Origin of the sequence: Streptomyces sp. H51 (genome assembly GCF_035656535.1) — a bacterium.
GTDB lineage: Bacteria > Actinomycetota > Actinomycetes > Streptomycetales > Streptomycetaceae > Streptomyces.
On record NZ_JAYMHD010000080.1, the window covers coordinates 1 to 55,935 of the forward strand.

Annotated in this window: 55 protein-coding genes, 1 tRNA gene and 3 pseudogenes (1 of these 59 only partly in view); 31 read left to right on the forward strand and 28 right to left on the reverse strand. The window is 70.1% G+C overall.

Features of this window, described 5'->3' with window-relative positions; genetic code table 11:
- Positions 1-175: 175 nt before the first annotated feature.
- From VKA29_RS31290 to fasR, 5 genes are all read right to left on the reverse strand, one after another.
- Positions 176-1,447, reverse strand: coding sequence for a beta-ketoacyl-[acyl-carrier-protein] synthase family protein (locus tag VKA29_RS31290; protein ID WP_324789383.1), 1,272 nt, complete (start codon positions 1,445-1,447; stop codon positions 176-178).
- Positions 1,448-1,532: 85 nt separating this feature from the next.
- The gene (locus VKA29_RS31295; RefSeq protein ID WP_030040115.1) at positions 1,533-1,781 is read right to left on the reverse strand and encodes an acyl carrier protein; all 249 of its coding nucleotides are present in this window, start codon (positions 1,779-1,781) and stop codon (positions 1,533-1,535) included.
- Between the two features lie 104 nt (positions 1,782-1,885).
- On the reverse strand, positions 1,886-2,917 hold the full coding sequence (locus VKA29_RS31300; protein ID WP_324789384.1) for a ketoacyl-ACP synthase III: 1,032 nt from the start codon (positions 2,915-2,917) through the stop codon (positions 1,886-1,888).
- 15 nt (positions 2,918-2,932) lie between these two features.
- Positions 2,933-3,853, reverse strand: a complete 921-nt coding sequence (locus tag VKA29_RS31305; protein ID WP_324789385.1) for an ACP S-malonyltransferase — start codon at positions 3,851-3,853, stop codon at positions 2,933-2,935.
- Between the two features lie 89 nt (positions 3,854-3,942).
- Positions 3,943-5,148: a fatty acid biosynthesis transcriptional regulator FasR gene (gene fasR, locus VKA29_RS31310; protein WP_420718607.1), complete on the reverse strand. Its 1,206-nt coding sequence runs from the start codon at positions 5,146-5,148 to the stop codon at positions 3,943-3,945.
- 89 nt (positions 5,149-5,237) lie between these two features.
- Between fasR and VKA29_RS31315 the strand changes: the two genes are divergently transcribed.
- Both VKA29_RS31315 and VKA29_RS31320 read left to right on the forward strand, forming a co-directional pair.
- The gene (locus VKA29_RS31315; protein WP_324789491.1) at positions 5,238-5,894 is read left to right on the forward strand and encodes a pirin family protein; all 657 of its coding nucleotides are present in this window, start codon (positions 5,238-5,240) and stop codon (positions 5,892-5,894) included.
- A gap of 90 nt (positions 5,895-5,984) precedes the next feature.
- Positions 5,985-6,230: pseudogene (locus tag VKA29_RS31320) on the forward strand (tyrosine-type recombinase/integrase); the annotation flags it as partial.
- A gap of 19 nt (positions 6,231-6,249) precedes the next feature.
- Here the strand turns inward: VKA29_RS31320 and VKA29_RS31325 are convergent.
- From VKA29_RS31325 to VKA29_RS31340, 4 genes and pseudogenes are all read right to left on the reverse strand, one after another.
- Positions 6,250-6,519: pseudogene (locus VKA29_RS31325) on the reverse strand (transposase); the annotation flags it as partial.
- A 64-nt stretch (positions 6,520-6,583) separates the two neighbouring features.
- Complete coding sequence (locus VKA29_RS31330) at positions 6,584-8,368, reverse strand: sigma-54-dependent Fis family transcriptional regulator (protein ID WP_324789387.1); 1,785 nt, start codon at positions 8,366-8,368, stop codon at positions 6,584-6,586.
- A gap of 62 nt (positions 8,369-8,430) precedes the next feature.
- Positions 8,431-8,689, reverse strand: a pseudogene (locus VKA29_RS31335) (integrase core domain-containing protein); the annotation flags it as partial.
- Positions 8,690-8,726: 37 nt separating this feature from the next.
- On the reverse strand, positions 8,727-9,071 hold the full coding sequence (locus VKA29_RS31340) for a hypothetical protein (RefSeq protein ID WP_324789496.1): 345 nt from the start codon (positions 9,069-9,071) through the stop codon (positions 8,727-8,729).
- A 375-nt stretch (positions 9,072-9,446) separates the two neighbouring features.
- On the opposite strand from VKA29_RS31340, the gene VKA29_RS31345 reads away from it, so the two are divergent.
- The 9 genes from VKA29_RS31345 to VKA29_RS31385 all read left to right on the forward strand — a co-directional run bounded on the left by VKA29_RS31345 (position 9,447) and on the right by VKA29_RS31385 (position 19,113).
- Positions 9,447-10,472: an NAD(P)-dependent alcohol dehydrogenase gene (locus VKA29_RS31345; RefSeq protein WP_324789388.1), complete on the forward strand. Its 1,026-nt coding sequence runs from the start codon at positions 9,447-9,449 to the stop codon at positions 10,470-10,472.
- An 18-nt stretch (positions 10,473-10,490) separates the two neighbouring features.
- The gene (locus VKA29_RS31350) at positions 10,491-12,092 is read left to right on the forward strand and encodes an ABC transporter substrate-binding protein (RefSeq protein ID WP_324789389.1); all 1,602 of its coding nucleotides are present in this window, start codon (positions 10,491-10,493) and stop codon (positions 12,090-12,092) included.
- Between the two features lie 78 nt (positions 12,093-12,170).
- Entirely contained in the window at positions 12,171-13,049 is an 879-nt protein-coding gene (locus tag VKA29_RS31355; RefSeq protein ID WP_324789390.1) for a sugar ABC transporter permease, read from the forward strand.
- Entirely contained in the window at positions 13,046-13,891 is an 846-nt protein-coding gene (locus VKA29_RS31360; protein ID WP_324789391.1) for a carbohydrate ABC transporter permease, read from the forward strand. The genes VKA29_RS31355 and VKA29_RS31360 overlap by 4 nt, the downstream gene beginning before the upstream one ends.
- Complete coding sequence (locus VKA29_RS31365) at positions 13,888-14,976, forward strand: ABC transporter ATP-binding protein (RefSeq protein ID WP_324789392.1); 1,089 nt, start codon at positions 13,888-13,890, stop codon at positions 14,974-14,976. Before VKA29_RS31360 ends, VKA29_RS31365 begins: the two co-directional genes overlap by 4 nt.
- 1 nt (position 14,977) lies before the next feature.
- Entirely contained in the window at positions 14,978-16,057 is a 1,080-nt protein-coding gene (locus tag VKA29_RS31370; RefSeq protein WP_324789393.1) for an ABC transporter ATP-binding protein, read from the forward strand.
- Positions 16,058-16,882: 825 nt separating this feature from the next.
- Positions 16,883-17,911: a polymorphic toxin-type HINT domain-containing protein gene (locus VKA29_RS31375; RefSeq protein WP_324789394.1), complete on the forward strand. Its 1,029-nt coding sequence runs from the start codon at positions 16,883-16,885 to the stop codon at positions 17,909-17,911.
- Between the two features lie 12 nt (positions 17,912-17,923).
- Complete coding sequence (locus VKA29_RS31380; RefSeq protein WP_324789395.1) at positions 17,924-18,430, forward strand: hypothetical protein; 507 nt, start codon at positions 17,924-17,926, stop codon at positions 18,428-18,430.
- Between the two features lie 170 nt (positions 18,431-18,600).
- Entirely contained in the window at positions 18,601-19,113 is a 513-nt protein-coding gene (locus tag VKA29_RS31385; RefSeq protein WP_324789492.1) for a polymorphic toxin-type HINT domain-containing protein, read from the forward strand.
- Positions 19,114-19,660: 547 nt separating this feature from the next.
- On the opposite strand, the gene VKA29_RS31390 is transcribed toward VKA29_RS31385, so the two are convergent.
- The 3 genes from VKA29_RS31390 to VKA29_RS31400 form a co-directional block, all read right to left on the reverse strand.
- A complete protein-coding gene (locus tag VKA29_RS31390; RefSeq protein WP_420718608.1) occupies positions 19,661-19,987 on the reverse strand; it encodes a tyrosine-type recombinase/integrase in 327 nt (108 codons plus the stop codon).
- A 99-nt stretch (positions 19,988-20,086) separates the two neighbouring features.
- Entirely contained in the window at positions 20,087-20,356 is a 270-nt protein-coding gene (locus VKA29_RS31395) for a DUF397 domain-containing protein (RefSeq protein WP_324789396.1), read from the reverse strand.
- Positions 20,316-21,164: a helix-turn-helix transcriptional regulator gene (locus VKA29_RS31400; protein ID WP_324789397.1), complete on the reverse strand. Its 849-nt coding sequence runs from the start codon at positions 21,162-21,164 to the stop codon at positions 20,316-20,318. The genes VKA29_RS31395 and VKA29_RS31400 overlap by 41 nt, the downstream gene beginning before the upstream one ends.
- Positions 21,165-21,248: 84 nt before the next feature.
- Between VKA29_RS31400 and VKA29_RS31405 the strand changes: the two genes are divergently transcribed.
- The 3 genes from VKA29_RS31405 (at position 21,249) to VKA29_RS31415 (ending at position 22,470) form a co-directional block, all read left to right on the forward strand.
- The gene (locus VKA29_RS31405; protein ID WP_324789398.1) at positions 21,249-21,680 is read left to right on the forward strand and encodes an ATP-binding protein; all 432 of its coding nucleotides are present in this window, start codon (positions 21,249-21,251) and stop codon (positions 21,678-21,680) included.
- Positions 21,681-21,802: 122 nt separating this feature from the next.
- Entirely contained in the window at positions 21,803-22,150 is a 348-nt protein-coding gene (locus VKA29_RS31410; protein ID WP_420718609.1) for a DUF6247 family protein, read from the forward strand.
- Positions 22,151-22,161: 11 nt separating this feature from the next.
- Positions 22,162-22,470, forward strand: coding sequence for a hypothetical protein (locus tag VKA29_RS31415; protein WP_324789400.1), 309 nt, complete (start codon positions 22,162-22,164; stop codon positions 22,468-22,470).
- 29 nt (positions 22,471-22,499) lie between these two features.
- Here VKA29_RS31415 and VKA29_RS31420 read toward each other — a convergent pair whose 3' ends face one another.
- Entirely contained in the window at positions 22,500-23,324 is an 825-nt protein-coding gene (locus VKA29_RS31420; protein WP_324789401.1) for a serine hydrolase domain-containing protein, read from the reverse strand.
- Positions 23,325-23,342: 18 nt separating this feature from the next.
- Positions 23,343-23,813, reverse strand: a complete 471-nt coding sequence (locus VKA29_RS31425) for a GNAT family N-acetyltransferase (protein WP_324789402.1) — start codon at positions 23,811-23,813, stop codon at positions 23,343-23,345.
- 96 nt (positions 23,814-23,909) lie between these two features.
- Here VKA29_RS31425 and VKA29_RS31430 point away from each other — a divergent pair, with 96 nt between their 5' ends.
- Together VKA29_RS31430 and VKA29_RS31435 are read left to right on the forward strand one after the other, a co-directional pair.
- A complete protein-coding gene (locus VKA29_RS31430; protein ID WP_324789403.1) occupies positions 23,910-24,371 on the forward strand; it encodes a MerR family transcriptional regulator in 462 nt (153 codons plus the stop codon).
- A complete protein-coding gene (locus VKA29_RS31435) occupies positions 24,371-25,387 on the forward strand; it encodes an aldo/keto reductase (protein ID WP_324789404.1) in 1,017 nt (338 codons plus the stop codon). Before VKA29_RS31430 ends, VKA29_RS31435 begins: the two co-directional genes overlap by 1 nt.
- 15 nt (positions 25,388-25,402) lie before the next feature.
- Here VKA29_RS31435 and VKA29_RS31440 read toward each other — a convergent pair whose 3' ends face one another.
- The 3 genes from VKA29_RS31440 to VKA29_RS31450 all read right to left on the reverse strand — a co-directional run bounded on the left by VKA29_RS31440 (position 25,403) and on the right by VKA29_RS31450 (position 28,272).
- A complete protein-coding gene (locus tag VKA29_RS31440; protein WP_324789493.1) occupies positions 25,403-26,275 on the reverse strand; it encodes a DUF4429 domain-containing protein in 873 nt (290 codons plus the stop codon).
- A 57-nt stretch (positions 26,276-26,332) separates the two neighbouring features.
- The gene (locus VKA29_RS31445) at positions 26,333-27,550 is read right to left on the reverse strand and encodes an alpha/beta hydrolase (RefSeq protein WP_324789405.1); all 1,218 of its coding nucleotides are present in this window, start codon (positions 27,548-27,550) and stop codon (positions 26,333-26,335) included.
- Positions 27,551-27,615: 65 nt separating this feature from the next.
- Positions 27,616-28,272, reverse strand: coding sequence for a TetR family transcriptional regulator (locus tag VKA29_RS31450; RefSeq protein ID WP_324789406.1), 657 nt, complete (start codon positions 28,270-28,272; stop codon positions 27,616-27,618).
- A 66-nt stretch (positions 28,273-28,338) separates the two neighbouring features.
- On the opposite strand from VKA29_RS31450, the gene VKA29_RS31455 reads away from it, so the two are divergent.
- Positions 28,339-29,958, forward strand: coding sequence for an MFS transporter (locus tag VKA29_RS31455; protein WP_324789407.1), 1,620 nt, complete (start codon positions 28,339-28,341; stop codon positions 29,956-29,958).
- A gap of 222 nt (positions 29,959-30,180) precedes the next feature.
- On the forward strand, positions 30,181-30,489 hold the full coding sequence (locus VKA29_RS31460) for a small hydrophobic protein (protein WP_324789408.1): 309 nt from the start codon (positions 30,181-30,183) through the stop codon (positions 30,487-30,489).
- Between the two features lie 982 nt (positions 30,490-31,471).
- Here VKA29_RS31460 and VKA29_RS31465 read toward each other — a convergent pair.
- Together VKA29_RS31465 and aceE are read right to left on the reverse strand one after the other, a co-directional pair.
- Complete coding sequence (locus VKA29_RS31465) at positions 31,472-32,209, reverse strand: potassium channel family protein (protein WP_324789409.1); 738 nt, start codon at positions 32,207-32,209, stop codon at positions 31,472-31,474.
- Positions 32,210-32,299: 90 nt separating this feature from the next.
- Complete coding sequence (gene aceE, locus VKA29_RS31470; RefSeq protein ID WP_324789410.1) at positions 32,300-35,047, reverse strand: pyruvate dehydrogenase (acetyl-transferring), homodimeric type; 2,748 nt, start codon at positions 35,045-35,047, stop codon at positions 32,300-32,302.
- 354 nt (positions 35,048-35,401) lie between these two features.
- Between aceE and VKA29_RS31475 the strand changes: the two genes are divergently transcribed.
- From VKA29_RS31475 to VKA29_RS31500, 6 genes are all read left to right on the forward strand, one after another.
- A complete protein-coding gene (locus VKA29_RS31475; protein WP_324789411.1) occupies positions 35,402-35,839 on the forward strand; it encodes a DUF3052 domain-containing protein in 438 nt (145 codons plus the stop codon).
- Between the two features lie 108 nt (positions 35,840-35,947).
- Complete coding sequence (locus VKA29_RS31480) at positions 35,948-36,406, forward strand: peroxiredoxin (protein WP_324789412.1); 459 nt, start codon at positions 35,948-35,950, stop codon at positions 36,404-36,406.
- A 115-nt stretch (positions 36,407-36,521) separates the two neighbouring features.
- Positions 36,522-37,097, forward strand: coding sequence for a TerD family protein (locus tag VKA29_RS31485; protein ID WP_324789413.1), 576 nt, complete (start codon positions 36,522-36,524; stop codon positions 37,095-37,097).
- Between the two features lie 196 nt (positions 37,098-37,293).
- Positions 37,294-37,869 (forward strand): TerD family protein, encoded by a 576-nt coding sequence (locus VKA29_RS31490; RefSeq protein WP_324789414.1) that lies wholly within the window; start codon positions 37,294-37,296, stop codon positions 37,867-37,869.
- A 78-nt stretch (positions 37,870-37,947) separates the two neighbouring features.
- Complete coding sequence (locus tag VKA29_RS31495) at positions 37,948-39,093, forward strand: DUF475 domain-containing protein (RefSeq protein ID WP_324789415.1); 1,146 nt, start codon at positions 37,948-37,950, stop codon at positions 39,091-39,093.
- An 85-nt stretch (positions 39,094-39,178) separates the two neighbouring features.
- Positions 39,179-39,910, forward strand: coding sequence for a Tellurium resistance (locus VKA29_RS31500; RefSeq protein ID WP_324789416.1), 732 nt, complete (start codon positions 39,179-39,181; stop codon positions 39,908-39,910).
- A 77-nt stretch (positions 39,911-39,987) separates the two neighbouring features.
- On the opposite strand, the gene VKA29_RS31505 is transcribed toward VKA29_RS31500, so the two are convergent.
- Entirely contained in the window at positions 39,988-40,806 is an 819-nt protein-coding gene (locus VKA29_RS31505) for a TerD family protein (protein ID WP_324789417.1), read from the reverse strand.
- Between the two features lie 183 nt (positions 40,807-40,989).
- Between VKA29_RS31505 and VKA29_RS31510 the strand changes: the two genes are divergently transcribed.
- The 3 genes from VKA29_RS31510 to VKA29_RS31520 are packed head-to-tail and all read left to right on the forward strand — an operon-like array spanning position 40,990 to position 45,632.
- Positions 40,990-42,156, forward strand: a complete 1,167-nt coding sequence (locus VKA29_RS31510) for an HpcH/HpaI aldolase/citrate lyase family protein (protein ID WP_324789418.1) — start codon at positions 40,990-40,992, stop codon at positions 42,154-42,156.
- A 24-nt stretch (positions 42,157-42,180) separates the two neighbouring features.
- A complete protein-coding gene (locus VKA29_RS31515) occupies positions 42,181-44,820 on the forward strand; it encodes a phosphoribosyltransferase (RefSeq protein WP_324789419.1) in 2,640 nt (879 codons plus the stop codon).
- Positions 44,820-45,632 (forward strand): HAD family hydrolase, encoded by an 813-nt coding sequence (locus tag VKA29_RS31520; protein ID WP_324789420.1) that lies wholly within the window; start codon positions 44,820-44,822, stop codon positions 45,630-45,632. Before VKA29_RS31515 ends, VKA29_RS31520 begins: the two co-directional genes overlap by 1 nt.
- A gap of 607 nt (positions 45,633-46,239) precedes the next feature.
- Here the strand turns inward: VKA29_RS31520 and VKA29_RS31525 are convergent.
- Both VKA29_RS31525 and VKA29_RS31530 read right to left on the reverse strand, forming a co-directional pair.
- Positions 46,240-46,461 carry an FmdB family zinc ribbon protein gene (locus VKA29_RS31525; RefSeq protein ID WP_324789421.1) on the reverse strand — a complete coding sequence of 74 codons (222 nt, stop codon included), beginning with the start codon at positions 46,459-46,461 and terminating at the stop codon, positions 46,240-46,242.
- Between the two features lie 40 nt (positions 46,462-46,501).
- Positions 46,502-47,878 (reverse strand): hypothetical protein, encoded by a 1,377-nt coding sequence (locus VKA29_RS31530; protein WP_324789422.1) that lies wholly within the window; start codon positions 47,876-47,878, stop codon positions 46,502-46,504.
- Between the two features lie 152 nt (positions 47,879-48,030).
- Between VKA29_RS31530 and VKA29_RS31535 the strand changes: the two genes are divergently transcribed.
- Positions 48,031-48,102 (forward strand) — tRNA-Val (locus tag VKA29_RS31535).
- A 56-nt stretch (positions 48,103-48,158) separates the two neighbouring features.
- Here the strand turns inward: VKA29_RS31535 and VKA29_RS31540 are convergent.
- On the reverse strand, positions 48,159-48,506 hold the full coding sequence (locus VKA29_RS31540; RefSeq protein ID WP_324789423.1) for a hypothetical protein: 348 nt from the start codon (positions 48,504-48,506) through the stop codon (positions 48,159-48,161).
- A 155-nt stretch (positions 48,507-48,661) separates the two neighbouring features.
- Between VKA29_RS31540 and VKA29_RS31545 the strand changes: the two genes are divergently transcribed.
- Positions 48,662-49,186 (forward strand): GNAT family N-acetyltransferase, encoded by a 525-nt coding sequence (locus VKA29_RS31545; protein ID WP_324789424.1) that lies wholly within the window; start codon positions 48,662-48,664, stop codon positions 49,184-49,186.
- A gap of 3 nt (positions 49,187-49,189) precedes the next feature.
- On the opposite strand, the gene VKA29_RS31550 is transcribed toward VKA29_RS31545, so the two are convergent.
- Entirely contained in the window at positions 49,190-50,092 is a 903-nt protein-coding gene (locus VKA29_RS31550; protein WP_324789425.1) for a 2-dehydropantoate 2-reductase, read from the reverse strand.
- A gap of 95 nt (positions 50,093-50,187) precedes the next feature.
- Here VKA29_RS31550 and VKA29_RS31555 point away from each other — a divergent pair, with 95 nt between their 5' ends.
- The gene (locus VKA29_RS31555; RefSeq protein ID WP_324789426.1) at positions 50,188-50,412 is read left to right on the forward strand and encodes a DUF2277 domain-containing protein; all 225 of its coding nucleotides are present in this window, start codon (positions 50,188-50,190) and stop codon (positions 50,410-50,412) included.
- A 10-nt stretch (positions 50,413-50,422) separates the two neighbouring features.
- Here VKA29_RS31555 and VKA29_RS31560 read toward each other — a convergent pair whose 3' ends face one another.
- The 3 genes from VKA29_RS31560 to VKA29_RS31570 form a co-directional block, all read right to left on the reverse strand.
- On the reverse strand, positions 50,423-51,034 hold the full coding sequence (locus VKA29_RS31560; RefSeq protein ID WP_324789427.1) for a DedA family protein: 612 nt from the start codon (positions 51,032-51,034) through the stop codon (positions 50,423-50,425).
- Positions 51,035-51,298: 264 nt separating this feature from the next.
- Positions 51,299-52,948: an alkaline phosphatase D family protein gene (locus tag VKA29_RS31565; protein WP_324789428.1), complete on the reverse strand. Its 1,650-nt coding sequence runs from the start codon at positions 52,946-52,948 to the stop codon at positions 51,299-51,301.
- A 174-nt stretch (positions 52,949-53,122) separates the two neighbouring features.
- Complete coding sequence (locus VKA29_RS31570; RefSeq protein WP_324789429.1) at positions 53,123-53,767, reverse strand: HNH endonuclease family protein; 645 nt, start codon at positions 53,765-53,767, stop codon at positions 53,123-53,125.
- A gap of 444 nt (positions 53,768-54,211) precedes the next feature.
- Between VKA29_RS31570 and VKA29_RS31575 the strand changes: the two genes are divergently transcribed.
- Positions 54,212-54,877 (forward strand): HAD family hydrolase, encoded by a 666-nt coding sequence (locus tag VKA29_RS31575; RefSeq protein ID WP_324789430.1) that lies wholly within the window; start codon positions 54,212-54,214, stop codon positions 54,875-54,877.
- Positions 54,878-55,221: 344 nt separating this feature from the next.
- On the opposite strand, the gene VKA29_RS31580 is transcribed toward VKA29_RS31575, so the two are convergent.
- Positions 55,222-55,935: the 3' portion of a peptidoglycan-binding domain-containing protein gene (locus VKA29_RS31580; protein ID WP_324789431.1), read on the reverse strand. The gene runs 147 nt beyond the window's last position; only the last 714 of its 861 coding nucleotides appear in the window; its start codon lies off the right edge, out of view; its stop codon occupies positions 55,222-55,224.

Sequence of the window (55,935 nt, forward strand, 5' to 3'; positions counted from 1 at the left end):
CTCGGCGCCGTCGCCGCCGAACTCAACAGCCGCCCACGCAAAACGCTCGGCTGGGAAACCCCAGCCGAGCGTCTGTCCAAACTGCTCGCGGCTTGATCAACTCACCGCGTGTTGCGACGACCCCTTTAATTCGCCGACCGGTGCGGGCCCTTCGCGTGCGATCGGGAGGCGTCCGTCAGACCGAACGGAACGCCAGCACCACGTTGTGCCCGCCGAAGCCGAACGAGTCGTTCAGCGCGGCGATGCGGCCCTCGACGGGCAGCTTGCGGGCCTCGCCGCGGACGATGTCGGCGTTGGCCTCCGCCTCCGGGTCGAGGTTGTCGACGTTGATGGTGGGCGGGGCCACCCGGTGGTACAGGGCGAGGATCGTCGCCACCGACTCCACACCGCCCGCGCCACCGAGCAGGTGACCGGTCATCGACTTCGTGGCGGAGACCGCCATGTGGTCCGCGTCGTCGCCGAACACCTTCCGCAGCGCCTTCAGCTCGGCGATGTCACCGGCCGGCGTCGACGTGGCGTGCGCGTTGACGTGCACGATCTCGGCCGGGACCAGGTCGGTGCCGTCCAGCAGGTTCTGCAGGGCGTGCGAGATGCCGCGCCCCTCGGGCTCCGGCTGCACGATGTCGTGGCCGTCGGCGGAGATGCCCTGGCCGACCGCCTCGGCGTACACGCGGGCGCCACGCCTGGCGGCGTGCTCCGCGGACTCCAGGACGATCACGCCGGCGCCCTCGCCGAGCACGAAGCCGTCACGGGCGACGTCGTAGGGACGCGAGGCGCCCTGCGGGTCGTCGTTGTTCTTGGACATCGCCATCATGTTGCCGAACGCGGCGATCGGCAGCGGGTGGATCGCCGCCTCCGTGCCGCCCGCGACGACGACGTCGGCGCGGCCCGTACGGATCATCTCGATGGCGTAGCCGATGGCCTCCGCGCCCGACGCGCAGGCGGACACCGGCGTGTGCACGCCCGCACGGGCGCCCACGGCCAGGCCCACGTTCGCCGAGGGGCCGTTCGGCATCAGCATGGGGACGGTGTGCGGGGAGACGCGGCGGACGCCCTTCTCCTTCAGCACGTCGTACTGGTCGAGCAGAGTCGTCACGCCGCCGATGCCGGAGGCGATGACGGCGCCGAGCCGGTCCGGGTCGACGTTCGGGTCCTCACCGGCCTTGCCCTCGAAGCCGGCGTCGGCCCACGCCTCCTTGGCGGCGATCAGCGCGAACTGCGCCGAGCGGTCCAGGCGGCGGGCCTGCGGCCGGGGGATGACCTCGGTGGGTTCCACGGCGACCGGCGCCGCGATGCGGACCGCCTGCTCGGCGGCCCATTCCTGCTCCAGGGGCTTGACGCCGGAACGACCGGCGACCAGACCCTCCCAGGTCGAGGCTGCGTCGCCACCCAGCGGTGTGGTTGCGCCGATACCGGTGACGACCACGGTGCGATTGGTCGGGCTCACGGGAATTCTTTCTCCAACGGATACGAGGATTCGTACGGCGCCACCGCCGGGTGGCGGGGCAGGCAACCGGGGTCTAGCGGATCGCTCAGCCCTGGTGCTTGAGGATGTATTCGGTCGCGTCGCCGACCGTCTTGAGGTTCTTCACGTCCTCGTCGGGGATCTTGACGTCGAAGCGCTCCTCGGCGGCGACGACGACCTCGACCATGGACAGCGAGTCGACGTCCAGGTCGTCGGTGAAGGACTTGTCCAGCTGGACGTCCTCGACCGGGATGCCGGCGATCTCGTTAACGATGTCGGCGAGACCGGCGACGATCTCTTCCTGAGTGGCGGCCATGTCAGGCGCTCCTTCGTAGTGATTCAGAGGGTTGGGCGTCCGCCGCGTCAGCGGCAGGTGTTGCTGGTCCCGTGCCGGATCGGAGGTGATCCGGCACGGAGTGCCTAGGGGAGGGTAACGACAGTCGCGGCGTACACGAGACCCGCCCCGAAGCCGATGACGAGCGCGGTGTCGCCGCTCTTCGCCTCACCGGTCGCCAGAAGCCGCTCCATCGCGAGCGGAATCGAGGCGGCCGAGGTGTTGCCGGTGGTGCGCACGTCACGGGCGACCGTGACGTGCGCCGGCAGTTTCAGCGTCTTCACCATCGAGTCGATGATCCGCTCGTTGGCCTGGTGGGGAATGAAGACGTCCAGGTCGTCCGCGGTGATCCCGGCCGCTTCCAGCGCCTGCTGGGCGACCTTCGCCATCTCGAACACGGCCCAGCGGAACACCGCCTGGCCCTCCTGCGTGATCGCAGGGAACTTGACGTTGCCCTCGCCGTCGAGGGGCAGCTGGGACACGTCGCCCACCCGGAAACGGTCCCAGGACACGGTCTGCTTGATCGTGTCGGCCTTGTCGCCCTCGGAACCCCACACCGTCGGACCGATGTGCGGTTCCCCGGAGGGGCCCACGACGACCGCGCCCGCGCCGTCACCGAACAGGAAGGCCGTCGCACGGTCCTCCAGGTCGGTCAGGTCGGACAGCCGCTCCACGCCGATGACCAGCACGTACTCCGCCGAGCCCTCGACGATCATGCCCTTGGCGAGGGTGAGGCCGTAGCCGAAGCCCGCGCAGCCGGCCGAGATGTCGAAGGCGGCGGCCCTGTCCGTGCCGAGCCTGTCGGCGATCTCGGTGGCGATGGCCGGGGTCTGGTGGAAGTGCGAGACCGTGGACACGACGACCGCGCCGATCTGCTCGGCGGCGATCCCGGCGTCGGCGATCGCCTTGCCGGCCGCCTCCACGGACATCGCGGAGACGGTCTCCTCGTCGTTCGCCCAGTGCCGGGTCTCGATGCCGGAGCGCGAGCGGATCCACTCGTCGGACGAGTCGATCTTCTCCAGGATGACCTCGTTCGGCACCACCCGGACCGGGCGGTAGCCGCCCACCCCGAGAATGCGCGCGTACGGGGCGCCCTTGCTCGGCTTGATCTTCGACATGCTCCGGGCTCCTTGTCAGGCGTGCTCTGCGATGAGCTCGCGAGCAGCGTCGAGGTCGTCGGGGGTCTTCAGCGCCAGCGTCTTCACGCCCGGCAGGGCGCGCTTGGCGAGCCCGGTGAGCGTGCCGCCGGGGCACACCTCCAGCAGCGCGGTGACGCCGAGTTCCTTGAACGTCTCCATGCACAGGTCCCAGCGCACCGGGTTGGCGACCTGGCCGACCAGCCGCTCCAGCACCTCCGAGCCGGACGTGACGGTCCGCCCGTCCCGGTTGGAGACGTAGACGACCTTCGGGTCCGCGGGCGAGAGTTCCTTGGCGGCCTCGGCCAGGCTGTCGACCGCGGGCGCCATGTGGTGCGTGTGGAAGGCGCCGGCGACCTTCAGCGCGACGATCTTGCGGACGCCCTCGGGCTTGTCCTCGTTCAGCGCGGCGAGCTGCTCCAGCGTGCCCGCGGCGACGATCTGGCCGGCCCCGTTGACGTTCGCCGGGGTCAGGCCCAGCTTCTCCAGGTGCGCGACCGAGACCTCCGGGTCGCCGCCGAGCAGCGCGGACATCCCGGTCGCGGTGACGGCGGCGGCCTCGGCCATCGCCAGACCGCGCCGGCGCACCAGCGTCAGCGCGGCGGTGTCGTCGAGGACGCCCGCGAAGGCGGCGGCGGTGATCTCACCGACGCTGTGGCCCGCGACCGCGCCCGGCGCGACATCGGAGATGTCACCCAGTGCCGCGGCGGACAGGATTCCGGCGGCGACCAGCAGCGGCTGGGCCACGGCCGTGTCGCGGATCGCGTCCGCGTCGGCCTGGGTGCCGTAGTGGGCGAGGTCCAGCCCGATGGCGTCCGACCAGGCGGCGACACGGTCGGCGGCACCGGGCAGTTCGAGCCAAGGAGTCAGGAAGCCGGGCGTCTGGGCGCCCTGGCCGGGAGCGACGAGTACGAGCACTCTCACACTCTCTCTTGTGGACGGCCACGACCGCCCGTGGGGACAAGGACGAAGAACAGCAAGGGGATTTGTGGGCCCCTGACAAAATCCTAGGAGGGGAGATCTCCATCGGCCAGACGCCCCAGGATCAGGGCGATGCGCAGTGTGAACGCCGAGCGTACGTCAGAAGGCGACCAACCGGTGACATCAGTCACACGTCGGAGCCGGTAGCGCACGGTGTTGGGGTGAACGAACAGCATCCGCGCGGCGCCCTCCAGACTGCTCGCCTGTTCCAGATACACGGAGAGCGTCTCCAGGAGCGCCGAACCGGCCTCCTCCAGCGGTCTGTAGATCTCCTCCACCAACTGCTCCCGCGCACTCGGATCACCGGCGATCGCGCGCTCCGGGAGGAGATCGTCCGCCAGTACCGGGCGCGGCGCGTCCTGCCAGGCGGAACACGCCTTGAGCCCCGCCGCCGCGGCCTGCGCGGACCGGGTCGCGGCCAGCAGGTCCGGCACCACCGGACCGGCCACCACCGGCCCGGCCGCATACGGCCCGATCAGCGACTTCGCGACGGCGAGCGGATTGTCGCTGCCGCCCGCGATGACGACCAGCCGGTCGCCCAGCACCCCCGTCAGCACCTGGAGCTTGGCGTGCCGGGCGGCCCGCCGGATGGCCTCCACCGTCAGCTCGGAGTCCCCGTCGGGGGCGGTGCCCAGCACCACGCACACGTGCTCGGGCGAGTTCCAGCCGAGCGCGGCGGCCCTGCTCACGGCCCCCTCGTCGGCCTCCCCGCTCAGCACGGCGTTGACCACCAGCGACTCCAGCCGCGCGTCCCAGGCACCGCGTGCCTCGGCGGCCTGGGCGTACACCTGGGCGGTCGCGAAGGCGATCTCCCGCGCGTACACCAGCAGCGCCTCGCGCAGCACGCTCTCGTCCCCGGGCGCGGCCACCTCGTCGATGGCGCTCTCCATGACCTCGATGGTGGTGCGCACCATCTCCACGGTCTGCCGCAGCGTGATGGCCCGGGTCAGCTCGCGCGGCGCGGTCCCGAACACGTCGGTGGAGATCGCCTGGGGGGCGTCGGGGCGCCGGAACCACTCGGTGAACGCCGCGATGCCCGCCTGGGCCACCAGCCCGATCCAGGAACGGTTCTCCGGGGGCATCGCCCGGTACCACGGCAGCGTCTCGTCCATCCGCGCGATCGCCTGCGCGGCGAGACTCCCGGAGGACTTCTCCAGCCTCTTCAGGGTCGCGGAGTGCGGGTGGACGGCGGGCACCATGGCTTCGTTCCTACCGGTTACGGGTTCGGGCACGGGGACAAGACTGCCTTATCGGGACGGGCGCATGTACTGGCGGGGTGCGGGTCGGTCCGCCGGGCGGGCGGGGCTACCGTGGGGGCGTGATTCACGTACGGCGCGCTGCGGAGCGCTACCCAGGGGGCGACCCGGCGGCCGGCATCGAGTCGCGGCACGCCTTCTCCTTCGGCCCGCACTACGACCCCGACAACCTGCGCTTCGGCGCGCTGATCGCCTGCAACGAGGAACGGCTCGCCCCCGGCGCCGGGTTCGACGAGCACCCGCACAGCCACACCGAGATCGTGACGTGGGTCGTCGAGGGCGAACTGACGCACCGTGACTCCACGGGCCGGGAGACCGTGGTCCGCCCCGGCGACGTCCAGCATCTGAGCGCGGCCGCCGGCGTCCGCCACGTCGAACGCAACGACGGCCCTGTACCGCTTACCTTCGTACAGATGTGGCTGACCCCCCGGGACCCGGCCGGCGACCCCTCGTACGACATCGTCCGCGGCATCGCCGACTCCACCCCCTACGCCGTCCCGGAGGCGGCCGCCATGCTGCACGTACGCCGCCTGGCACCGGGCGAGCGCACGGCCCTCCCGGACGGCGCGTACCTCTACGTACACGTGGTGCGCGGCGAGATCCGCCTCGCCGACGAGGCCCTGACCCCGGGCGACGCGGCCCGCGTCACGGACGCCGAGGACCTCGAAGCGGTCGGGGTGACGTCGGCCGAGGTGCTCGTGTGGGAGATGGCGGGGAGCTGACCGGGCGGGGTGGTGCGGCGACATGGCCGCCCACACTGATCCCGTCGCGCCCGCTCGGCGAGGCGGGTGGGCCCTCGCGACCGGCGGCCACCGTGCAACCTCACCCGCACCTTCACCACACTCCTGCGCAAGGCCGGCCTCCGCCGCATCCGCTTCCACGACCTCCGCCACTCGACCGCCGCCCTCCTCCTGGAACAGGGCGTCGAACCCGTCGTCATCAAAGAACTCCTCGGCCACGCCCACATCGGCGTCACCGCCGTCGTCTACGCCCACGTCCGACTCCGCATCCAGCAGGACGCCATCGACGTTCTCGGCCGCGCCTTCGACCACCCTGACGCGCGCACGGCAACGGGGGCGACCAGTCCAGGTCTCCGCGCGAGCCGAGTTCGTCGAGGACGAGGCGGTGGAGCGTCGCCCCGAACCGAGCGGCGGTCCATTCGGGGAAGCGGCGGTGCGCGGTCGGCCCCGAAGGGCCGAAGACCGGCGGCGGCTGCCGCCAGGTGCAGCCGGTCGTGGCCATGAAGATGATCGCCGCGCGGACCTCTCGGTCCCCGTACCGGCGCCGGCCTCCGCCCTGCGGCCGGGTCGGAGCAGGTGGTACCACCCGCTGGAACAGTTCCCACAGCCAGTTCCCACAGCTCGTCGCCTTGGTAGCCGCGCGTCGGCGCTCGGCGACCACGGCGGCGGGGTCAGGTCAGGCTCGACGGGACGATCCCGTACCGGCGCATCTTTCGGTACATCGTGGCACGGGAGATTCCCAGGTCCTGCGCGGTGCGCTGGACGTTGGAGTTGCGGACCATCAAGCCACGCAGAATCGCGTCGCGTTCCAGCGCCTCGATAGTGGTCAGGACCTTGCGCGAGAACACCCGGCATTCCGGTGGCAAGTCCTCGACCTGGATCGATTGACCGAAAGGCTGTCGCGCCAGGCTGCGGATCACCGACTCGAGCTGGCGAACGTTCTCCGGCCAGGGGCATCGTTGAAGCAGGGTCAGCGCATCCGCAGAGAGTGTGCTCTCGCCACTTGGCCGGTACTTGCGCAGGAACGAACGTGCCAGGTGCTCGATGTCGCCATGGCGATGACGCAGGGGTGGCACCACCACCGCGGCTCGGCAGAGCTGGTCCAACTGGTCGTAGGCGCCAACCATCGAAGGCTGACTGGTGATCACCAATTGTCCTGTCGATTTGCCGTCCAAGTGCGTCAGAAGGCTCCTGAGCTGCTGGCGCAACTGGTCGCCCAACAAGTGGACATCACGCAAGACAAGGACGACGTACGGCACGGCCAACAGCTCCCTGATGTCGTGCAGCCAGCGCTCGGTGACGGCAGGCGCATCCGATACTGGCGCTTCCGCCATTTCCAGGCGGCGTCCGGCGCTGTGGGACCGGTGCAGGGCTTCCACGAGAGTCCTCTTGCCAACGCCGGCTTCCCCGATCAGATGAAGGGGCGTCCCTGTCAGGAATGCCGCTTCGCTTTCGGCGACGGCGCGCAGCCACTGCGGAGACGAACCCACCAGTCCCAGAACCGGTCCGGCGGGCGAGGCCGAATCCGCGCGGTCGAGTTGGGAGCGCCCGATCAGGCGGACTCTGAGGATGGCTCCACCGTCACCTTCCTCGCACCGACATCGGCTGACCCTGAGTTCGGCGACCCGTCCGGAGGGCAGGGCGATACTGCGTGTTCCTTCCAACTGACGGTCGTCGGCGATCTCACGGGCATGGTCGAGGAGCGCATGGTGATCCGGACCGGTCACTGCTGTCCTGAGCTGCTCGTTCATCATGACGAGATCGCGGTTGAGGGCCAGCACGAGGCCTGGTCGTACCGAGGAGCAAGCCTCAATGTATTCCTGGAAAAGGGCCCGCTCCCGCCGCGAGCTGATCGCCGCTATCTCGCCCTCTATCTGGGCCGCAACCGAACAGGCGAAGGCCAGCAGCATGTCGTCGGAGCTTTGACGGAGGGTAGTGAGGTTGAAGGCTCCCAGCAACGTGCGCCGTGTGGGATGCAGGATGGGGACAGCCGCGCAATGGAATTCCCTCAGATCCTCGACGTAGTGCTGCTTTCCAGCGATCGTGACCGGGCGGCCGCTGGCCAGTGCGGTCCCAATGCCGTTGGTGCCCACGTAGCGCTCGGAGAACACATGCCCAGGGGCCAGACAGACGCGGTTGAGTTGCGTGGTCAGGCCCTCGTGGGAAACCTTCCGGGAAAGCACCACTCCGTCTCTGTCCGTGATCATCGTGGATACCGGTTCATCGGCAAGCTGTCTGTGCAACTTGTCCAGGAGTGGCAGCGCCGCTCTTGCCAGGAGGCTGTCCAGATTTGCGTTCTCCAGGTAGGGAGCGTCAAGGCTGCCCGACTTCACTTCGTATTCCATCGAGCGTTGCCAGGAGGCGACCACGAGCGGTTGGGCGATCGGTTCCTTGGTGACTTCCAGGTACAGCTCTTTGGCCAATTTCAAGGAGCTTGCGGGCTGGTATCGGGCCATTGACACTCCCGTATGGTGCGCGTCACACATGGGACTGCTGCATGATCGGGTGACAGCGGGGTTCATGCAGCCAGAGCTGCGGGTGGGGTCATGATGGTCTCGTACTCGACGGTGGTCAATCGGCCCAGGCATCGTTGCCGTCGGCGCGGTGGTAGGTCCGCTCGATCCAGGTGACGATCGCGATCCGCAACTCCTCGCGGGTGGCCCAGACTCGGCGGTCGAGGACGTTCTTCCGCAGCAGTGCGAAGAAGCTCTCCATCGCGGCGTTGTCGTCGGCGGCCCGACCCGGCCCATCGAGCCGACCAGGCCGTGCCGGGTGAGGACGGCGGCGACCTTGCGGGACCGGAATCGGACGGACTCAGCTGATCGTCGCAACACCTTGATCGGGAGGTGGAGCGGTGGGCTCCGTGGAGCGGCACGAGCAGGTTCGTGCGTATCGGGGGTTGATGCCGTCGCCGGGCAGGCCGTCGGCGGCCTGGCGTGAGGACAGGGTCAGGTTCTGGTCGGCCATCGGCTGACCGGCGACGCGCGCTCCGCAGAGAAGGAAGCGGTGCCCGAACTCGGGATCGTCGCGGTGCGCGTCGAACAGGGCGTCGGCCCGGTGGGCCCCGGCCAGTTCGGCGTCGCTGACCGGCCCGGCCGGCCACCGGTGGTAGGGCCGACGGGCCGGCCCGAGCACCCGGCACGCCACCGGCACCGCCACCGCCGCTTCGACAGCGTGATCGGGTGGACGCCGAAGTCGGCGGCGATCTGTTCCAGCGTGACGCCGGGCTCGCGGTTGCGCGCGACCCGCACGACGTCCTCGCGGAACCCTTGGGATACGGCTTGGGATACGGCTCGGGCACTGTGACGTCCTTCCAGGCCGCATCTCACCGCATCTCAGCAGGTCAGGTCAGGTGTCACCCACTCTGCAGCAGTCCCCGTTCCCTCGGTATCGACTGGAGCAGGCCGGCGGCTTCGAGCGCACGGTCTGTATCACATTGAGACATCCACGGACGGCTTTTGAGACATCGGTCTGTGGGCGGTGGCCTGTGTAATCGGCGCACCAACCACCCCGCCGACTCGCAGGGAGCCGCCCATGAAAGCCGTGCAGGTCATCGAATACGACGAGCCGCCTGTGCTTGTGGATGTGCCGGACCCGCAGATCACCGGTCCGCTCGATGTGATCGTGAGGATTGGGGGGGCCGGAGTCTGCCGGACCGATCTGCACATCCTCGAAGGACAGTGGAAGGCCAAGAGCGGCGTCGCCCTGCCGTACACGATCGGTCATGAGAACGCCGGCTGGGTCGCAGAGGTCGGGCAGGCTGTCACCCATGTCAAGGTCGGTGACCCGGTCATTCTGCACCCGCTGGTGACCTGTGGTCTGTGCCGTCCCTGCCGGGCCGGCGACGACGTGCACTGCATGAATTCGGCCTTTCCCGGCATCGACACCGACGGGGGCTACGCCGAGTACCTGAAGACCACCGCCCGCTCGGTCGTACGCCTCTCCCCCTCCCTCGAGCCGGCCTCGGTCGCGGCCCTTGCCGACGCCGGGCTCACGGCGTACCACGCTGTCGCCAAGGCGGTCCGAATGCTGCGCCCCGGCGACAGGGCTGTGGTCATCGGCGCCGGAGGACTGGGACACATCGGTATCCAGGTGCTTCGAGCTCTTTCACCGGTCGAAATGATCGTCATTGACCGCAGTCTTGAGTCCCTGGCGCTGGCCAAGGAACTCGGTGCCGACCACACGCTCGTAGCGGACGGCAGCGAAGCGGACCGCGTACGGGACCTCACCGCGGGACACGGCGCGGAAGCAGTCCTGGACTTCGTCGGTGAGGGCGGCGCAGTGGAGACAGGTATTGCTTGCCTGCGCCGCAACGGCAATTACTACGTCATCGGCTACGGCGGCCACCTCCATGTTCCGACGATCGATGTCATCTCGACGGAGATCAACTTCATCGGCAACCTCGTGGGGTCCTACAACGACCTCTCCGAACTGATGGTCCTGGCGGAACGCGGCAAGGTCACCCTTCACACCCAGCGGTATCCCCTCGCCTCCTTCCAGCAGGCCCTCGACGAGTTGGACGCCGGCGCCGTGCGCGGTCGAGCGATCTTGATTCCCTGACACGCCAGGAGCAACCCGATGCACAAGAGACCGTTCACCGGCATCGTCGCCGTCGTGGCCGTCGCGGCCCTGACCGCAACCGCATGCACCGCCCAGAACCAGACACAGGCCAAGCCCAAGGAGAAGGCCGCGCTCTTCCGGGCCGGCTCCGAGATCAGCTACAAGAAGTACGGCAAGGACTACCCGGCGACGAAGGTCAAGGACGTTCCCGGTCCCTGTAGCTACCAGTCGACCAGCCGCAAGGACTACTCCGGACAGACACTGAAGATCATCAGCCACGCCGTTCCGGTCATCGGCGAGCCCACCCAGCTGCACGCCAAGCAGTTCGAGGAGATCACCGGCGGAAAGGTGGAAGTGGTCAACGTCCCCTTCGGTGAACTGCACCAGAAGATCCTCACGCCCCTGCAGGCGAACCAGCCGGCGTACGACGTCATGTTCTATCCATCCCTGTGGATCGGCGACATGGCCCCGTACCTGGCACCGGTACCAAATAAGTACTTGAACTCGCCCGGCATGAAGGACGTCACCAAGGCCTACATGGACGTGGCGACCTGGAACGGGAAAGTCATGCAGTACCCGGTGGACGGGGACCGGCATTACCTCAAGGTCCGCACCGATGTGCTCAAGAACCCCCGGTGGCAGGCGCAGTACAAGAGGGCCGGGGGCAAGGACCTGCACATCCCCAAGACGTGGGCCGAGTACCAGCAGACAGCCCGGTTCTTCAGCGGCAAGGACTTCGACGGCGACGGCAAGCGCAACTACGGCAGTGCCGAGGTGACCAAGCGCGACGACCTGACGTTCTCCGCGTTCATCAGCCGGGCAGCACCGTATGTGAAGAACCCCGATGTCAAGGGCGGAGTCTTCTTCGACGTCCAGAGCATGAAGCCACTGATCAATACGCCGGGCTTCGTCCGCGCCTTGGACGACATGGTGAAAGCGAAGTCGACCTGGCCGCCCGGCGGCGCCAACTTCGGTCTGGGAGACGAAATCTTCTCCTTCGGAGGCGGGCAGACGCTGATGTCCTACTCCTGGGACGACTCCTTCATCCAGGCACAGCAGCCGGAAAGCAGGATCCGCAACAAGATCCAGGCGGCTCCGCTGCCGGGTTCCACAGAGGTCTACAACCGCACCACGAAATCCTGGGACAAGAAGGCCAACCAGGCGCCCTACTTCACCTGGGGATGGACCTCAGCAGTGGCCAAGGCCTCGCGTCATCAGCAGATGGCCTTCGACTACCTGTGCTTTTTCAGCAACGAGGCCAACACCGCCCTCGACCTGACCATCGGCCGATTCGGCGTCAACCCCTACCGCAGCGCCCACATGAACCCGGCTTTCTGGGAGAAGCAGGGCTGGGACAAGGACGTCGCAGAATCCTACGTGCGCACGCTTTCCGGCATGGAAAAGAGCCGCAACCGCGTCTTCGACCTGCGCGTTCCTGGTGTCAACCAGTACATGTCCGCGCTGGCCAACGGGGTGGCCGCGGCTCTGGCGGGACAGAGTTCCCCTCAGCAAGCGCTGGACGACGTAGCCCGCGAATGGTCCAAGGTCACCGACCAGATCGGTAAGGCCAAGGTCCAGAGCGCCTACCGCGCCGTGGTCGCGCTCGAGGACAACTCCTGATACGACCGCCGGATGTCTTGGTGGCCGACCGGACCGGCCGGCCACCAAGGGCGCCGACCCCCAGCTGCTTGGAGAACCATGGACGGCCTTCGTCGGCACAAGAGCATGTTCCTGTTGCCGGGACTGCTCACTCTCTTTCTGATCATCATTTTCCCGCTTCTGTTCACCATCCGCGTCAGCTTCTCGGGCTGGAACGTCAGCAACCCTCGGATGGACTTCGTCGGAGGCGCCAACTACACCGCGGTGCTGCACGACAGCCGTTTTTGGGCCTCCATCACCCGACTGATCCTGCTGGCGGGTGGCACTGTCCTGATCCAGTACGTCATCGGGTTCGGTATGGCTCTGCTGGTCTGGCGCAACGTACGAGGCCGCAGATTGTGGCGGGTGCTGTTCCTCGTCCCCATGATGACCACGCCCGTGGTGATGGCCGCCATCTGGCAGACGATCTTCCATGAGTCGCTGGGGCCGGTGAACGATCTGCTGCAGATGCTGGGCCTGAGAGGTGTCCCCTGGCTCACCGAATCCGGCCCGGCGCTGGTCGCGCTGATGACCGTGGAAGTCTGGCAGTGGACTCCCTTCATGTTTCTGCTGCTGCTGGCAGGCCTGCTGAGCTTGCCGAAGGAGCCGTTCATGGCCGCCGCGATCGACGGCGCCGGCGCCTGGCGCACTTTCTGGAAGGTGACCTTCCCGCTGATGGCACCGGTTTCGGTCGCGGCAGTCATCATCCGCCTGATCGAAGCATCCAAGCTCTCCGACAGCGTCTACGTCCTGACGTCCGGCGGGCCGGGATCCTCCACGGAGACGCCGGGCTACTACCTCTACATCCAGGGGCTCCGTGATCAGCAGACCGGATACAGCGGAGCGATGTCCCTGACCTACCTCGTCCTGATGATCGTCACGCTCACGGTCGTCGCTGCCCTGCTCACCAGGGCGTTCAAGCTGAAGGGGGACTCATGAGGTCGCGCCTTTATCTCGTTTTCAAGTACATGGTGATCGCGCTATGGGCCTGCTTCGTCGCGGGACCGTTCTTCTGGGCGATGACTACCAGCTTCAAAAACGCCAACGCGGTCCAGGGAGGTCCCACTTACCTCCCCTGGGTGCAGTACGAACCCACTCTCGTCGGCTGGCGCAACATCTTCGGCGGAGCCGGCGGCGTCGATCTGACCGATCCCTTCATCAACAGTGCCCTCGTCACCATCGCAGCATCGGCCATCAGTCTGGCGCTGGGGTCCCTTGCCGCCTACGCACTGTCCCGGTACCGGTTCAAGCTGGGCTTCATCAAGAACAGCGACATCGTCTTCTTCTTCGTATCGCAAAGGATCATGCCGCCCGTCGTCCTCGTCATCCCCTTCTTCTACCTCCTGCAATGGGGCGACCTCCTGGACAGCATCATGGGCTTGGTGATCGTGACCGTCGCACTGCTGCTGCCCATCGCGGTCTGGGTGATGGTGGACTTCTTCAACGGCATCCCCCGGGAGATCGACGAGATGGCGATGCTGGACGGCTGCCCCCCGTTCCAGACCTTCGTGCGGGCGATCCTGCCGAACTCCCTGCCCGGGTTGACTGTGGCGGCGATGTTCTGCGCCGTGTTCGGCTGGAACGACTTCTTCTTCGCCTTTCGGCTGACCTTTACCGAGGTACAGACCCTGCCCCAGGCGGTGGTCGCTCTCAACTCCTCCATCCCACCGTGGTGGACGCTGTCCGCTGCCGCGCTCTTCGGCGTGGCACCGCTGATCCTGCTCGCCCTCTGGGTGGAGCGCCTACTGTCCAAGGGGAACCTGTCGGGAGCGGTCCGATGAACCTCATCGCCACTGATCTGTGCCTCACCGTCGACGGTGTCGACCATCTCAAGAACGTGACCGCCAACTTTCAGCCGGGACGTCTCCACACCGTCATCGGCCGGACGATGGCCGGCAAGACGACGCTGCTACGTGCCCTGGCCGGTCTGCAGAAGGTGGACTCCGGCTCGCTGACTCGGGCGGGAGCCGACTTCCTCGATACGCCGGTGTGGCGGCGTGACACTGCCATGGTCTACCAGCAGTTCATCAACTATCCGCATCTCGACGTATTCGACAACGTGGCTTTTCCGCTCAAGCGGGCTGGACTGTCGCGGGACGAGATCCAGCGGAGGGTTCGCGAAAGCCTGGCCAGCGTGGGACTCGCCGACTTCGCGAAGCGCAAGCCCTCCCAGCTCTCCGGCGGCCAGCAGCAACGGGTTGCCATGGCTCGCGCCATGGCCCGAGGTGCCGGCATCCTCCTGCTCGACGAGCCGCTGGCGAATCTGGACTACAAGCTGCGCGAACAGCTACGCGACGAGTTCAAGGCCCTCTTCTCGGATCAGGGCGACACGATCGTCGTCTACACGACCACCGAACCCACCGAGGCAATGATGCTCGGGGACGTGCTCCTCGTCATGCATGAGGGGCGGATCCTCCAGGTCGGTACCCCTCAGGAGGTCTTCGAACGCCCGGCGACCACCACGGTGGCATCGATCATCAACGACCCGCCCATGAACGTTTTCGCCGGCCGGATCGAGAACGGCCAGGTGACGGTAGCCGGCTTCCAGGCCACGCACGTCTCCGCGCACCTGGCCGACCTGCCCGACAGCGCCTACCAGTTCGGACTGCGTGCCACCGATGTGAGCCTGGCTTCCGACGGTGTCGAGGGAACGGTCACCTTCGTCGAGATCTCCGGATCCGAAACCTTCGTTCATGTGCTCGTCGGCGAAACACCCTTCGTCGTACAGATCGAGGGCATTCACGACGTCGTCCTCGGCGACATCGTCAGACTCCGGCTGCGCCCAGACCGACTGTTCGCCTTCGACGAGCAGGGGACTCTCGTGCGGACACCTTCATACGATCTGGCACCAGTGGAAGGCCGTTGATATGGCGCAGTTGGACATCGTCGACGTCGGGCACGCCTACACCCCGGATTCCGATGAGGAGCGGTGGGCGCTCAAGCCGTTGGAGTTGACCTTCGAATCCGGCAAGACCTATGCACTGGTCGGCCCCTCGGGCTGCGGCAAGACGACGCTGCTGAACATCCTGTCCGGCTTGGTCAAACCATCCCGCGGACAGGTACTGTTCGACGGCGTCGACGTCACAGAATTGCCCACGAAGGCGCGAAACATCGCTCAGGTTTTCCAGTTCCCCGTCATCTACAAGTCGATGACGGTCTACGAGAACCTTGCCTTCCCTCTGCAGTGCCGACGCTGGGACAAGTCGAGGATCGACGCCAAGGTCCGGCAGGTCGCGGAGGCTCTGAACTTGCAGGACCGGCTGCGGCATCCCGCTCGCGGGCTCACCGCAGACGACAAGCAGCTCATCTCACTCGGCCGAGGCTTGGTCCGTGACGACGTGGCGGCCATCCTGATGGACGAGCCGCTCACCGTGATTGACCCGCAGCTGAAACACTCGCTGCGGCGTAGAATTCGAGAGATCACCGAGCAATTCCGCCCTACGGTGATCTACGTGACGCACGATCAGTACGAGGCGATGAGCTTCGCTCAGGAAGTGCTCGTGATGAAGCACGGCCGCGCCGTGCAGCAAGGCACCCCTGAGCAGCTCTTCGAAGCACCCTCCTCCACCTATGTCGGCTACTTCATCGGCTCCCCGGCGATGAATTTCCTGACCGTGGACCGCAGTAACGGGTCGTTCACGCTGGGGGGCCGCACGCTGTCGATCGCCTGGGACGTTCCCGATGGCACGACCGGGGTCCAGATCGGCGTCCGGCCCGAGTACGTCAAGGTCGTTGCGGCCCCAGGTCCCAACACGTTCCCCGGCCGGTTGCTGAGTGTCAGCGACCACGGCGCGCAGCGCGTGATCGAAGTGGAGGTCGCCGGGCAACCAGTCAGAGTCAAGGCGCCGCGGGATGAGGGGGTTCCGAAGGGCGAGGACGTCCTCGTGCACCTGCCACGCGCGAAAGTACTTCCCTACGTGGAGGGGCAGCTGCTGCTCCGGACGTGACGATCCGTCCGCGACGGTGATCAGCCACCACCGACACCTACGCCGGCCTGCCCGACGCCCGCTTCGTCCGCGAGGACCAGACCACCACCGACACCAAGATCTCCACCGGCTGGCGCACCCACGTCGTCCAGAACGAATACGACGCCAGTACCGCCACCTCAGCCACGTACGGCCTTCCGCTCCGCGTCGACGACCAGGGCGAACAAGGCGTCGCGGACAACCGGTGCACCGCCTACGGCCGCGCCTACAACACCGACCTGTACGACGGCAGCTACATCCAGCGGTGGATGGTCCTTCTCGAACGCCTTTGACGGCCGTGGCCGCCCGCTGAGCACCACCATCAGCATCCCGGCCGCCGTTACCGGCCTGGCCGACGACTACACCACGAGCTCCACCTATGACGCCGCCGACCACCTCACCTCGGTCACCTACCCGAAGGCCGGCGGGCTGGACGAGGAGACCGTCACCACCACCTACAACGCCTACGGCCAGCCCCGCAGCCTCGCCTCCGGCCAGCAGGACCCCCTGAACACCCCCTACATCCCGCAAAACCTCTCCGCATACAGCTACAGCATCAACGACCCCATCAACTACAGCGACCCCTCAGGGCTCTCCTTCACCGCGGAGGACCACAGCAGCGGGAACAACGACTGCAGCCTCACCAACATCGTCTGCAGTGACGAGGTCCCCTACGGCGAGCTCCCGGACCACGAAAGCGGCGGCGAGGACTACAACCACGACGGCTACGCCACCATCCACCCCGGCGTCGATGTCCCCATAACGTGGTCGAAGAAGGACGAATTCATCGCGGCGTTCTTCGCCGGCATGGACGACTACTCCTGCCAGTTGGGAGAACGGAACCGCTGCTATTACGTCGCCCCCGATGAGCCCTACGCCGACTTCAGAGCCTCTATCGCGGCCAAAGGACTTGCGAGCCTCCTGTTTCGCGCATGTGGCGAAGTAGCGGGAAGTTCGACCTGTCCTGTGGCGGGCGGGTCCAAGGGTGAAATGGTCGCTGCGATGGGCGAGCTTTCCGCCATGACCGGCGGCGGAGAAGGCCCAGGAAGCGGCGCACACATCGGCAAGGGGGGCTGCCCCAACAGCTTCACCCCTGACACCGAAGTCCTCATGGCGGACGGATCCACCAAGCCCATCGGCGAAATAGAGCCGGAGGACGAAGCCCTCGCGACTGATCCGGAAACGGGCGCGACCGAGGCCCGCACGGTCCTGGCCACCATCGTCACCAAGAGCGACAAGGCCTTCTCCGAGCTCACCTTGAGTTCCAGCAATGGCAAGGCCAAGGTCACGGCAACCCGTCACCACCCCTTCTGGTCGCCCAGCCGGCACGCGTGGGTCGATGCAGGGCAACTCAAGCCAGGCATGACCCTCCTCACTAGCGCTGGCACCAAGGTCACCGTTACAGCCACTCGCTCCTTCCGTGGCAGCCATGAGACCCGCAACCTGACCATCGACGGCCTCCACACGTACTATGTGCTCGCAGGGACCACTCCGGTCCTGGTTCACAACTGCACAAACTGGGCCTCCAACAGTGTGAAAACGTGGGGTCATACATTCAAGACTCATGGCGCCGGAGCGAAGAGAACGAAGGCCTTGACCGATCGCGCTCGTAACACCGGGACTCAGCAAGGTCAGTGGCTAGATAATGACGCCGCTGCGGCGTTCTTGAGGGGGCTCCATGTCGAAGGAGCCGGGCCTAGGTCGGTGCGTATTCCAGACGGTTTGGGGCAGGTGATTATGCCGGATGGAAGTATCGTCAAAGCGCGGGCGGCTACCGTCATCCCGAGCCCAAATGGGCTGTACAAGACGGGATTCCCGATCATTGGTCCGAACTAGGAGGCTGGAGAGATGAGCTTCTCTGTGTCGTTCAATCCGGCCGTTCCGTCTGATGCTGTGGCTCTTGTTTCAGTAGACCTGGAGCCGGGTAGCGATTACGACACCCTGGTCATAGAGGCGTGTAGCGCCCTCTCTGACGCTGGAGGCAGTACATTCCACATTGGTGGCTTCGGGAGTGATGAGTGGCCGCTCGACGTCGCGTATGACTTGTCTGCCTTCATGGAGCAACTTCCGTCGCTTCTGGTGGGTGTGCGCGAGTGTCGTGAAGTCGAGGTGGATCTCTACTCGCAAGGTATCGAGAGGACTTTGACATTCCGTCCGAGTGGGGATTTCGTGGTGATTCATTGCGATTCGCGGACCGATTGGGTGCCGAATCCGGAGTGCGAGAGCATTGCGCAGGGTGAGCTAGTCGCGATGCTCTCGAAATTGGCCGAAGACTTCGCCAAAGGGTTGAAGGCGATCAATTCCGAACTGTCGGAGGTCGCGCCATTCGAACGTTGGCTGGACGGTGAGCTGTAGCCTCGCTGTCGATCCCTCAACCCTAGCGCTGGATAGCAGCCAACGAAGCTCATGCCCCGTCAGGTGCGCCCTGGCGGGGCTTCTGCATGTGCTGACAGCAGGAATGGACGGCAATGTCAGCGGAGGGCGGCTCCGCATAGCGGCGGGCCGTCGCCGGCGTAGCCGAGATCATCGCCACCAACCATCACCCTTTCTGGTCGCCATCCGAACAGGCTTGGATCGATGCGGTAGACCTGAAGCAGGGAATGACCCTGCGGTCGAGCACCGGAGACGTGGTCACAGTCGACACGCTCTCTCCCTTCCGCCAACAGCAAGAGACACGCAATCTCACCATCGACGGCCTGCACACGTATTATGTGCTGGCGGGGGCCACGCCGGTCCTCGTCCACAATTCCAGCTGCCCGGTGTCAATTTCGAAGGGCCGATGGGATCACATATGGGACCGGCATGTTGTTCGTGGTGGCGAGTTTCCCAACAAGAGCAAGTTTTTCACGACGAGTAAAGCGAAGATCCAGAAGATGATCAATCGCGCACTCGATGGCCAGACCGGCGACGGGGCGTACTACTACAAATTTCCGAATCCGATCGGCCGGAACGGGGCTGGAGATGATCAGTACTACATTCGGGTTGTGGTTCGTGACCGAAAAATAATCACAGCCTTCCCGTCTGGGGAGCCCGAGTGATGCGTGGTTGTGACATCGGGCTCTCACTCAAGGAGGTGTCGTGGGCGTAGATGTGGCCCTCGTGCGCGTGGAGCATCGAGGAAGCAGTCCGAGGCGGCGGCGTGCGAGTCAGGTAGACGCTGTTCTCGATCTTCACGACGAATTTGCTCGCCTTTGCGGATCGAGCATGCTGCCCATGCTGAGTCGAGTGGATCCCTACGGGACTCTGATATTGAGTTCGAGTGAGATGGATCAGTTCATCTCGGAAATCGAGGTCGAATTCTTGCGGGTCGACGATCCTTCAGTGAGGGAGTTCTTGAAAAGCGTGCTCAGGTTGGCTCGCGAATGTCGCGAGAAAGAGGAAATGCGGTTGCGTCTAGACGGAGATTGAAATCTCATACGGAACCCCTTGTCGACGACGGGGAGATCAGCATCCCCATCATTTGCCCAGCAGAAGAGGGGCGGTGTTGACGGCAACGCAGGCGAACGTCGGCGGCCCCGCAAGGCATCTTGCAGGGCCGCCGGCGTTGCTGGAGGTGGTGCAGAGTGACGGCGCGGCAACCTGCCGTCATGGGAGCTGTGGGTGGAGAACGTCGCTGAGGGTTGTGACGGCCGATTGTTGAAGGCGGAGTCGGACGTGGGCGTAGACGTCAGCGGTGACACCGATGTGGGCGTGCCCGAGGAATTCCTTGATCACGACGAGGTAGCCGCTCTGTTCCAGGAGCAGGACGGCGGTTGGGTGGCGGAAGTCGTGGAAGCGGATGCGGCGAAGGCCAACCTTGCGGAGGAGCGGGTGAGGTCGGCCGGGTCGATCGCACTGCCCGGTGACCGCTGCACTGCTACGCCGGGCCTGTGGCGGGAGCCGATGCCGAGCTTGTCGGCGACCGCCCTGCACGGCGACCGTCTCACGTCAGTGTCGTTCCCCTCGTGCCTCCTGGCTGGCGCGCTTCTGCGGTACGAGCGGCTACGTCAGGGGGAACCGCTGGCAGTTGGACTACCGCAGGCCGTCGACGAACGCCTGCCAGGCGGGCGTGCTGACTATCACGGTCGGGCCGGAAGGGTTCTTGCTGTCGCGGACCGGGACGGCGCCGGTCGGGCAGCCGTCGGCGACCTCGACGCAGTCGCCGCCGGTGTTTCCGCTGTACGAGGATGTGCGCCAGACGGCGCCGCCGGTGACTGTGCACTCCACGCAGTCGCCGCCGGTACTGCCGCTGTAGCTGGACTTACGCCACTGTGCGTTCCTCAGGCTGGGACCGGTCTCCATAGCGTTCCTCCATCACGCGGGCGATCAGCGCCGCCGAATCCTCCACGGAGAGGGCTGCGGCCTGCAAGCGAGCGTAACGGAGCGCCGCCTCCCTGACAGTCTCGGAGTTGGCGGTCATGTGGCCCGAGATGACGTCCTCTGTGTAGACGATGTCCGGGTCACCTTCGAAGCGAAGCAAGTTGAACGAGCCCGCCAGACTGGCATGTTCACCCGCCGAGTTCGGCAAAACCTGCACGTGCAGCCAGCGGTGGCCGGTGAAGTCCAACAGGTGGGCGAGTTGGCGACGCATGACCTCGTGGCCGCCGATGGGCCGCAGCAGCACCGCCTCGTCCAGAATCACCCAGGCCAGCGGCGGCTGTTCGCGCTCCAGGATGCGCTGGCGCTCCATGCGGGCCGCCACCAGGCCGTCCAGATCCTCCGGCATACCGGTGGCGAGCACCGCCCGTGCGTACTCCTCCGTCTGCAGCAGTCCGTACACCAACTGCGCCTGGTAGGTGGAGATGTATGTCGCGCGTGCCTCCATCTCCGCGTACGGCTGGAACCAGGTGGGGAGTTGGCTGCGCAGGACCAGGCCGATGAGGCGGGAGAACAGCCCGTCGGTGCCGAGCGCGGCGTCCACGCGTTCGGAGAAGTCGCGGGTGGGGACCTTCTTCGTGGTCTCGATCTGGCCGATGAGCGAGCCCGTGCAGAAGATGATGTCGCCGAGTTGCCCCTGTTTCAGGCCGTGGCCCTCACGGTGGCGGCGCAGCTCCCAGCCGTAGTAGTGCAGCGGTGAAGCGGTGGGGTCGAGAGTCTGGATGTTGGCCACGGTGGCACCTCCGGCGTGCAACGCCGCATGACGTTCGTTTCTCTTGGTAGCCAATCGTATGCGGTGGGTCACAGGCTGGGTGACGTGAATCACGTAACTGGTCCGCGGGAAGTGGACGTTCAGCCGCGGTACGGCGCAGAGTTCGCGTTGGGAGAGCACTCCGTCCGGCACCTGCGCCGCATCCTGCGGCTCTACCTCAAGGGCTCCGGCCTGCTCGAAGTGGCCGACGCGGCCGAACTGGCGCTGACGGAAATCCTCGCCAACGTCGTCCGGCACGTGCCCGGCCGCCGGTGCCGCGTCTGCTTCCTGCTGCTGCCCGGCGCGGTGCGGGTGGAGGTCTCCGACGATTGCCCGCTGCTGCCTGTCCCGGGCAGCGGGGACGTACTCGCGGAGGGTGGGCGCGGTCTGCTTCTCGTCGAGTCGGTCACCGACCGGTGGGGCGTTACGCCGCGCCCCGGCGGTGGCGGGAAGACGGTGTGGTTCGAGTGCCTGGCCCAAAGGCCGGACTCACGGTGAGGCCGTGCTGGGGGACCGGAAGGGTGCTGCCGGCGTGGCCCGGCGTGCCAGACTTTCCCCAAGACGCACCCACTGCATCCGGCCGCTGCCCGACCCGCTCCGCGGAAGGAGACCCGCCACTCATGACCACCGCACCCTCTGGGGCCGGGACCTCCGTTCCTCCCATGCCTGAGAGGACCCCCAAGGCGCTCCGCGCCGCCATCGCCCGGCACGCGCCGAAGCTTCTCGCCGACTTCGACCGGCACTGGCGTCGGGACATCGCCGATACCTACGACCTCGCCCCGGTCCCCGCCTTCATGGCCCGCTGGTGGAGCGAATACGCCTTGGCCCGTGACCCCCGGCTCGAAGCGAGGGTTCACCGCCTGGAGGACGAGGCCGCGCAGGAATCCGACTACGCCCGCGCCAAAACCCTCATCGAAGAGGCCGGGCGCATGCGCCGCACGGCTGCCGACGCGGAACCCGGCCAGTGACGGGCGGATTCATGGGGCCACCCTGGCAGGCCGACTGGACGAAGGAAGCCGAGGACGCCAGGACCGCCCTCCCCGCAGAGGCACGTGCCCTGGTCGACGCCGCCCGCGCCGAACTCGTCACCGCGAAGGACCCCTACTTCCGGGGTGTCGACAGCGACCGTGATCTGTCGGCCGGTATGAGCGTCGAACCCGTCCAGTCCACCCGGCCGGGCGGTGCACATGTCATCTATTTCGATCACGGGCGCGGATGGCTGCGGTACCACTTCGTGCCCCGCATCACCGACCCGCAGATCGTGATCGATGAGTGCTTCTGGCGGTAGGCCGGGCCGCGGCGCGTTCCGCGCCACTCTTACCGGCCCCGCGCCTCCGTCAGTACCGCGTCCGTGAACGGCGGCCACGACTCGATGGCCCACGGGCCGAAGGCGCGGTCGGTCAGGGCGACGGCCGCGAGGCCCGCGTCGGGGTCGATCCACAGGAACGTGCCGGACTGGCCGAAGTGGCCGAAGGTGCGCGGGGAGGACGTGGCGCCCGTCCAGTGCGGGGACTTGGAGTCGCGGATCTCGAAGCCGAGGCCCCAGTCGTTGGGGTTCTGGTGGCCGTAGCCCGGCAGGACGCCCTTGGTGCCGGGGTACTGCACCGTCATCGCCTCGGCGACCGTGCGCGGGTCCAGCAGGCGCGGCGCCTGCACCTCGGCGGCGAAGCGCAGCAGGTCGGCGGTGGTGGAGACGCCGTCCTTCGCGGGGGAGCCGTCGAGAGTCGTCGCGGACATCCCCAGCGGTGACAGGACCGCCTGGCGCAGGTACTCGGCGAAGGGGATCTCCGTCGCCTTCGCGATGTGGTCGCCGAGCTGCTCGAAACCGGCGTTGGAGTACAGGCGGCGCTCGCCGGGCGGGGCCGTGACCCGGTGCTCGTCGAAGGCCAGGCCGGAGGTGTGGGCGAGCAGGTGGCGGACCGTGGATCCGGGCGGGCCGGCCGGCTCGTCGAACTCGATCGCCCCCTCCTCGTACGCCACCAGGGCCGCGTACGCGGCGAGCGGCTTGGTGACCGAGGCCAGCGGGAAACGGCGGTCGGCCGGCCCGTGGGTCCCCAGGACCGTGCCGTCGGCCCGTACGGCACCCGCCGCGGCGGTGGAAACCGGCCAGTTCTCGATCAACGCGAGGCTCTTGAGCGACATGCCGTCGAGCCTAGGGCCTCACAGTCTCAGCTCCAGCAAGGGGTCGGGCCTGGGCCGGAAGCCGAGGGAGACGTACAGCGGTTCGGCCTCGGGGGACGCGGTGAGGCGGGCGCGGGCGGCGCCGCGCGCGCGGAACCAGTCCAGCAGCGCGTCCATGCACGCGCGCGCGTACCCCCGGCGGCGCGTTTCCGGGTCGGTCGCCACGCTGAAGACGTAACCGACCCTGCCGTGCGGGTCGCCCGCCTTCCCGATGCGGTAGTCCACCGTCCCGGCGACCAGCGCCGCCAGCGCGCCCGGCCGCTCGGGGTGGTCGACGACGAACGCGGCGAAGTCGCCGTCCCGCTCGGCCAGTCTCTCCCGCAGCCCCGGCAGGGACTCGGCGTGCCAGTCGGCCGACGGGTCGGAACCCGGCAGCGCGTCGATCATGACCTGGCGCAGCCGGAGCACTTCCCCGGCGTCCCCGGGCTCTGCACGGCGTACGAGACTCATGCCCCGCACGCTAGCCACCGCGCCCGCCCCCCGTCCTGCCGATTTCTCATCGGTCGGCTTGCCTGGAGTGCGCTCGAAGGTCATAGCGTTGTGCTCATGACGGTGATGGAGACCCCGCGTACCAGGACCGACAGCTGCGCCGCCCCGCCGAACCCGCACCGGCGGCCGCAAGGACAGGACAGTTACACGATCAGCGAGGTCGTGGCCTTCACCGGGCTGACCGCGCACACGCTCCGCTGGTACGAGCGCATCGGCCTCATGCCGCACGTCGACCGTTCGCACACCGGTCAGCGCCGCTACAGCAACCGTGACCTGGACTGGCTGGACTTCGTCGGCAAGCTGCGGCTGACCGGCATGCCGGTCGCCGACATGGTGCGCTACGCCGAACTGGTCCGCGAGGGCGACCACACCTACCGCGAGCGGTTCGAACTGCTGGAGTCCACCCGCCGGGACGTGCTGACCCGGATCGCCGAACTCCAGGACACGCTCGCCGTGCTCGACCGGAAGATCAGTTTCTACGCGGACGCCGACCGCGCCCGCGAAGCGGAGAAGGTGTGATGACCGACACGCAGATCCCCACCGTACGACTCGGCGACACCGGCCCCGAGGTCGGTGTCCAGGGCCTCGGCTGCATGGGCATGAGCTTCGCCTACGGCCCCTCCGACGCCAAGCAGTCCCGGGCCACCCTGGAGCGCGCCCTGGAGCTGGGCGTCACCCTGTACGACACGGCGGACGCCTACGGGGCGGGCGAGAACGAGCGGTTCCTGTCCCCGTTCTTCAAGGCGCACCGGGACGAGGTCGTCGTCGCGACCAAGTTCGCCCTGTCGATCCCGGCGGACGACCCCACGCGGCGGATCGTCCGCAACGACCCGCCGTACATCCGCCAGGCCGTCGAGGCCAGCCTGAAGCGCCTCGACATCGACGCCATCGACCTCTACTACATGCACCGCCGCGACGTGAACGTGCCGATCGAGGAGAGCGTCGGGACGATGGCCGAGCTGGTGCGCGAGGGCAAGGTCAAGCACCTGGGCCTGAGCGAGGTGACCGCCGCGGAGCTGCGGGCCGCGCAGGCCGTGCACCCGATCGCCGCGTTGCAGTCGGAGTGGTCGCTGTTCAGCCGGGACATCGAGGAGCGGGTGGTGCCGGCGGCCCGGGAGCTGGGCGTGGGCCTGGTGCCGTACTCGCCGCTCGGCCGCGGCTTCCTCACCGGCTCCTTCACGGACGCCGACAAGGACCTCACCGCGGACGACTTCCGCCGCCAGCAGCCCCGGTTCACCGGCGAGAACGCGGCCGCCAACGCCGCGCTCCTGGAGCCGGTGCGCGCCGTCGCCGAGGCCCACGGGGTGACGCCGGCGCAGGTCGCCCTGGCCTGGGTCCAGCAGCAGGCGGCCGTGCGGGACCTGCCGGTCGTGCCGATCCCGGGCACCCGCAAGCCGGAACGGGTGGAACAGAACGCGGCGGCGACGCGGATCGAGCTGACGGTGGAGGAGCTGTCCCTGCTGGAGCCGATCGCGTCGAAGGTGGCGGGCGACCGGTACGCGGACATGACATTCACGTCCGCGGGACGGGAGTAACCGACCACGGAGTGACTACAGTTCCGCCAGCAGCTCCGCCTTCTTCACCGAGAACTCCTCGTCCGTCACCAGCCCCGCCCGGTGCAGCTCGCCCAGGTGACGGATCCGCTCGGCGATGTCGGCGGGGTCGCGGCGGGGCCGGGGCGCGGTCACGGCGGCCACCGGCCGGGAGGTGCGGACCGCCGCCAGCACCGCCGCGGCGAAGGGCAGGGACTCGTGCACGGGACCGTAACCGAGCCCGAACACGACGGCCGCCGGGTCCTGGTCCGGCTGGGCCGGCTGCCCGTTCGCCCCGTTCGCCCCGGCCTCCCGCCGCAGCAGCCGCAGATGCCCCTCGAAAGCCTCGGGGGAGCGCCACTCCACCCCGCTCAGCTCGGTGACCGGGAAGCTCTGGTCGCCCGCCTTCCACTTCGCCGACGACGCGCCCGTCCAGAACCACCGGAAGGCGACCGTCCGGCCGTCGAAGGACGCCTTCGCGTCGTACGCCTTGAACTGCCGCGGCGCCTCGGGGGCGGCCACCAGGAACTCGTCGGCCGGGCCGTCGTCGGCCAGCCGGGCCCGCAGCTCGTCCGCGTAGTACTCGGCGAGCGTCTCGCGCTCCGCGGGCAGCACCAGCCGGTACGGGTCGCACCCGTCGCTCAGCTGCCCCGCGGCCGCCTCCATCAGCGGGTCGGCGCCGGGGCGCGGCTCGGCCCGCAGCACGACGGTGCCGCGCTTGCCGGGGGCGAGTGTCACCCCGGCGAGGGCCGCGAGCGGCACCCGGCGTTCCCCGAGTGCCTGGAAGAGCTTGGGTGTCCGAATCCCCCGTTCGTAACGGATGAGCACGGAGTCGGACTCGAACTCCCAGGCGGCATGAAATCCGGCCAGTACGTCACCCATGCGGCTCATCGTATGCGCGACCGGCTTCTTCGTCGCCACTCCGTGCATACCGCAGTTTCTGCGCCTCTACGCGCGTCCGGCCGGTGCCGGACCGGACAAACCCGCGCTGCACACCGCATCCTCGCGCGCGCACAGCACCGAGCCGTACGCGCCGACCCCGATGTCGGCGAGGTTGCGCAGGCTCTGCGTACCGGGCTCGAAGTAGCCGCTGTGGCCCTTCGCGCCGTCGGCCGACAGCACCCGTGCCCCGAACGCGGCCGCGACCGGGTCGGCGCCGTGGCCGAGCCCGCCGACCTCCAGGTAGGGCACGTCCTGCACCCAGTCGGTGGCGTTGCGCATCGACCACACCCGGGCGGAAGTGCGCAGGCCGGACGCCCGCTGCACGCGCATGCCGGGACTCGCGGCGACCGCGATGTCGGCCACCCGGCGCGGCAGCGCGTGCGCGGCGACCCCGCACACCACGGAGCCGTAGCTGTGGCAGAACAGGGAGACCGGTGCGGTCCCGGGCAGGCCGCGCACCAGCGCGTTCAGCCGCACCGCGCCGTTCTCGGCGCGCATCGCGGTGGCCGAGTCGATGCCGAGCCCGGCGGGCGCGGTGTAGTCGGCCCAGGCGATCACCGCCGTACGGGTCTCCGGGTCCGCCTCCCGCTCGGCCGCGTACAGGGACTCGCCCATGCCGACGGGCGCCGAGTACTTGCGGCTGGTGCGCTGGAAGGTGAGCAGCGCGGTGTCGACGCCGGGCACGATCACCGACACCCGCTCCGCCCGGGGCAGGTCGCCGAACACCTCGGCGACGCGCCCCGAGCCGGCCGGGTCGAAGGCGAGGATCTGGCGGCCCGGACTCAGCAGCGCCGCGTAGCGGTGCATGCGGCGGCCCGCCTCGTACTGCCCGGCGGGCGTGAGCCGGCTGTCGTGCATGCGCTTGAGTTCGACCCGGTGCTGGTGCGCGAGCGCGATCCGGTTGGCCCGGTAGCGCAGGTCGACGGGCGCGCCGTTCATGTTGCCGACCGCGAGCGGGTAGTGGCGGGCGAGGTCACCGCGCTCCTGGGGGGTGAGCGAGGCGAAGAAGCGGGCGATCCGGGCGGGACTTGCGTCCGGGTGCGGCAGCCGGTGCCCGCGCAGCCGGCCGTGGTCCCAGGCGGTGACCGAGGCCTGCAGGGCGGTGGGCGCGCGGTGGGAGCGCAGCGCCGTCCAGCCCGTGGTGGCGAGCATCACGAACACGACGCCCAGCGCGAGGAGCGCGCGCCAGACGTTGAGCGGCGGGGAGGTTTCGAAGGAAGTCACTGAAAGGACACACTAGGAGAACGGGAGGGTCTCGTGCTGCCACAGTGACGCGGCTCACGTTCGGCTCACGTTTCAGAAGACGCGCCCGGGATATCCGAGCGTGTTCGCCAGCTCTCGGTGAGTGCCGGGCCCACCTGTTCGAGGTACGAGATCGTCAGCCGGCGCATGGCGTCCAGGCTGACGTCCCCCCGGCTGCTCCACTGCCGCTCGGCCAGCCGCATCACCCCGCCGAAGACGGCCACGGCCAGCCGGGGCCGCGGGTCGGTCTCCGCGTCCACGCCCTCGCGCTCGGCCAGTACGCGGGTGAGGCTGTCCTCGATCTCCGTACTGCGCCGCAGGTGGGCGGCGAGCAGTGCCGGGGTCGACTCGATCACCTGGTACATGCGCAGGTACAGCTCGACCGGCACCACGGACTCGATGACGTCGCTGAGGCCGTCCCAGCCCTCCAGCAGCGCCTGCCGCAGCGCCGTCATCGGCGCCTCCCCGGCCGGGCGGTCCCGCACGGCCTCGACGAACCGCGCCACCGCCAGCTCCTGGAGGAAGAGGGCCGCCTCCTGCTTGCCGGCGAAGTAACGGAAGAAGGTGCGCTGGGAGACGTCGACGGTGTCGGCTATCTCGTCGACGGTCGTCCGCTCGTAACCCCGGGTGGTGAACAGCTCGAGAGCGGCCCGCAGCAGGGCGTCGCGGGTGCGCTGCTTCTTGCGTTCGCGCAGTGTTTCCATGACCGTCAGTTACTGACTTGTGAACTGGTTTGTCAATTGTCAGAGGCTGTCACTAATCTCGAATGTATGACTAGTCAGACCACCGTCGACACGACGGGACCGGGGGACGGGGCGTCGGCGGCCCCGTCGGACCGGTCGCCGTCCTCCGGGCTGCGCGGCCACCCCTGGGTCACCCTGATCACCGTCGCCGTCGGGGTCATGATGGTGGCCCTGGACGGCACCATCGTGGCCATCGCCAACCCTGCCATCCAGAAGGACCTGAAGGCGAGCTTCGCCGACGTCCAGTGGATCACCAACGGCTACTTCCTCGCCCTCGCGGTCTCCCTGATCACGGCCGGCAAGCTCGGTGACCGCTTCGGGCACCGGCAGACCTTCCTGATCGGCGTGACCGGCTTCGCCGCCGCCTCGGGCGCCATCGGGCTGTCCAGCAGCATCGCCGCCGTCGTCACCTTCCGCGTCTTCCAGGGCCTCTTCGGCGCCCTGCTGATGCCGGCCGCGCTCGGCCTGCTGCGGGCGACCTTCCCGGCCGAGCGGCTCAACATGGCCATCGGCATCTGGGGCATGGTCATCGGCGCCTCCACCGCGGGCGGCCCGATCCTCGGCGGCGTGCTCGTGGAGCACGTCAACTGGCAGTCGGTGTTCTTCATCAACGTGCCGGTCGGCGCGATCGCCCTCGTCCTCGGCACCCTGATCCTGCTCGACCACCGCGCCGAGAACGCCCCGCGCTCCTTCGACATCCTGGGCATCGTCCTGCTCTCCGGCGCGATGTTCTGCCTGGTGTGGGCCCTGATCAAGGCGCCGACGTGGGGCTGGGGCGACGGCCGGACCTGGCTGTTCATCGGCGTCTCGGCGGTGGCCTTCGCGCTGTTCTCCTTCTGGGAGACCAAGGTGAAGGAGCCGCTGATCCCGCTCGGGCTGTTCCGCTCCGTCCCGCTGTCCGCGGGCGTGGTGCTGATGGTCCTGATGGCCATCGCGTTCATGGGCGGCCTGTTCTTCGTGACGTTCTACCTGCAGAACGTGCACGGCATGAGCCCCATCGACGCCGGTCTGCACCTGCTGCCGCTCACCGGCATGATGATCGTCGGCTCCCCGCTGGCCGGCGCGCTGATCACCAAGCTGGGCCCGCGCATCCCGCTGGCCGGCGGCATGACCGCCACCGCCGTCGCCATGTACGGCATGTCGACCCTGCAGACCGACACCGGCAGCGCGACCATGTCGCTCTGGTTCGCCTTGCTGGGCCTCGGCCTCGCACCGGTCATGGTCGGCGCCACCGAGGTCATCGTCGGCAACGCCCCCATGGAGCTGTCCGGCGTCGCCGGCGGCCTGCAGCAGGCGGCGATGCAGATCGGCGGCAGCCTCGGCACCGCCGTCCTGGGCGCCGTGATGGCCTCCAAGGTCGACAGCGACCTGGGGGGCAACTGGAAGGACGCCGGGCTGCCCCCGCTCACCCCGGCCCAGCTGGACCAGGCCGCCGAGGCCGTCCAGGTCGGCGTGGCGCCGGTCGCCAAGGGCACGCCGGAGATGCTCGTGGCGAAGATCACCGAAGTCGCGCACGACACCTTCATCTCCGGCATGAGCCTCGCCTCCCTCGTCGCCTGCGGTGTCGCGGTCGTGGCGATCTTCGTCGCGCTGCTCACCAAGCGCGGCAAGAACGCGTCGGCGGGTGCGGGCGCCGCGCACATCTGACGGCCCGCGAGCGGCTTCCGCCCATGGCCGGAAGCCGCTCGCGGCCCCTCCCGCCGACGCGCGCCGCAGACCAGGGCGGGCGCGTCCTGCGCGTCCTGCGGGGCCTGTCGTGTCCTGCCGTGACTTGTCGTGCGCTGTCGGGGACAACGCCCCGGATTAGCCCGCGAATCGGGGGTACCCGCATCACCGAGCCCCGAACAGACCCCGGGGCTCAGGGAGTTGATGATGGCGGGCTTCGGAAACGGCACGCGCAGGTACCCCCGCTCACGTGGCCGGACGTGGTCACGGACCGGGCCGGATCGCGCGACGCTCGGGATCATCGGAGTCATCTGCGCGGTCGCCGGGTTCTTCGCGCTGGGGATCGTCCTCGGCCCCGTGGCGATCGTCTGCGGCTGGCTGGCAATGGGCCGCAGTTGGGCGGGCTCCCGCCCCGTGCCGGCCCTGGTCGCCCTCGTACTGGGCGCCATCGACACGCTCCTGGCGATCATCTGGCTCGCCGGAGCGGCCACCCCGGGCAGCGGGCTGTTCTGACCCGGGGCGCGGGGCCCCCGGCGGCACGGCGAACACACAAGGCCGGGGGCCCACCCACCCAGCCGCCCGACGACCGCCACGGGTCCGGCCCCACCGCCATGACCGTCACGGTCGGCGGCCGCCCGCAATGCGGCACCTTCACGGGCCTGACCCCTCCGACGCCCTCAGGCCGCGCACCACTGGATCCCGAGCGGTCTCCGCGCCTGTGGCGCACGACCGTGCTCGTGGGCCCGCCTCACGCCTGCGGTGGGCTGCTGGTGACCGCGGGTCTTCGCGCCTCCGGTGGGCGGCCGGTCACCGTCGGCCCTCACACCCGCGATGCCCCGCCGGTGATCTTCAGCCCTCACGTTGGCGGTGTGGCGGAGGCCGGGCTCGCGCCCGTGACGGGCGGCTGGGGACCCCCGCTCAGGCCGCGGCTCCGCGGCGGGCGGCTTCTGCTCCCATGTCCGCGACGGGCCGCTGGTGACCCGGGTCTCCGCGCTTGCGGCGGGCGGCTGGTGACCTTCGGTCCGCACCCTGTGGCGCTCGGCCGTTCCCTCTGGCCTTCACCTCGCGACGCGGACGGGCAGTCTCCTGGTCTCGCGCCCGCGACACGCGGGCGGGGCGTCCGGGGTTATGCCGTGCTCCGTGGAGGGAGACCTCCTGGCTTGTGCCCGCGCGGCGTGGCCGGAACGGGGTCGTGCCCGCGACACGCGCGGTCGGGGGCGTCCGGCCTCACGCCCGCGACGCGCGCGGTCGGGGGCCTCCGGCCTCACGCCCGTGGCGTGCGCGGCGGGGTCTCCGGGGTCATGCCGTGCTCCGTGGAGGGAGACCTCCTGGCTTGTGCCCGCGCGGCGTGGCCGGAACGGGGTCGTGCCCGCGACGCGCGCGGTCGGGGGCGTCCGGCCTCACGCCCGTGGCGCGCGCGGTCGGGGGCGTCCGGCCTCACGCCCGTGGCGTGCGCGGGCGGGGTTTCCGGGGCGTGCCCGCGGTGCTCGGGGTGTCAGCGGTGGGCATGGTGTTTTCGGAGGGCCGCGACCTCGGCGCGGAGGGCGCGGACCTCCGCGGTCAGCGCCTCGATCGCCTCCGTCTGGAGGCGTTCCTCCGCGTCGTCCCGCTCGAACCGGGCGATGAACCAGGTGGCGATGTTCGCCGTCACCACACCCAGCAGGGCGATCCCGGACAGCATCAGGCCGACCGCGATCATCCGGCCCAGGCCGGTCGTCGGCGCGTGGTCCCCGTACCCGACCGTCGTCATCGTCGTGAACGACCACCACACCGCGTCACCCAGGGTGCGGATGTTCCCGTCCGGTGAGTCGCGCTCCACCGACAGTACGGCCAGCGAGCCGAACATCAGCAGCCCCACCACGGACCCGGCGACGTACGTGGTCAGCCTGATCTGGGTGGCCATCCGGGCCCGCCGTCCCACCAGCAGCAGCGTGGCGACCATGCGCAGCAGCCGCAGCGGCTGCAGCATCGGCAGCACCACCGCGCCCAGGTCCAGCCAGTGCCGCCGCACGAACGCCCGGCGGTCGCCGGCGAGCACCAGCCGCGTCACGTAGTCCCCCGCGAACGCGCCCCACACCGCCCACTCGACCGCCGTGCACACCACGGTCAGCGACCGGCCGGCCGTGCTGTCCACGATCGGTACGGCGTAGGCGACGGCGAACAGCACGGCGAGCGCCAGCAGCGGCCGTTGCGTCAGCTCTTCCCACCGTGCCTGCGCCGTTTGTTGCTCCATACCCGCATGGTAAAGAACGCGTAAGGGCGGCGGAGCCATGAGCTCCGCCGCCCTCGCGTCGGAAACCGTCCGCGAACCGTCCGCGGGCGGCTACGCGTCGCCGCCCGCCGCGCCCGGGTCCGCCGCCGTCACGTCCAGGACCCGGTAGCGGTCGATCGCCTGCTTCAGCACCGACCGGTCGACCTGGCCCTGCTTGGCCAGCTCGGTCAGCACCGCCACCACGACCGACTCCGCGTCGATGTGGAAGAAGCGCCGCGCCGCCCCGCGGGTGTCCGCGAAGCCGAAGCCGTCCGCGCCCAGCGACTGGTACGGTCCGGGCACCCACCGAGCGATCTGGTCCGGCACCGACCGCATCCAGTCGGACACGGCCACGAACGGCCCCTGCGCGCCGCCGAGCTTCCGGGTCACGTAGGGCACGCGCTGCTCCTCCTCGGGGTGCAGCAGGTTGTGCTCCTCGCACGCCACGGCCTCGCGCCGCAGCTCGTTCCAGGAGGTCGCCGACCACACGTCGGCCCGCACGTTCCAGTCCTCGGCGAGGATCCGCTGCGCCTCGATCGCCCAGGGCAGGGCCACGCCGGACGCCAGGATCTGCGCCGGGATCGAGCCGGACGTGCCCTCGCTGAAGCGGTAGACGCCCTTGAGGATGCCCTCGACGTCCACGTTCTCCGGCTCGGCCGGGTGCCGGATCGGCTCGTTGTAGACGGTGAGGTAGTAGAACACGTCCTCGCCGTGCGGGTGCTGCTCGTCCCCGCCGTACATCCGGCGCAGGCCGTCCTTCACGATGTGCGCGATCTCGAAGCCGAACGCCGGGTCGTAGGCCACGCACGCCGGGTTGGTCGAGGCGAGCAGCTGCGAGTGACCGTCCGCGTGCTGCAGACCCTCACCGGTCAGCGTCGTACGGCCGGCGGTCGCGCCCAGCACGAAACCGCGCGCCAGCTGGTCGGCCATCTGCCAGAACTGGTCGCCGGTGCGCTGGAAACCGAACATCGAGTAGAAGACGTACACCGGGATGAGCGGCTCGCCGTGGGTGGCGTAGGCCGAACCGGCCGCTATCGTCGAGGCCGTGCAGCCCGCCTCCGAGATGCCGTCGTGCAGCATCTGCCCGGTCGGCGACTCCTTGTAGGCGAGCAGCAGATCGCGGTCGACCGCCTCGTACTGCTGGCCGAGCGGGTTGTAGATCTTCGCGCTCGGGAAGAACGAGTCCATGCCGAACGTGCGGTACTCGTCCGGCGCGATCAGCACGAACCGCTTGCCGATCTCCTTGTCCCGCATGAGGTCCTTGAGCAGCCGCACGAAGGCCATGGTCGTCGCGATGGACTGCTGACCGGAGCCCTTCTTCACGGTCGCGTACGCCTTGTCGTCCGGCAGCGGGAGCGGCTTGGAGCGGACCACCCGGGTCGGCACGTACCCGCCGCACTGCCGGCGCATGTCGTGCATGTACTGGATCTCTTCGGAGTTCCGGCCCGGGTGGTAGTACGGCGGCGCGCCGGACTCCAGTTCCTGGTCCGAGATCGGCAGGTGCAGGCGGTCCCGGAAGCGCTTGAGGTCGTCGACCGTCAGCTTCTTCATCTGGTGGGTGGCGTTGCGGCCCTCGAAGTTCGGGCCCAGCGTCCAGCCCTTGACCGTCTTGGCGAGGATGACCGTCGGCTGGCCCTTGTGCTCCTTGGCCGCCTTGAACGCCGCGTAGATCTTGCGGTGGTCGTGGCCGCCGCGGCCCAGCATCAGGACCTGGTGGTCGGTCATGTTCTGGACCATCGCGCGCAGCCGGTGGTCGTCGCCGAAGAAGTGCTCGCGGATGTACGCGCCGGTCTCGGTGGCGTACGTCTGGAACTGGCCGTCCGGCGTGGTGTTCATCTTGTTGACCAGCACGCCGTCGCGGTCCTGCGCGAGCAGCGGGTCCCAGGAACGGTCCCAGATCAGCTTGATGACGTTCCAGCCGGCGCCGCGGAAGACCGACTCGAGCTCCTGGATGATCTTGCCGTTGCCGCGCACCGGGCCGTCCAGGCGCTGCAGGTTGCAGTTGACGACGAAGGTCAGGTTGTCCAGTCCCTCGCGGGCGGCGATGGACAGCTGGCCGAGCGACTCCGGCTCGTCCATCTCGCCGTCGCCGAGGAAGGCCCACACCTGCGACCTGGAGGTGTCGGCGATCCCGCGCGCGTGCATGTAGCGGTTCATCCGCGCCTGGTAGATCGCGCCGATCGGGCCGAGGCCCATCGAGACGGTCGGGAACTCCCAGAAGTCCGGCATCGAGCGCGGGTGCGGGTAGCTGGACAGAGCGTACGGCGCCTTCGACTTCTCCTGCCGGAAGCCGTCCAGGTGCCGCTCGCTGAGCCGGTCCAGCAGGTAGGCGCGCGCGTAGATGCCCGGCGAGGCGTGCCCCTGGAAGAAGACCTGGTCGCCGCCGTCGCCCTCGTCCTTGCCGCGGAAGAAGTGGTTGAAGCCGACGTCGTAGAGCGACGCGGAGGAGGCGAAGGTGGCGATGTGGCCGCCGACCCCGATGCCGGGCCGCTGGGCGCGCGAGACCATCACCGCCGCGTTCCAGCGGGTGGCGTTGAGGATCTTCCGCTCGATCTCCTCGTTGCCCGGGAAGAACGGCTCGTTCTTGGTCGGGATCGTGTTGACGTAGTCCGTGCTGCGCATCTCGGGCACGGCCACGCGCTTCTCGCGGGCCCGCTCGATCAGCCGCAGCATCAGGTAGCGCGCCCGCTCCCGGCCGCGCTCGTCCACGGCGGCGTCGAGGGAGTCGAGCCACTCCTGGGTTTCCTCGGGGTCGAAGTCAGGAACCTGACTCGGAAGGCCGCCAATGATGATCGGGTTGCGATCGGATCCGGAAGCCACGCTGGTCCTTACCTGTGAGAGGGCTGCTGTCAGCTGCATTTTCGGTACGCCTGCACCGCTTCCCCATCGTGTACCTCGGGGAGGCAAACGTCATCTCTACTGAGAGGTAACCGGGGCCCGTACGGGAAGACCGGGGTTCCCAATGGGGCAAAGGGGGCACAAGGGTGTGGTGGAGGTCACTCACGGAGGGGGCGGCGTGCCTGGAGTTGCGGTGACACGGCCAGGATCGTCACCGTTTCGGCGGTCTGGACGGCCGGGTACTTGCGCGATCCGCCCCGCCCGTGTGGACTACGGCCAATGCTTCGCGCACGCGCGTGGCTGAACCATCACCAAGACATGATCAGGAGGCAACCCGTGAGCGCGACCGCGGACCACGCGGAGGAGCGGACGAACCCTGCCGTCAGGCTGGGGTTCCAGCCCGAGCAGGTGGTCCAGGAGATCGGCTACGACGAAGACGTCGACCAGGAGCTCCGCGAGGCCATCGAGGACGTCATCGGCAGCGACCTGGTGGACGAAGAGTACGACGACGTGGCCGACGCCGTGGTGCTGTGGTTCCGCGACGAGGACGGCGACCTGACGGACGCGCTGGTGGACGCCACCACGTACGTCGAAGAGGGCGGCTCGATCCTGCTGCTGACCCCGAAGACAGGCCGGGACGGCTACGTGGAGCCGAGCGACATCTCCGAAGCCGCGACGACGGCGGGGCTGTCCGCCTCCAAGAGCGTCAGCGTGGGCAAGGACTGGAGCGGCAGCCGGCTGGTGACGCCGAAGGCGGCCAAGACCAAGAAGTGACACGCCCGGGACGGGCCGGTGCGACCGGCCCGTCCGTCGGCGTCCCGTGATCGCTGCGTAGGGTGGTGCCACCACCCCGACAGCCCCACCGGAAGGGACGTACGACCCATGGCGATCCAGGTCGGAGACAAGGCCCCCGACTTCGAGCTCAAGGACAACCACGGCCGCACCGTGAAGCTGTCCGACTTCCGCGGCGACAAGAACGTCGTCCTGCTCTTCTACCCGTTCGCCTTCACCGGCGTGTGCACCGGCGAGCTGTGCGAGGTGCGGGACAACCTGCCGAAGTTCGCCGACCGCGACACCCAGGTGCTCGCCGTCTCCAACGACTCCATCCACACCCTGCGCGTCTTCGCCGAGCAGGAGGGCCTGGAGTACCCGCTGCTGAGCGACTTCTGGCCGCACGGCGAGGTCTCCCGCGCCTACGGCGTCTTCGCCGAGGACAAGGGGTGCGCGGTGCGCGGCACCTTCGTCATCGACAAGGAGGGCGCGGTGCGCTGGACGGTCGTCAACGCGCTGCCGGACGCCCGTGACCTGAACGACTACGTCAAGGCGCTCGACACCCTCTGATTTTTGTCGCCGCCAAGGCCTGCGGCGGACGGGAACCCGTCACTAGGATCAAACCGTTGATCCGATGTCATAACGCGCGGCGGGGCTCCCCGCCCAACACACCAATGGAGGACTCGTGGGAGTCAGCCTCAGCAAGGGCGGCAACGTATCACTGACGAAGGAGGCCCCGGGTCTGACCGCGGTCCTCGTCGGCCTGGGCTGGGACGCCCGCACCACGACCGGCACCGACTTCGACCTCGATGCCAGCGCGCTGCTGCTGAACAACTCCGGCAAGGTCGGCAGCGACGCACACTTCGTCTTCTTCAACAACCTCAAGAGCCCCGACGGCTCGGTGGAGCACACCGGCGACAACCTCACCGGTGAGGGCGAGGGCGACGACGAGGTGATCAAGGTCAACCTCGCGGGTGTCCCGATGGACATCGAGAAGATCGTCTTCCCGGTCTCCATCTACGACGCCGAGAACCGCCAGCAGTCCTTCGGCCAGGTCCGCAACGCCTATATCCGCGTCGTGAACCAGGCCGGCGGCGCGGAGATCGCCCGCTACGACCTGAGCGAGGACGCGTCCACCGAGACCGCCATGGTCTTCGGCGAGCTCTACCGGCACGGCGCGGAGTGGAAGTTCCGCGCCATCGGCCAGGGCTACGCGTCGGGCCTGCGTGGCATCGCGCAGGACTTCGGCGTGAACGTCTGAGACCTGGACGTCTGAGACCTGGACGTCCGAGGCGTGAACGTCGAGATCCGGACGACGTCCGAGGCGTGAACGTCCGAGACGGGCGCGAGGTCTCGTCACACCGGCGCCGCACCGTCCGCGTGCGGCGCCCGGGGGCGCCCCCTCCGGGGGAGCGCGGGACAACAGAACAGGCACCAACTCGGGGAGGACCAGCATCATGGGCGTCACGCTCGCCAAGGGGGGCAACGTCTCCCTGTCCAAGGCCGCACCCAATCTCACCCAGGTGATGATCGGACTCGGCTGGGACGCGCGCTCCACCACCGGAGCCCCGTTCGACCTCGACGCCAGCGCCCTGCTGTGCAACGGCGGACGGGTGCTGGGCGACGAGTGGTTCGTCTTCTACAACCAGCTCCACTCCCCGGACGGCTCGGTGGAGCACACCGGCGACAACCTCACCGGTGAGGGCGAGGGCGACGACGAGTCGATCCTGGTCGACCTCGCCAAGGTGCCGCAGCAGTGCGACAAGATCGTCTTCCCGGTCTCCATCCACATGGCCGACGAGCGCGGCCAAACCTTCGGTCAGGTCAGCAACGCGTTCATCCGGGTCGTCAACCAGGCCGACGGGCAGGAGCTCGCGCGCTACGACCTGAGCGAGGACGCGTCCACCGAGACCGCCATGATCTTCGGCGAGCTCTACCGCTACCAGGGCGAATGGAAGTTCCGAGCCGTGGGGCAGGGGTACGCGTCGGGGTTGCGGGGGATCGCTCTAGACTTTGGGGTCAATGTTTCGTAAAAAGCCGGGTATGGCGCGGGGGAGACCTTCCCCCGAGCCCGGCTTGGGGGGACCCCCACCATACGGATTGGGTAGCCAGTGCTTCTGAAAACCTTCGGCTGGTCGTTCGCGGTCACCGCGATCGGTCTGGTCGCCGCGGTCTTCTACGGGGGGTGGGAGGCCTTCGGCATCGTGGCGATCCTCTCCGTCCTCGAGATCTCCCTGTCGTTCGACAACGCGGTCGTGAACGCCGGAATCCTGAAGAAGATGAACGCCTTCTGGCAGAAGATCTTCCTCACGATCGGCGTGCTCATCGCCGTCTTCGGCATGCGGCTGGTCTTCCCCGTCGTGATCGTCGCGATCAGCGCCAAGATGGGTCCCATCGAAGCCGTCGACCTCGCGCTGAACAACAAGGACCGCTACCAGGAACTCGTCACCGACGCCCACCCGGCCATCGCCGCCTTCGGTGGCATGTTCCTGCTGATGATCTTCCTCGACTTCATCTTCGAGGACCGGGACATCCAGTGGCTGCGCTGGATCGAGCGGCCGCTGGCCAAGCTCGGCAAGGTCGACATGCTGTCGGTCTGCATCTCCCTGATCGTCCTGCTGATCACCTCCTTCACCTTCGCCACCCACGCCCACCAGCACGGCGGCTCGCACGTCGACAAGGCGCAGACGGTGCTGATCGCCGGCATCGCCGGCCTGATCACGTACCTGGTCGTCGGCGGTCTCTCCGGCTACTTCGAGGACCGGCTGGAGGAAGAGGAGGAGCGCGAGCACGAGGAAGAGGAAGAGGCCGAGCGGACCGGCAAGAAGAAACCCGCCGTCGTCCTCGCCGGCCAGGCCGCGTTCTTCATGTTCCTCTACCTCGAGGTGCTGGACGCGTCCTTCTCCTTCGACGGTGTGATCGGCGCGTTCGCCATCACCAACGACATCGTCCTGATGGCGCTCGGCCTGGGCATCGGCGCGATGTACGTCCGGTCGCTGACGGTCTACCTGGTCCGCCAGGGCACCCTCGACGACTACGTCTACCTCGAGCACGGCGCGCACTACGCGATCGGCGCCCTCGCCGTGATCCTCATGGTCACCATCCAGTACCAGATCAACGAGGTCATCACCGGCCTGGTCGGCGTGATCCTGATCGCCTGGTCCTTCTGGTCCTCCGTGCGCCGCAACAACGCGCTCGCCGGGTCCGGGGGAAACTCTGGCTCGGACGAGAAGACCGAGGTCTCCTCCGGGGTGTGACGGCCCCACGGGGGAGGGAACGCTCTGAGCGGGGCGGCCGGAGCACCCGGCCGCCCCGAAGGCTTTCGGCGGACGTGGGGGCGTAATGGGCTTCTTGGACGGACTGTGGCGCGGACGCGACACCGACTTCGACTCGGGCAGCGCGGCCAGCAACGCCATCGAGCTGACCAAACGGCACCGCCAGGTCTCGCTCACCAAGCAGGGCGCGGCCACCGGGCACCTGCGCATCAACCTCACCTGGCGGATGCGGACCGGCGACCTGGGCGGCCCGCAGCGGGAGTCCCTGCTGCGCCACCCCCTGAAGGCGCTCAAGCCGCCGGAGATCGTGGGACACACCCAGAGCATGGTCAACGTCGACCTCGACCTGGGATGCCTGTACGAACTCGAGGACGGCTCCAAGGGCGTCGTCCAGCCGCTCGGCGGCTACTTCGGCGACATCAACGGGGCACCGTACGTCAAACTCAGCGGCGACGACCGCTTCGGGTCGGCGTCCGGCGAGACGATCTACGTCAACCTCGACCACCGCGAGGCCATCAAACGGCTGCTGGTCTTCGTCTACATATACGACCAGACGCCCGCGTTCGACCGTACGCAGGCGATGGTGACCCTCTACCCCAGCAACGGACCCCGGATCGAGATAGGCCTCGACGAACGCCACCCCCAGGCCCGGTCCTGCGCCGTGGTGGTGATCGAGAACGTCAAGGGGGAACTCTTCGTACGCCGCGAGGTGAAGTTCGTGTACGGGTTCCAGGCCGAACTCGACCGGCTGTACGGGTGGGGACTGCAATGGGGGCGCGGCTACAAGACGAAGGCGTAGGCCCGGTCGTTCGGATCGTCCCGGCGTTCGAACGGCGTCCGAACGACATCCGAACGACAGGGCCTGGCGGTGACCGGCTACGGCCGGATGAACTGAGGCCCCTGGGGCGGCAGCCGGAAGTCCGGGTCCGGCGCCGCCGTCGCCGCGGGCGGATAGCCGTAGCCGGAACGGGCGGCCGTGACGGCCGGCTGATGCGGGTAGCCGTACGCCGTGGTCGGCGGCGGCTGCTGGGTCGTCGGCGCCGACGGCGGGTAGCCGTACCCCGGCTGGGCCGGGACCGCCGCCGTGGGCTGCTCCGGAGGCAGGGCGCCGGAGACCTCCGGCGTGGACGCCGGCTGCGGCGCCGCTTCCTCCGACTCGTCCACCGAGATGCCGAAGTCCGTGGCCAGACCCTTCAGACCGTTGACGTACCCCTCGCCCAGCGCGCGGAACTTCCAGCCCTCCCCGCGCCGGTACAGCTCGCCGCAGATCAGCGCGGTCTCCTTGCCCGTCTCCGGCTTGATGTCGAAGGTGACGATCGGATCACCGTCGGCGACCCGCGCGTCGTACAGCAGGATGCACAGCCCCGGCACGCGCTCGAAGGGGCTGTCCTCCGCCGACGCGACCAGCACGATCCGGCCGACCTCGGCCTCGACACCGGCCAGATCCGTCTGGATCGTGTCGGTGGGGCCCTCGGCGGTCCGCTTCTTGCCCAGCCACCAGATCTTCCCGGAAGGGTGCCGGGGCTGGTTGTAGAAGACGAAGTCCTCGTCGGAGCGCACACGACCGTCGGGGCCGAGGAGGAGCGCCGAGGCGTCGACGTCCGGGACCCCCTGCCCGGGCGTCCAGCGCACGACGGCGCGCACCGTGGTGGCCTCCAGCGGGACGTTCGACCCCTTCAGCATCGCGTGCGTCATACCGTCATCCTGCCTTCTCGGTCCTGCTCACGACAACGTGGGGGTGAGACGCCCTACCGTTGTGCCCACGGGCGTTACCGGAAATTCATGCCCGCCGGGAACCCCGGACACGTGCCGGTACGTACTATTACCGGCCACCTGTTCTCAAAATCCACAGGCTTGTCTGCGCCACGGGGGAGTTCCATGCGTCATTTCGGGCACATCGCCCCTGAGGTGCGACAGCGCCTCTTCCACCAGGAGCCGTGCGTATTCACCGCCGACTCCCCGGCCCGTGTGCTGTCCGCCGCCCTGGGCGCCACCCTCTACAGCCCCGCCACCCGCCCCCACCTCGCCGACGACATCGTCAAGCAGGCCGGGAACGGTGTGATCTCGATGGTGCTGTGCCTGGAGGACTCCATCGACGACGCGGACGTGCCGGCCGGCGAGGAGAACCTGGTCAGCCAGTTCGCCGACCTCGACCGCCAGGACGGCCGCAACCTGCCCATGCTGTTCATCCGGGTCCGCACCCCCGAACAGATACCCGACCTCGTCCGCCGCCTCGGCCCCACCGTCCGGCTGCTGTCCGGATTCGTGTTCCCCAAGTTCACCGAGGAACGCGGCATCCCCTTCCTCGAGGCGCTGACGAGCGCCGAGGCCGAGAGCGGCCGGCGGCTGTTCGCCATGCCCGTCCTCGAATCACCCGAACTGCTCTACCGGGAGACGCGCGTGGAGACCCTGGAGGGGATCTTTCGCGCCATCGACAAGTACCGCGACCGCGTCCTCGCGCTGCGCCTGGGCGTCACCGACTTCTGCTCCTCCTACGGCCTGCGCCGCGCCCCCGACATGACGGCGTACGACGTCCAGATCGTCGCCTCCGTCATCGCCGACGTGGTCAACATGCTCGGCCGCGCCGACGGCACCGGCTTCACGGTGACCGGCCCGGTCTGGGAGTACTTCCGCGTCCCGGAGCGCATGTTCAAGCCGATGCTGCGCACCAGCCCCTTCCTCGAGGGGCAGGCCGTCGAACTGCGCGAGAGACTGATCGAGCACGCCATGGACGGGCTGCTGAGGGAGATCTCCCTGGACCAGGCCAACGGCCTGATGGGCAAGACCTGCATCCACCCCTCCCACGTGCTGCCCGTGCACGCGCTGTCCGTGGTCAGCCACGAGGAGTTCAGCGACGCCGCGGACATCCTGCGCCCGGAGTGTGGCGGCGGGGGTGTGCTGAGATCCGCGTACACGAACAAGATGAACGAGGTGAAGCCGCACCGCGCCTGGGCCGAGCGCACCATGCTGCGGGCCGAGGTCTTCGGTGTCGCGAACGAGGACGTCAGCTTCGTGGACCTGCTCGCCGCCGGAATTCCCGGCTGAGCCCACCTCATCACCTAGGGACGCATGAACAACGCAGTGAACAACCGGGTCTGGTCCGGCAGCTGGGTCGCCGAGCGGCTCGGCGTCGAACTCACCGGCGACGACAAGCTGACCGGCATGCTGGGGCTCGCGCTGCGCCGCAACCCCAAGCGGGCCCATCTGCTCGTCTCCAACGTGCTCGGCAAGCACGTACCGCAGGCGCCGTCCGTCGTCTACGGCCACGGTTTCACGCTCGGCCGCCGGGTCCGCGACCTGCTGGGCCCCGACGACGCCCGCGCCGCCGTCGTCCTCGGCTACGCCGAGACCGCCACCGGCCTCGGCCACTCCGTCGCCGACGGCCTCGGCACCGCCCCCTACCTCCACTCCACCCGCCGCCCGGTACCCGGCGTCGCCCCCGCCGGCGGCTTCGAGGAGTCCCACTCGCACGCCACCTCCCACCTGCTGCTCCCCGAGGACCCGGCCCTGCTGGCCGGCGACGGACCGCTGGTCCTGGTCGACGACGAGTTCTCCACCGGCAACACGGTGCTGAACACCGTCCGCGACCTCCACCAGCGCTATCCGCGCCGCAGGTACGTCGTCGTCGCCCTGGTCGACATGCGCTCGGCCGCGGACGCCCGGCGGCTGGAGGACTTCGCCCGGGAGATCGGCGCGCGGGTCGACCTGGTGGCGGCCGCCTCGGGCACGGTGCTGCTGCCGGAGGGGGTCCTGGAGCGCGGACAGGAACTGGTGGCGCGGTACGAGTCCGGGAGCGACGCGACCGGCCGCCCCCGGGGCACGGCGTCGCCGGGAGCGGGCGCACGACCCGCCGCGCCCCCTCAGCGCGTCGGCCCCGAGGCCGGCGCCGGCTCGCCAGGGACGCGCCCGGGTGCGGGTGGCGAGCGGGGCCGTCCGCGGCGGGACGAGGAGCGGGCCCGTACGCAGCGGGCCTGTCCGCAGCGGGCCGACGGGCCGGACCGGCCCGCCGGCCGCATCGCCCGGGTGGACCTGGGCTGGCCCGAGGACCTGCCCGACGGCGGCCGGCACGGCTTCACCCCGGCGCACCGGGCCCGCCTGGAAGGCGCGCTGCCCGCGATGACCGCCCGGCTCGCGGAAGCCCTGCCCGCCGCCGCGCGCCGCGTCCTCGTCCTCGGCTTCGAGGAACTCATGTACGCGCCCCTCAGGCTCGCCCGCGAACTGGAGCAGATCGCCGACGCCGAGGTCCGCTACTCCACCACCACCCGCTCGCCCGTCCTCGCCGTCGACGATCCCGGCTACGCGATACGCAGCCGCCTGGTCTTCCCCGCCCACGACGACCCCGCCGACGGCCCCGGCGAGCGCTACGCCTACAACGTCGCGGGCGCCGGCTTCGACGCCGTCGTCGCCGTCGTCGACTCGGCCGCCGACACCCCCGCCCTCCACACGCCCGACGGCCTGCTCGCCGGGCTCGCCGCCCACACCCCGCACGTCCTGCTCGCGGTCGTCCCGTCGTACGCGCCCGAACCCCGGTCCGTTCCCGAAAGGCCCGCCATGCTGCCCGAGCCCCTCCGCGGCCCCGCCTTCTCCAGTTACCCGCCCGAGGAGGTCGGCTGGCTGCTGCAGGACCTCTCGGACGTCACGCTGGAGGCGCCGACCGAGGAGCGCGAGGAGGCCATCCAGAGCGGCGGCGCGCACTACGCCGAGTCCCTGCCGGTCGAGTACCAGCCCAGCGAGCAGTACCAGCGGCTGTTCCACACGGCGCTGGAGGCGTCCGCGGCCCGCCTCGCGCAGGCCGTCGGCGCCGTGACGGAGGTCGTCCTCGCCGAACGGTCGCCCCGCCCCGTCCTCGTCTCGCTGGCCCGCGCCGGAACCCCCGTCGGCGTGCTGATGCGCCGCTGGGCACGGTTCCGGCACGGCCTGGACCTGCCGCACTACGCCGTCTCGATCGTGCGCGGCCGCGGCATCGACGCCAACGCGCTGCGCTGGCTGGCCGCCCACCACGACCCGCGGGACGTCGTCTTCGTCGACGGCTGGACCGGCAAGGGCGCGATCACCCGCGAACTCGCCGCGGCGCTCGCCGAGTTCGAGGCCGGCGACGGCATCACCGGCTTCGACCCGGAGATCGCGGTGCTCGCCGACCCCGGCTCGTGCGTGCGCACCTACGGCACCCGTGAGGACTTCCTCATCCCCTCCGCCTGCCTCAACTCCACCGTCTCCGGCCTGATCTCGCGCACCGTCCTGCGCTCCGACCTGGTCGGCCCGCACGACTTCCACGGCGCGAAGTTCTACCGCGAACTCGCCGGCGCCGACGTGTCGACCGGCTTCCTCGACGCCGTCGGCGCCCGCTTCCCCGAGGTCGTGGACGCCGTCGACGCGCAGGCCAAGGAACTGCTGTCCGGCGACCGCGCGCCGACCTGGGAGGGCTGGGCCGCCGTCGAGCGCATCAGCGAGGAGTACGGCATCCACGACGTCAACCTCGTCAAGCCCGGCGTCGGCGAGACCACCCGGGTGCTGCTGCGCCGGGTGCCCTGGAAGATCCTCGCCAGGGCCGGGGCGGGCGCCGACCTCGACCACGTACGGCTGCTCGCCGAACAGCGCGGGGTACCCGTCGAGGAGGTCGGCGAACTGCCGTACACCTGCGTGGGGTTGATCCACCCGCGGTTCACCCGCGGCGCGACCGGCGCCGACGGCAGGACGGTGACGGTCTGATGCCGGTACTGGTGGCCAGCGACCTCGACCGCACGCTCATCTACTCGTCCGCGGCCCTCGCGCTGACCATGCCGGACGCCCGGGCACCCCGGCTGCTGTGCGTCGAGGTGCACGAGAGCCGGCCGCTGTCGTTCCTGACCGAGGCCGCCGCCGGGCTGCTGGCCGAACTCGGCGACGCGGCGGTCTTCGTGCCGACCACGACCCGCACGCGCAAGCAGTACCTGCGCATCAACCTGCCGGGCCCGCCGCCCACCTACGCGATCTGCGCCAACGGCGGCCACCTGATGGTCGACGGCGTGTCCGACCTCGACTGGCACGCGCGCGTGACCGCCCGGCTCGCCGAGGAGTGCGCGCCGCTGGCGGAGGTGCGCGAGCACCTGATGGCCACGGCGGACCCGCTCTGGGTGCGCAAGCACCGGGTCGCCGAGGACCTCTTCGCCTACCTCGTCGTCGAGCGCGAGCTGCTGCCCGAGGAGTGGGTGAAGGAACTCGCGGTGTGGGCGGAGAACCGCGGCTGGACGGTCTCGCTGCAGGGCCGCAAGATCTACGCCGTGCCCAAGCCGCTCACCAAGAGCGCCGCGATGCACGAGGTCGCCCGCCGCACCGGCGCCGACCTCACGCTCGCGGCCGGCGACTCCCTCCTCGACGCCGACCTGCTCCTCGCCGCCGACCGGGGCTGGCGCCCGGGCCACGGCGAACTCGCCGACGCCGACTGGACGGCCCCCACGATCAGCGCACTGCCCGAGCGGGGAGTACTGGCGGGCGAGCGCATCCTGCGCGAATTCCTGAACGCCGCCCGGACACCCCGCTAGCCGGCCCCACCGCCAGCCCACCGGCAGGGGGCCTGACCGGGGGCGAGACCAGGGCCCGGGGTTGGGCCGGGACCGGACCGGGGCGCGGGGTCGGGGCGCGGGGTCGGACCGGGGCGCGGGGTCGAGCGCGGGGTCGGATCGGGGCGCGGGGCCGGGGCCGGGGCGCGGGGTCGGGGCGAGGCAAGGCCGGGCCGGGGTCCCGGTGCCGGGCCCGGGTCCGGGGCTGGGCCGGAATCGGACCGGGCCGGTGCTCGCGTCGATCCGGGACCGGGGGCCGGAACATGTCGCAGGGGTGGCAGGACCGGGCGTGGGCTGGTGCCTGGTGGGCGGAAACGGAGCCAGCCCCGCCGGGGCTCCGAGGCCGGGCCATGGCTCGGGGTCGGGCCGGGCGAGGCAAGGCCGGGTCGGGGTCCCGGTGCCGGGCCCGGGTCCGGGGCTGGGCCGGAATCGGACCGGGCCGGTGCTCGGGGCCGGAACAGGACTGGGGCAGGGTTCGGGGCTGGGCCGGGGGCTCCGGCGTCGGACCAGGGCCGGTGCCGGGCCGAGGGCCCGGGGCGCGGGGGGCGGTGGTCGGACCGTCGGGGTCCGGGCCGCCGGGGCCGCGGTGTCAGCCGCAGCAGCCCCCGCCGCAGCAGCCGCCCCCGCCGCCCCCGGCGCGGGGGGCCGCCGCGGGGGTTGCGGCGGTGCCGCCCACCGCGACCGTCGACAGGAGCTTGACCGTGTCGTCGTGACCCGCCGGGCAACTGGCGGGGGCGGAGGACTCCGCCATCGGACGGCTCAGTTCGAAGGTGTCGCCGCAGGTCCGGCAGCGGTACTCGTAGCGTGGCATGCGCACAGGTTAACCGGCCGGGCGCCATCACCACAGGGCCTCAGTGGCCGGTCCCGCGCTCCTCGCGGATCTGCGCCACCACCCGCGCCACCGTCTGCCGCACCGCCTCCGTCTCCGTCAGGAAGTGCCAGTAGTCGGGGTGCCGCCCCTCCAGCGTGCCGATCGCCCGCTCCAGCCGCTCCACCGCGTCGTCCAGCGGACGCGCGTGCCGCGGGTCGGGCGTGTTGCGCCCGGCCATCGCCAGCCGCTGCGCGTCGCGGATCGCGAACCGCGTCCGGTCGATCTCCTGCCGCGGATCCTTCTGCACGGCGTTCAGCCGCCGCAGCCGCTCACCCGCCGCCGACACGGACTCGTCGGTCGTGTTCAGCAGTGCCCGCACGGTCGCCAGCAGCGCGGTCGCGTCCGGCCAGCGCTGCGCGTCCCGCGCCGCCTGCGCCTCCCGCAGCTTCACCTCGGCCTGCCGCACGCTCTGCGCCGCGTGCTCCGGCACGTGCTGCAGGTCCTGCCAGCACGCCACGGTGAACCGCCGCCGCAGCTCGCTCAGCACCGGCTCGACCTGTCCGGCCCGCGTGGTCAGCGCCTGCGCGCGGGTACGCAGCGACACCAGCCGGTGGTCGGTCTCGGCCGCCGTCTCCGGCAGCCGCTCCGCCTCCGCGCGGATCGCCCCGGCCTCCCGCGCGACCCGTTCGGCCCGCTCCAGGGTCTGCGGGACGCCGTGCTTCCCGGCACCCTGGTTGAGCCTGGTCAGCTCCGGCCCGAGAGCGGCGAGGCGGGCCGCGAGGTCGTCCGCCTTCAGCCCCGACTCCCGCACCGCGTCCAGGGCGTTCGACGCGGCCAGCAGGCCCTGCCGGGCCCGTTCGACGGCCGGGGCGAGCCGGGCGAGCTGGGTCTCCGCCTTCCCCAGCAGCGGGCCGAGCCCGTCCGCGAAACGGTCCAGCTCCTGCTTGACGCGGATCAGCTCGTCCTTCGCGGCGGTCAGTTCGGCACGCGCGTGCGCGGCGACCGACGCCTCCAGGCCGTCCCGGTCCAGATCGTGGGCGTCGACGGCCTCGATGTAGCGGTGACTGGCCTCGTCGATACGGCGGCTGACCGCGTCGAAGTCCGAGACCGCGCGCCGGGCGGCCGGGGAGTCGTCGACGGCCGTGATCGTCTCGATCGAGATCCGCAGGTCGCGCTGGGCGGTGTCGAGCTCGTAGAACGCGGCCGCCGCGGCGTCCTTCGCGGCCTGCGCCTCCGCCCGCTGACTCTCCGAACGCCCGCCGAACCAGCGCCGGGTGCCCCCGCCGGCGAACGCCGCGGGCAACGCCAGCGCGGCGACGAGCGGGAGGGCGACGAGGGCGAACGCGTCCGACAGCGCGGGACGGCGACGTGCGCGCGGCACCATCGGCGGGTACGGCTGCGAAGGTGTCGCCGTCACATCCCTCTCCCCGTGCTGTCATCCGACCAGGCCGGTGCCCGGTTTCATTGTCCCACTGGTGGAGGACGAACACACGAGCCGATCAGTTCGCCGTGCGGCGATACGGGATTGCGGGGCACGGCGCGGGGCAAGGTAGGCTGTCGACTCGTCTCGGGTGCGTAGCTCAGGGGTAGAGCGCCTGCCTTACAAGCAGGATGTCGGCGGTTCGAAACCGTCCGCGCCCACGTCGTGCGAAGACCCCGGCCGGGTGCGGCCGGGGTCTTCGTGTGTGTGGCGGGGCTCAGGCCCCTTCCTTCTCGCCGTGTTCCTCGTGTGCGTGCTTGAGCCTTGTGCGGGTCTCCACGCGCTCCGCGGTCGCTACGTCCGCCCAGAAGCGGTGGGTGGTGACGAAGACGGCGAGTTCGTGTTCGCGCTGCCGGAGCTTCTCGACCTCGGCCTGTTCGTCGGCCGACCAGCCGGGGGAAGCGGGGCGCTCCACCTTGCGCCAGCCGCCGCCGTCACTGAAACCGTCCAGGGGCTCGACCGACCAGGGCAGCCGCTTCAGCAGGGCCGACAGCTCGGCCCTGACCTGGTGCAGCTCCTCCTGACCGGCGAGAAGGTCACTCGGAAAGTCATAGGTCGTAGCCACGGCGCAATGCTACGCCTGTTCGAATTTTGGATGCGAGTTCCTTCCGGTGGTTCACGCGAACGAGTGGGACGGGCCGAGAGGCCGGGCAGGGGCCGACGGCAGGGGCGGTGCCAGCGGCGGGGGCGGTGTCAGAGGCGGGGGCTAGGGTCGGTGGCATGGAGAGCGTGGGCGGGGAGCCGGAGCAGGAGCGGGTGCGGTTGGAAGCTTGGGGGGAGGGGGACCTCTGGCTGTTGCGGCGGGTCAACAGCCCTGAGATGACGGAGCACTTGGGCGGGCCGGAGAGTGAGGAGAAGCTGCTCGACCGGCATCGCCGGTATCTGGAGCTCGACCCGGGGCGCATGTACCGGGTCACGCTGGCGGACGGCGGGGAGACCGTCGGCTCGATCGGGTTCTGGGCGCGCGCGTGGCAGGGCGGCACCGTGTGGGAGACCGGGTGGGGGGTGCTGCCCGAGTTCCAGGGGCGGGGGCTGGCCGCGCGGGCGGCCCGGGCCGTCGTTCAGGAGGCCCGGGCCGCCGGCGGGCCCCGGTGGCTGCACGCCTTCCCGGGCGTGGAGCACGCCGCGTCGAACGCCGTGTGCCGCCGGGCCGGGTTCACCCTCCGCGGCCCGGTCGACTTCGAGTACCCGAAGGGGCACTGGATCACGTCCAACGACTGGCGGATCGACCTGTCGGCCGGGTGACCGTCAGCTCCCGGCCCCGGCCAGTTCCCGCACCAGCCGGGACGCCACCGGCACCGGCACCCCGTGCCGCTCGGCCGCCCGCAGCAACGCGCCGCCGACGGCGTCCAGTTCGAGCGCGCGTCCCGCCTCGGCGTCGCGCTGCATGGACGACCTGGTCTGCGGCGGGAAGGCGTCGTAGCGGGCCAGCGCCTGCGCCGGGTCGGCCGGTCCGCCGCAGGCGCGGCTGACCTCCGCCGTCTCCTCCACCAGCGCCGTCAGCTCCTCCCGACGCCGGGTGCGCACCTCGCCCAGCGGGAGCCGGTAGCGGGTGGTGAGCAGCGCGAACGGCGCCAGGAACGACATCTTCGCCCACAGCGCCGCCGTCTCGTCGTCCAGCACCCGGGTCACCGGCCCGGCCTCGCTCAGGACGCGGGCCTGCGCGTCGAGGCGTGCCCGGTCCACGGTGTCGCCGGTCAGGTCGATCTCGGCGAACGGGCTGCCGTGCTCGATGACGCCCGGCGCGACGCGGGTGGACTCCACGCGGATGACGGCCGGGGCGACGAGTTCGGGGCGGTAGCGGGCGCGCAGCGACGCGGGGTGCTCCACGCCGTTGAGGAACGGTACGAGCAGTCCGTCACCCAGTGTTCCGGGCGGCACGCGGTCGAGGGCGGCGTCCAGGACGGTGTGCTTGACGGCGACCAGGCACGCGTCGACCGGTGCGCGCAGGACGGTGTCGGCCTCGACGCGGGCGGTGAAGTCGCCGTACAGGCCGCTGCGGACGCGGATGCCGGAGCTGCGCAGCGTGTCGGCGGTGTCCTCGCCGGCCAGGCAGATCACCCGGTGCCCGGCGCGCGCCAGGAGTCCGGCGAGCAGGCCGCCGATGCCGCCCGGGCCGAGGACGGCCACGGTGAGTTCGTCGTTCGCCATGATGTGCGGGTTTCCCTTCGTCGGTCGGCCCCGTAGCGGTGGCCGCCTCGGCAGCGATCATCGCAGGCTTCGCGGGCGTTTGGGAGACTGGTGCCATGTGCCGGAGCATCAAGACCCTGCGCCCGCCCGCGTTGCCCGAGGAGGCGACGGAGGAGGAGATCCGGGCCGCCGCCCTGCAGTACGTGCGGAAGGTGTCCGGGTTCCGGGCGCCCGCCGCGCACAACCGGGAGGTCTTCGACCGGGCCGTCGACGCGGTCGCCGCGGCCACGGCGGAACTGCTCGCCGGGCTGGAGGTGCGGGGGCAGCGCGTGAGCGGCTAGCCGGGGACCGTCAGGAGACCTTCACCGGCCGGCGCACCACGTACCCCGCGCCCGCGCCCGCGGCGCACAGCGCCGCGACGGACACCCCGGTGGCCAGCCAGGTCGCGCCCAGCCACTGGCCGCCGAAGTAGCCGAGGGCGACGCTGTAGGCGGCCCAGGCCAGGCCCGCCAGGGCGGACCAGGGCAGGAAGTCGCGGGCGCGGCGGTGGGCGGCGCCGGCGCCGAGGGAGACGACCGAGCGGCCGGCCGGAGCGAACCGGGCGAGGACGACCAGGGCGCCGCCGCCGCGGGCGAGGGTCGCGCCGAGGCGTTCCTGCGCGGCGGTCAGGCGGCGGGAGCGGGCGATGGTGTTCGCCAGGCGCTCGCCGCCGCGCCAGGCCAGCCGGTACGCCACCAGGTCGCCCAGGACGGAGGCGAGGGCCGCGCACAGGGTCAGTCCCAGGATGTCGGGGACGTCGTGCGGCACCCGGCCGGTCGCCGAGCCCGCCGCCGCGGCCGTGGCGGCGGCTATCACCAGCACGCCGCTCGGCAGCACCGGCAGGAACACGTCCAGCAGGACCGACAGCGCCACCATGGCGTAGATCCAAGGGCTGCCGGTCAGCGACCCCATACTCTCCAGCACCGCAACTCCCCGTGAACTCCCCCGTGGGCCAGACCGTGCCGCGGTGTCGCGGGGGAGCGGCAGGGGCGGCCGAACAACAGCCATACAGCGTACGCGCCGGGTGTGACAGGAGGTTCACGGGGGCTGCGTGGGTTCGGCACGGCATGTTCACTTCGCTGTCGTGCGGGGCTGCCGTGCGGCGCCGTCCTGCGGGCTGTCGTTCGGGCTGTCGTCCGGGGTGTTGTCCGGGGTGTCGTTCGGGCTGTCGTCCGGGGGTGTCGTGCGTCAGGTGGTCAGGACGGACTCCCGGACGGTTCGCAGCGATCCGTCCGCCTGTGCCTGCTCCAGCCGCAGGCGGGCCGAACGTCCGTGCAGTGTCAGTGTCATCAGCTGGTTGCCGAACCAGGGGCCGCCCTTCTTGCGCCACTTCACCGGCGGCCGCTCGCCGCCCGCGTGCCGGGCGAAGCCGCGGCCGAGGACGCGGGCCGGCGCGCTCCAGCCGAAGCGGAAGCCGAGCCGCATCGACAGCGGGACGGTGTTGTGGACGGGGGAGCAGGTCAGCTGAAGGACCCGGGCGGCCGGGGAGCCGGCCGGCCAGGTCGGCTCCGCGACGTACGCGTGGTGGACGTCCCCCGACAGCACGAGCACCGTCGCGGGCGCCCCGGGGCCGCTGCCGGTCTCGGCGATCAGGCCGCACAGCGCGTCGAAGGAGGCCGGGAAGGCCGCCCAGTGTTCGAGGTCGGCCGCCTGCCGCAGCCGCTCCCCGATCCGCGCCCAGCGCGCGCCGCGGTCTCCCCGGCACAGCGCCGAGCTCCACGCCTCGGCGTCGTGCACCAGGTGCGGCAGCAGCCAGGGCAGGGAGGTGCCGAGCAGGAGGTGGTCGTAGGCGTCCCGCCCGTCCTCACGTCCGTCGAGGACCTGTTCGCGCAGCCATCGTGCCTCGCCGGGATGCAGCATCGCGCGGTCGTCCTCGTCGAGGACCCGGGCCGCCCGCGAGTCCACCATCAGTACGCGTACGCGGCCGAAGTCGCGCCGGTAGCTCCAGCGCGCCGAGGCGGGGTCGGCGTCGGCGCGGCAGGCGAAGGCGCGCAGCGCGTCCGTGCCGTCCGGGGCGGCGCGGACGGCCGCGTACAGCGGGTCGGCGGCGAGTTCGGCGGGCGGGAGGTTGCCGAGGTGCTGGTGCACCCAGTACGACATCAGGCCGCTCAGCAGCCGCTCCCGCCACCACGGTGTGGCGCGCATGCCGGCGAGCCAGGCGGCGGAGGTGTTCCAGTCGTCGATGACGTCGTGGTCGTCGAAGATCATGCAGCTGGGCACGGTGGACAGCAGCCAGCGCACCTCGGGGTCGAGCCACGATTCGTGGTACAGGCGGGTGTACTCCTCGTAGTCCGCCACCTGGCTGCCGGGAGGCTCGCGCAGGTCCCGCCGGGCGGCCAGCCAGCGCCGGGTCGCGTCCGAGGTCTCGTCCGCGTAGACCTGGTCGCCCAGCAGGAGCAGTACGTCGGGGCGCTCGCCGTCCGGGGCGGCGGCGATGCGGACCGCCAGCGAGTCGAGGGCGTCGGGGCCGACCGGGTCCTGGCGGGCGGCGGCGGGCGTGGCGGCCCAGCGGCAGGAGCCGAAGGCGACGCGGAGGGCCTCGCCCGGGCGGGGGGTGCGGATGACCGAGGGCGGGAAGCCGGAGAAGGGCGCCTCGGGCAGCGGCCACACGCGCGTGCCGTCCAGGAACACCTCGTACGGCGTCGTCGTGCCCTCGGTGAGGCCGGTGACCGGGACGAGGGCGTAGTGGTGGCCGGCGATCCGGAAGGTGGGGGAGGCGCCGCGCGCGCCGTCCGCGCAGCGCACCTCGGCGGTGCAGGGGCGGCTCGTCTCGACCCAGACGGTCGCGGACGAGCCGTCGGCGTACCTCAGCAGCGGTCCCAGGCGCAGTCCGGACACGTGATCGCCCTCCTCCGTCGCCCCGTACGGTACGGGGCGACGGAGGGGAACGGGGAGGTATCGGCGGTCACGGGCCGGTCCGGCGTGGCGTCGGGCGGGCGTGGTGCCGGACCGGCGTGGCGTTGGGCGGGCGTGGCGTCGGGCGGGTGTGGCGTCGGGCGGGCGTGGTGCCGGTCAGCAGGCGGCGAGGTAGTTCGTGAGCGCGGTCTTCTCCGCCGAGTCGACCGAGAGGTCGTAGTAGTACTTGACCTGGACCCAGGCGCGTACGTAGGTGCAGACGTACGCCGACCGGGACGGGACCCAGGTGGCCGGGTCCTGGTCGCCCTTGGCCTGGTTCACGTTGTCGGTGACGGCGATGAGCTGCGGGCGGGTGAGATCGTTGGCGAAGGCCTGGCGCTGGGAGGTGGTCCACGCGCCGGCCCCGGAGTCCCAGGCCTCGGCGAGCGGGACCAGGTGGTCGATGTCGAGGTCGGAGGCGGCCGTCCAGGTGGCGCCGTCGTAAGGGGAGTACCAGCTGCCGCTGATGGCCGCGCAGGAGGAGTCGGTGACGACGTTCGAGCCGTCCCGCTTCAGCACGGTCTCGCGGGTGTTGCAGGTGCCGCTGATGGTGATCCAGTGCGGGAACAGGTCACGGCTGTAGCCGGTCCGGTTCTCGGTGGCCACCTTGAGGGAGGCCAGGTAGCTGCGGGCGGTGGACGCGCTGACCGGGGTGGGGAGAGCGGCGGAGGCGGTCGGGGAGTTGAACAGCGCGGCGGAGGCTATCAGGCCGGTCAGCGCCGTGAGTATGCTGAGCCGTCGACGCGCGTAGAACTTCGGCATGCGAACTCCCTGGAGTCGTGGGGGCGTTGGGGTGCGAGCGAGGGAATGCTCGCGACGCCGTGTTGCGGGGAGGTGTGCGACGGGTAAGAAGCTAGTGACGCGTACATGACATGACAAGGCGTGCGGGGGAATTCGGTCGCGGGGCGTCGTGCGCGAAGGCCCGGCGCTCTCGGTGGGCGGCTCGCACGGTTCGCGCTGATCGCGAAGGCCGCCTGCGCCGCTGATGGCGGGGCTCGGTGTGCGGCTGGGCGTCCGGCCGCGGCTGAATGCCCGGTGAACTCTCGCTGGGGTGGTGGCGGGATTCCGTTCGGTTTTGTATCGTTGAGAAACAAAGTGGCTCCCGCCCGTTTTCCCTGACCGGCGGGCGGGGCCGCCTTGTCCCCGCGGGCGCCTCCGCCTGTCCGCCCGCCCCGTACCGGAGCCCGCCCCGTCCTGGAGTTGCCGATGACGGTCACCACCGTGCCCACCGTCCTCACCGCCCGCGCCCTGCTGCTGGACATGGACGGCACGCTCGTCGACTCCGAGGCGGTCGTCGAGCGCTGCTGGCGACGCTGGGCCGAGCGGCACGGGCTGGACGGGGACGAGGTCATGCAGGTGGTGCACGGGCGGCAGGGGTACGCGTCGATGGCGCTGCTGCTGCCCGACCGGCCGATGGAGCGCAACCTCGCGGACAACGCGCGGATGCTCGCGGAGGAGACGGCCGACCTGGAGGGTGTCGTCGCCGTGCCCGGCGCGGCGGAGTTCCTGGCGTCGCTGCGGGGGGTGCCGCACGCGCTGGTCACCTCGGCGGACGTCGCCCTGTCGACGGCCCGCATGGCCGCGGCGGGGCTGCCGATGCCGGACGTGCGGGTGACCGCGGAGAGCGTCGGGGCGAGCAAGCCCGATCCGGAGGGGTTCCTGAAGGGGGCCGCCGCGTTGGGAGTGCGGCCCGAGGAGTGTGTCGTCTTCGAGGACTCGGCGGCCGGTATCCAGGCCGGGCGCGCCGCGGGGATGCGGGTCGTGGGGGTGGGGGCGCGGGCCGGCCTCCACCGGCCCGACGTGGTGGTGCGGGATCTGACGCGGGTGCGGGTGGAGCGGGTCGGGGGCGGGATCCGGGTGGCGGTTCGGTAGCGGGGTGCGTTGTGCCTGCGGCGGCATGGCGCGGGGTGCCGGGGTGCCTGCGGCGGCATGGCGCGGGGTGCCTGCGGCGGCCTGTGGCGGTTCGGTGGGGGTGCGCGGGGCGCGGGGTGCGTGGTCGCGGTTTGGTGCGGGTGCGTGGTGGGGTGCCTGCGGCGCCTGTGGCGGGTCGGTGGGGGTGCGTGCAGCGCGGGTGGTGGGGGGTGGGTCGGGGCCGGGGCGGGGGTGTCCGTCCTCGGAACGGCGCGGAATCGGGGGTTCGGGAGGTGCCGGGGTTGACGCGCCAACCGCTGCGGGCGAACACCCCCGCCCCGTCCCCTTCCCGCCGCGCGCGGCTGTCAGCCGTCCGTGGTTTCCGCCTCCAGGCTCGTGCGGGTCTCCTCGCCGTAGACGCCCAGCTCGTCCGCGGTGATGCCGCGGGTCCACTGGTAGACGCGTACGGCGTGCTCCACCCGGGCGTCGAAGTCGCCGTCGACGTCGCCGTCGTAGAGGTAGAGGCGGCGCAGGCGGAGCTGGAGCTCGGCCACCCCGGGGCCCTGGTCGCCGAGGCGCAGGACCTGGGGCGGCTGGGGGGTGGTGGTGGCCGACTGGACGGTGCCGGTCGCGGTGACCGAGGGGGTGCCGGCCGGCGTGGGCGCGGCCGACGGGGTGGTGTCGGGGCTCGGTGAGGCGGTCGTCGCCGAGGGGGACGCCGAGGGGGGCGGGACGGGGGAGCGGAGTGCGGGTGCCGACGGGCGGGTGGTGGCCGGCGGGGGCTCGCTGGTCTCCGTGTCCGGCACGCCGGCGCGTATGCCGTCGGGGAGCGCGGTGTCGCGGGACGGGGTGTCGTACGAGAACAGGCCACTGGCCACCGTTGCCGTGGTGACGGCGGTGACTGCCGCGGCGGTGATGATCAGTACGGTTCGGAGTCCGCGGTGCGGGCGGTTCCTCGGTTCGGGGGCCGGCTCGTCGTCCGAGGGCGCGCGGTCGTCCGCGGGCGGGTCGTACGACAGCGGCGGCAGGGGCGGCGGCGCCTCCGTGGGGGCGGACAGGTCCACGTACGGGCGTATCCG

Excerpts from the sequence above, each read along its gene's own strand:
- VKA29_RS31410 (WP_420718609.1), top strand. The coding sequence starts at position 21,803 with ATGACCACCGCACCCTCTGGGGCCGGGACCTCCGTTCCTCCCATGCCT.
- VKA29_RS31420 (WP_324789401.1), bottom strand. The coding sequence starts at position 23,324 with ATGTCGCTCAAGAGCCTCGCGTTGATCGAGAACTGGCCGGTTTCCACC.
- VKA29_RS31425 (WP_324789402.1), bottom strand. The coding sequence starts at position 23,813 with ATGAGTCTCGTACGCCGTGCAGAGCCCGGGGACGCCGGGGAAGTGCTC.
- VKA29_RS31415 (WP_324789400.1), top strand. The coding sequence starts at position 22,162 with ATGGGGCCACCCTGGCAGGCCGACTGGACGAAGGAAGCCGAGGACGCC.
- VKA29_RS31520 (WP_324789420.1), top strand. The coding sequence starts at position 44,820 with ATGCCGGTACTGGTGGCCAGCGACCTCGACCGCACGCTCATCTACTCG.
- VKA29_RS31510 (WP_324789418.1), top strand. The coding sequence starts at position 40,990 with ATGCGTCATTTCGGGCACATCGCCCCTGAGGTGCGACAGCGCCTCTTC.
- VKA29_RS31525 (WP_324789421.1), bottom strand. The coding sequence starts at position 46,461 with ATGCCACGCTACGAGTACCGCTGCCGGACCTGCGGCGACACCTTCGAA.
- VKA29_RS31450 (WP_324789406.1), bottom strand. The coding sequence starts at position 28,272 with ATGGAAACACTGCGCGAACGCAAGAAGCAGCGCACCCGCGACGCCCTG.
- VKA29_RS31440 (WP_324789493.1), bottom strand. The coding sequence starts at position 26,275 with ATGAGCCGCATGGGTGACGTACTGGCCGGATTTCATGCCGCCTGGGAG.
- VKA29_RS31555 (WP_324789426.1), top strand. The coding sequence starts at position 50,188 with ATGTGCCGGAGCATCAAGACCCTGCGCCCGCCCGCGTTGCCCGAGGAG.
- VKA29_RS31500 (WP_324789416.1), top strand. The coding sequence starts at position 39,179 with ATGGGCTTCTTGGACGGACTGTGGCGCGGACGCGACACCGACTTCGAC.
- VKA29_RS31350 (WP_324789389.1), top strand. The coding sequence starts at position 10,491 with ATGCACAAGAGACCGTTCACCGGCATCGTCGCCGTCGTGGCCGTCGCG.
- VKA29_RS31365 (WP_324789392.1), top strand. The coding sequence starts at position 13,888 with ATGAACCTCATCGCCACTGATCTGTGCCTCACCGTCGACGGTGTCGAC.
- VKA29_RS31515 (WP_324789419.1), top strand. The coding sequence starts at position 42,181 with ATGAACAACGCAGTGAACAACCGGGTCTGGTCCGGCAGCTGGGTCGCC.
- VKA29_RS31360 (WP_324789391.1), top strand. The coding sequence starts at position 13,046 with ATGAGGTCGCGCCTTTATCTCGTTTTCAAGTACATGGTGATCGCGCTA.
- VKA29_RS31330 (WP_324789387.1), bottom strand. The coding sequence starts at position 8,368 with ATGGCCCGATACCAGCCCGCAAGCTCCTTGAAATTGGCCAAAGAGCTG.
- VKA29_RS31430 (WP_324789403.1), top strand. The coding sequence starts at position 23,910 with ATGACGGTGATGGAGACCCCGCGTACCAGGACCGACAGCTGCGCCGCC.
- VKA29_RS31550 (WP_324789425.1), bottom strand. The coding sequence starts at position 50,092 with ATGGCGAACGACGAACTCACCGTGGCCGTCCTCGGCCCGGGCGGCATC.
- VKA29_RS31435 (WP_324789404.1), top strand. The coding sequence starts at position 24,371 with ATGACCGACACGCAGATCCCCACCGTACGACTCGGCGACACCGGCCCC.
- VKA29_RS31570 (WP_324789429.1), bottom strand. The coding sequence starts at position 53,767 with ATGCCGAAGTTCTACGCGCGTCGACGGCTCAGCATACTCACGGCGCTG.
- VKA29_RS31480 (WP_324789412.1), top strand. The coding sequence starts at position 35,948 with ATGGCGATCCAGGTCGGAGACAAGGCCCCCGACTTCGAGCTCAAGGAC.
- VKA29_RS31375 (WP_324789394.1), top strand. The coding sequence starts at position 16,883 with ATGGACGACTACTCCTGCCAGTTGGGAGAACGGAACCGCTGCTATTAC.
- VKA29_RS31490 (WP_324789414.1), top strand. The coding sequence starts at position 37,294 with ATGGGCGTCACGCTCGCCAAGGGGGGCAACGTCTCCCTGTCCAAGGCC.
- VKA29_RS31380 (WP_324789395.1), top strand. The coding sequence starts at position 17,924 with ATGAGCTTCTCTGTGTCGTTCAATCCGGCCGTTCCGTCTGATGCTGTG.
- VKA29_RS31505 (WP_324789417.1), bottom strand. The coding sequence starts at position 40,806 with ATGACGCACGCGATGCTGAAGGGGTCGAACGTCCCGCTGGAGGCCACC.
- VKA29_RS31300 (WP_324789384.1), bottom strand. The coding sequence starts at position 2,917 with ATGTCGAAGATCAAGCCGAGCAAGGGCGCCCCGTACGCGCGCATTCTC.
- VKA29_RS31545 (WP_324789424.1), top strand. The coding sequence starts at position 48,662 with ATGGAGAGCGTGGGCGGGGAGCCGGAGCAGGAGCGGGTGCGGTTGGAA.
- VKA29_RS31395 (WP_324789396.1), bottom strand. The coding sequence starts at position 20,356 with ATGGAGACCGGTCCCAGCCTGAGGAACGCACAGTGGCGTAAGTCCAGC.
- VKA29_RS31465 (WP_324789409.1), bottom strand. The coding sequence starts at position 32,209 with ATGGAGCAACAAACGGCGCAGGCACGGTGGGAAGAGCTGACGCAACGG.
- VKA29_RS31460 (WP_324789408.1), top strand. The coding sequence starts at position 30,181 with ATGATGGCGGGCTTCGGAAACGGCACGCGCAGGTACCCCCGCTCACGT.
- VKA29_RS31455 (WP_324789407.1), top strand. The coding sequence starts at position 28,339 with ATGACTAGTCAGACCACCGTCGACACGACGGGACCGGGGGACGGGGCG.
- VKA29_RS31370 (WP_324789393.1), top strand. The coding sequence starts at position 14,978 with ATGGCGCAGTTGGACATCGTCGACGTCGGGCACGCCTACACCCCGGAT.
- VKA29_RS31575 (WP_324789430.1), top strand. The coding sequence starts at position 54,212 with ATGACGGTCACCACCGTGCCCACCGTCCTCACCGCCCGCGCCCTGCTG.
- VKA29_RS31355 (WP_324789390.1), top strand. The coding sequence starts at position 12,171 with ATGGACGGCCTTCGTCGGCACAAGAGCATGTTCCTGTTGCCGGGACTG.
- VKA29_RS31345 (WP_324789388.1), top strand. The coding sequence starts at position 9,447 with ATGAAAGCCGTGCAGGTCATCGAATACGACGAGCCGCCTGTGCTTGTG.
- VKA29_RS31295 (WP_030040115.1), bottom strand. The coding sequence starts at position 1,781 with ATGGCCGCCACTCAGGAAGAGATCGTCGCCGGTCTCGCCGACATCGTT.